At 34.0% G+C, this 54,755-nt stretch carries 48 protein-coding genes (1 of these 48 running past the window's edge); 38 read left to right on the top strand and 10 right to left on the bottom strand.

The annotated features are described in order from the left end of the window. Window positions 1-458 precede the first annotated feature (458 nt). The 20 genes from ACZ9HT_RS09375 to ACZ9HT_RS09280 all read left to right on the top strand — a co-directional run bounded on the left by ACZ9HT_RS09375 (window position 459) and on the right by ACZ9HT_RS09280 (window position 23,428). Window positions 459-794, top strand: a complete 336-nt coding sequence (locus ACZ9HT_RS09375; RefSeq protein WP_476040218.1) for an IS110 family transposase — start codon at window positions 459-461, stop codon at window positions 792-794. 165 nt (window positions 795-959) lie between these two features. Further along, window positions 960-1,157, top strand: a complete 198-nt coding sequence (locus ACZ9HT_RS09370) for a hypothetical protein (protein ID WP_476040217.1) — start codon at window positions 960-962, stop codon at window positions 1,155-1,157. Between the two features lie 86 nt (window positions 1,158-1,243). Continuing rightward, entirely contained in the window at window positions 1,244-1,921 is a 678-nt protein-coding gene (locus ACZ9HT_RS09365) for a transposase (protein WP_476040216.1), read from the top strand. A 79-nt stretch (window positions 1,922-2,000) separates the two neighbouring features. Continuing rightward, entirely contained in the window at window positions 2,001-2,987 is a 987-nt protein-coding gene (locus ACZ9HT_RS09360) for an aldo/keto reductase (RefSeq protein WP_476040215.1), read from the top strand. Between the two features lie 106 nt (window positions 2,988-3,093). Next, window positions 3,094-3,849, top strand: coding sequence for an SDR family oxidoreductase (locus ACZ9HT_RS09355; RefSeq protein WP_476040214.1), 756 nt, complete (start codon window positions 3,094-3,096; stop codon window positions 3,847-3,849). Window positions 3,850-4,017: 168 nt separating this feature from the next. Then, window positions 4,018-4,419 (top strand): VOC family protein, encoded by a 402-nt coding sequence (locus tag ACZ9HT_RS09350; protein ID WP_476040213.1) that lies wholly within the window; start codon window positions 4,018-4,020, stop codon window positions 4,417-4,419. A gap of 122 nt (window positions 4,420-4,541) precedes the next feature. Continuing rightward, the gene (locus tag ACZ9HT_RS09345; protein WP_476040212.1) at window positions 4,542-5,042 is read left to right on the top strand and encodes a GNAT family N-acetyltransferase; all 501 of its coding nucleotides are present in this window, start codon (window positions 4,542-4,544) and stop codon (window positions 5,040-5,042) included. Window positions 5,043-5,061: 19 nt separating this feature from the next. Then, complete coding sequence (locus ACZ9HT_RS09340) at window positions 5,062-5,598, top strand: GNAT family N-acetyltransferase (protein WP_476040211.1); 537 nt, start codon at window positions 5,062-5,064, stop codon at window positions 5,596-5,598. Window positions 5,599-5,735: 137 nt separating this feature from the next. Beyond that, on the top strand, window positions 5,736-6,434 hold the full coding sequence (locus tag ACZ9HT_RS09335) for an SDR family oxidoreductase (RefSeq protein ID WP_476040210.1): 699 nt from the start codon (window positions 5,736-5,738) through the stop codon (window positions 6,432-6,434). Between the two features lie 462 nt (window positions 6,435-6,896). After that, window positions 6,897-7,865: an NADP-dependent oxidoreductase gene (locus ACZ9HT_RS09330; protein WP_476040209.1), complete on the top strand. Its 969-nt coding sequence runs from the start codon at window positions 6,897-6,899 to the stop codon at window positions 7,863-7,865. Further along, window positions 7,866-8,774: a helix-turn-helix domain-containing protein gene (locus ACZ9HT_RS09325; RefSeq protein ID WP_476040208.1), complete on the top strand. Its 909-nt coding sequence runs from the start codon at window positions 7,866-7,868 to the stop codon at window positions 8,772-8,774. A 52-nt stretch (window positions 8,775-8,826) separates the two neighbouring features. Then, a complete protein-coding gene (locus ACZ9HT_RS09320) occupies window positions 8,827-9,939 on the top strand; it encodes an MBL fold metallo-hydrolase (RefSeq protein WP_476040207.1) in 1,113 nt (370 codons plus the stop codon). Between the two features lie 410 nt (window positions 9,940-10,349). Beyond that, window positions 10,350-10,766 carry a DUF4267 domain-containing protein gene (locus ACZ9HT_RS09315; protein ID WP_476040206.1) on the top strand — a complete coding sequence of 139 codons (417 nt, stop codon included), beginning with the start codon at window positions 10,350-10,352 and terminating at the stop codon, window positions 10,764-10,766. A 732-nt stretch (window positions 10,767-11,498) separates the two neighbouring features. Continuing rightward, on the top strand, window positions 11,499-13,166 hold the full coding sequence (locus tag ACZ9HT_RS09310) for a DUF6377 domain-containing protein (protein WP_476040205.1): 1,668 nt from the start codon (window positions 11,499-11,501) through the stop codon (window positions 13,164-13,166). A 238-nt stretch (window positions 13,167-13,404) separates the two neighbouring features. Continuing rightward, window positions 13,405-16,218 carry a SusC/RagA family TonB-linked outer membrane protein gene (locus tag ACZ9HT_RS09305; protein WP_476040204.1) on the top strand — a complete coding sequence of 938 codons (2,814 nt, stop codon included), beginning with the start codon at window positions 13,405-13,407 and terminating at the stop codon, window positions 16,216-16,218. 12 nt (window positions 16,219-16,230) lie between these two features. Continuing rightward, window positions 16,231-17,799: a RagB/SusD family nutrient uptake outer membrane protein gene (locus ACZ9HT_RS09300; RefSeq protein WP_476040203.1), complete on the top strand. Its 1,569-nt coding sequence runs from the start codon at window positions 16,231-16,233 to the stop codon at window positions 17,797-17,799. A gap of 11 nt (window positions 17,800-17,810) precedes the next feature. Then, a complete protein-coding gene (locus ACZ9HT_RS09295; protein ID WP_476040202.1) occupies window positions 17,811-18,929 on the top strand; it encodes a SusE domain-containing protein in 1,119 nt (372 codons plus the stop codon). 9 nt (window positions 18,930-18,938) lie between these two features. After that, window positions 18,939-20,042 carry a SusE domain-containing protein gene (locus tag ACZ9HT_RS09290; RefSeq protein ID WP_476040201.1) on the top strand — a complete coding sequence of 368 codons (1,104 nt, stop codon included), beginning with the start codon at window positions 18,939-18,941 and terminating at the stop codon, window positions 20,040-20,042. A gap of 10 nt (window positions 20,043-20,052) precedes the next feature. Continuing rightward, window positions 20,053-21,423: an alpha-amylase family glycosyl hydrolase gene (locus ACZ9HT_RS09285; RefSeq protein WP_476040200.1), complete on the top strand. Its 1,371-nt coding sequence runs from the start codon at window positions 20,053-20,055 to the stop codon at window positions 21,421-21,423. A gap of 10 nt (window positions 21,424-21,433) precedes the next feature. Further along, window positions 21,434-23,428, top strand: coding sequence for a glycoside hydrolase family 97 protein (locus tag ACZ9HT_RS09280; protein WP_476040199.1), 1,995 nt, complete (start codon window positions 21,434-21,436; stop codon window positions 23,426-23,428). A gap of 247 nt (window positions 23,429-23,675) precedes the next feature. On the opposite strand, the gene ACZ9HT_RS09275 is transcribed toward ACZ9HT_RS09280, so the two are convergent. The 10 genes from ACZ9HT_RS09275 to ACZ9HT_RS09230 form a co-directional block, all read right to left on the bottom strand. Continuing rightward, window positions 23,676-24,632 (bottom strand): CorA family divalent cation transporter, encoded by a 957-nt coding sequence (locus ACZ9HT_RS09275; RefSeq protein ID WP_476040198.1) that lies wholly within the window; start codon window positions 24,630-24,632, stop codon window positions 23,676-23,678. Between the two features lie 1,091 nt (window positions 24,633-25,723). After that, on the bottom strand, window positions 25,724-27,364 hold the full coding sequence (locus ACZ9HT_RS09270) for a hypothetical protein (RefSeq protein WP_476040197.1): 1,641 nt from the start codon (window positions 27,362-27,364) through the stop codon (window positions 25,724-25,726). Between the two features lie 6 nt (window positions 27,365-27,370). After that, a complete protein-coding gene (locus ACZ9HT_RS09265) occupies window positions 27,371-28,441 on the bottom strand; it encodes an HlyD family secretion protein (protein WP_476040196.1) in 1,071 nt (356 codons plus the stop codon). 23 nt (window positions 28,442-28,464) lie between these two features. Next, window positions 28,465-29,784 (bottom strand): TolC family protein, encoded by a 1,320-nt coding sequence (locus tag ACZ9HT_RS09260; protein WP_476040195.1) that lies wholly within the window; start codon window positions 29,782-29,784, stop codon window positions 28,465-28,467. Between the two features lie 196 nt (window positions 29,785-29,980). Continuing rightward, window positions 29,981-30,802, bottom strand: coding sequence for a helix-turn-helix domain-containing protein (locus ACZ9HT_RS09255; RefSeq protein WP_476040194.1), 822 nt, complete (start codon window positions 30,800-30,802; stop codon window positions 29,981-29,983). 403 nt (window positions 30,803-31,205) lie between these two features. Continuing rightward, window positions 31,206-31,646, bottom strand: a complete 441-nt coding sequence (locus tag ACZ9HT_RS09250; protein ID WP_476040193.1) for a Zn-ribbon domain-containing OB-fold protein — start codon at window positions 31,644-31,646, stop codon at window positions 31,206-31,208. A gap of 14 nt (window positions 31,647-31,660) precedes the next feature. Then, window positions 31,661-32,938: a thiolase family protein gene (locus tag ACZ9HT_RS09245; protein WP_476040192.1), complete on the bottom strand. Its 1,278-nt coding sequence runs from the start codon at window positions 32,936-32,938 to the stop codon at window positions 31,661-31,663. A gap of 3 nt (window positions 32,939-32,941) precedes the next feature. Next, window positions 32,942-33,295, bottom strand: coding sequence for a YciI family protein (locus ACZ9HT_RS09240; protein WP_476040191.1), 354 nt, complete (start codon window positions 33,293-33,295; stop codon window positions 32,942-32,944). Window positions 33,296-33,373: 78 nt separating this feature from the next. Next, window positions 33,374-35,128: a CocE/NonD family hydrolase gene (locus ACZ9HT_RS09235; RefSeq protein ID WP_476040190.1), complete on the bottom strand. Its 1,755-nt coding sequence runs from the start codon at window positions 35,126-35,128 to the stop codon at window positions 33,374-33,376. A 128-nt stretch (window positions 35,129-35,256) separates the two neighbouring features. Next, window positions 35,257-35,850: a cyclic nucleotide-binding domain-containing protein gene (locus ACZ9HT_RS09230; protein WP_476040189.1), complete on the bottom strand. Its 594-nt coding sequence runs from the start codon at window positions 35,848-35,850 to the stop codon at window positions 35,257-35,259. Window positions 35,851-36,983: 1,133 nt separating this feature from the next. On the opposite strand from ACZ9HT_RS09230, the gene ACZ9HT_RS09225 reads away from it, so the two are divergent. The 18 genes from ACZ9HT_RS09225 to ACZ9HT_RS09140 form a co-directional block, all read left to right on the top strand. Further along, a complete protein-coding gene (locus ACZ9HT_RS09225; RefSeq protein WP_476040188.1) occupies window positions 36,984-37,160 on the top strand; it encodes a histidine kinase in 177 nt (58 codons plus the stop codon). Window positions 37,161-38,407: 1,247 nt separating this feature from the next. Continuing rightward, window positions 38,408-38,986, top strand: a complete 579-nt coding sequence (locus ACZ9HT_RS09220; RefSeq protein WP_476040187.1) for a Crp/Fnr family transcriptional regulator — start codon at window positions 38,408-38,410, stop codon at window positions 38,984-38,986. Window positions 38,987-39,053: 67 nt separating this feature from the next. Further along, window positions 39,054-39,635, top strand: coding sequence for an NAD(P)H-dependent oxidoreductase (locus ACZ9HT_RS09215; protein WP_476040186.1), 582 nt, complete (start codon window positions 39,054-39,056; stop codon window positions 39,633-39,635). A gap of 561 nt (window positions 39,636-40,196) precedes the next feature. Next, the gene (locus tag ACZ9HT_RS09210; RefSeq protein WP_476040185.1) at window positions 40,197-40,778 is read left to right on the top strand and encodes a Crp/Fnr family transcriptional regulator; all 582 of its coding nucleotides are present in this window, start codon (window positions 40,197-40,199) and stop codon (window positions 40,776-40,778) included. Window positions 40,779-43,018: 2,240 nt separating this feature from the next. Beyond that, window positions 43,019-43,366, top strand: a complete 348-nt coding sequence (locus tag ACZ9HT_RS09205; RefSeq protein ID WP_476040184.1) for a hypothetical protein — start codon at window positions 43,019-43,021, stop codon at window positions 43,364-43,366. Next, complete coding sequence (locus ACZ9HT_RS09200) at window positions 43,363-44,850, top strand: relaxase/mobilization nuclease domain-containing protein (RefSeq protein WP_476040183.1); 1,488 nt, start codon at window positions 43,363-43,365, stop codon at window positions 44,848-44,850. The genes ACZ9HT_RS09205 and ACZ9HT_RS09200 overlap by 4 nt, the downstream gene beginning before the upstream one ends. An 11-nt stretch (window positions 44,851-44,861) precedes the next feature. Then, the gene (locus ACZ9HT_RS09195) at window positions 44,862-45,512 is read left to right on the top strand and encodes a ParA family protein (protein WP_476040182.1); all 651 of its coding nucleotides are present in this window, start codon (window positions 44,862-44,864) and stop codon (window positions 45,510-45,512) included. Window positions 45,513-45,546: 34 nt separating this feature from the next. Further along, window positions 45,547-46,110 carry a hypothetical protein gene (locus ACZ9HT_RS09190; protein ID WP_476040181.1) on the top strand — a complete coding sequence of 188 codons (564 nt, stop codon included), beginning with the start codon at window positions 45,547-45,549 and terminating at the stop codon, window positions 46,108-46,110. Between the two features lie 64 nt (window positions 46,111-46,174). Continuing rightward, window positions 46,175-46,468 (top strand): DUF4134 family protein, encoded by a 294-nt coding sequence (locus ACZ9HT_RS09185; RefSeq protein ID WP_476040180.1) that lies wholly within the window; start codon window positions 46,175-46,177, stop codon window positions 46,466-46,468. Beyond that, window positions 46,468-46,794: a DUF4133 domain-containing protein gene (locus tag ACZ9HT_RS09180; RefSeq protein WP_476040179.1), complete on the top strand. Its 327-nt coding sequence runs from the start codon at window positions 46,468-46,470 to the stop codon at window positions 46,792-46,794. The genes ACZ9HT_RS09185 and ACZ9HT_RS09180 overlap by 1 nt, the downstream gene beginning before the upstream one ends. Further along, window positions 46,769-49,834, top strand: a complete 3,066-nt coding sequence (locus tag ACZ9HT_RS09175) for a TraG family conjugative transposon ATPase (RefSeq protein ID WP_476040178.1) — start codon at window positions 46,769-46,771, stop codon at window positions 49,832-49,834. Before ACZ9HT_RS09180 ends, ACZ9HT_RS09175 begins: the two co-directional genes overlap by 26 nt. Then, window positions 49,821-50,477 (top strand): hypothetical protein, encoded by a 657-nt coding sequence (locus tag ACZ9HT_RS09170; RefSeq protein WP_476040177.1) that lies wholly within the window; start codon window positions 49,821-49,823, stop codon window positions 50,475-50,477. The genes ACZ9HT_RS09175 and ACZ9HT_RS09170 overlap by 14 nt, the downstream gene beginning before the upstream one ends. Window positions 50,478-50,493: 16 nt before the next feature. Beyond that, window positions 50,494-51,171 (top strand): hypothetical protein, encoded by a 678-nt coding sequence (locus tag ACZ9HT_RS09165; protein ID WP_476040176.1) that lies wholly within the window; start codon window positions 50,494-50,496, stop codon window positions 51,169-51,171. A 10-nt stretch (window positions 51,172-51,181) separates the two neighbouring features. Further along, a complete protein-coding gene (locus ACZ9HT_RS09160) occupies window positions 51,182-51,850 on the top strand; it encodes a hypothetical protein (RefSeq protein WP_476040175.1) in 669 nt (222 codons plus the stop codon). 4 nt (window positions 51,851-51,854) lie between these two features. Continuing rightward, window positions 51,855-52,679, top strand: coding sequence for a hypothetical protein (locus tag ACZ9HT_RS09155; protein ID WP_476040174.1), 825 nt, complete (start codon window positions 51,855-51,857; stop codon window positions 52,677-52,679). 3 nt (window positions 52,680-52,682) lie between these two features. Next, window positions 52,683-53,918, top strand: coding sequence for a TraJ family protein (locus ACZ9HT_RS09150; protein ID WP_476040173.1), 1,236 nt, complete (start codon window positions 52,683-52,685; stop codon window positions 53,916-53,918). Between the two features lie 44 nt (window positions 53,919-53,962). Continuing rightward, window positions 53,963-54,577: a conjugative transposon protein TraK gene (gene traK, locus ACZ9HT_RS09145; RefSeq protein ID WP_476040172.1), complete on the top strand. Its 615-nt coding sequence runs from the start codon at window positions 53,963-53,965 to the stop codon at window positions 54,575-54,577. Continuing rightward, window positions 54,577-54,755, top strand: the 5' end (the start) of a protein-coding gene (locus ACZ9HT_RS09140; protein ID WP_476040171.1) for a hypothetical protein. 187 nt of this gene lie beyond the right edge of the window; 179 of the gene's 366 nt are visible here — the first part of the coding sequence; the start codon lies at window positions 54,577-54,579; the stop codon falls past the right edge of the window. The genes traK and ACZ9HT_RS09140 overlap by 1 nt, the downstream gene beginning before the upstream one ends.

The following is a 54,755-nucleotide window of genomic DNA, read 5'->3' as shown; positions in this document are numbered from 1 at the left end:
TTGAGACTTCTAATCTCTAACGGTATTTATAGTTCACCTCTGTCTTGTTTATTTAAAGGTATTAATTTTATGAATGTAAAGTAAAGAAGGTATTTATACAAGCGGGTCTGAAGTTTTCATCGAAGATTTTAGCGATTAATTAATTTTTTAGCAAGTACAAAGTTTTCGTATTTTTACCCCGCATGCATAAATACCCAACCGTTACAGGCAATCCCCCCTATACCCCAGAATTGACTTCTCAAGCTAACGTTTGGCAGTTATGAAAAATATTTTCTAATTTTATTCCACTCTTTGCAAGGCCGATTTTAAAACTATTGCGTAATAGCAGGGGTGCAATCCTGGTTGAGATGTATGTGATGACTTCAGTGGCGGTATCATTTATTAGAACCCCGTTCAGAATATTTTTTAGCCTAAAGAACATCTCCTTAGAGTATTTTTAATTATTAATTTTTGAAAATATGAATGAGAACATAATTTCAATGGAAATTATCAATTCAAATGCTGCAGGAATTGATATTGGCAGCCGATCTCACTGGGTTGCGGTTGGCCAAAAAGATGAAGATATTAAAGAGTTTGGTGTTTTCAATGAAGACCTAAAAAACCTCTCAGATTGGCTCAAAGAAAAAGACATTCAAACCGTTGCGATGGAAAGTACAGGAACCTATTGGCAAGCTCTTTATGCTATTTTATTGGCTGACGGATTCCAAGTGATCTTGTGTAATGGCAAATTCACTAAAAACATTAAAGGTAGAAAAACAGATGTTCAAGATTATTCGTCTATTTATTTATTTTAAAGGTACTCATGAATCGCTTCGCTTATTTGTCAATGGATTCAAAAACTATACAGTATAGGCCTTTTAACAGGGAGTTTCCTTCCAGATGAAATAACAGAGAAGCTCAGAACCTACTGTCGCGATCGCGCCAATTTATTAGATTCTGCAGCAAGCACTTCAAAAAAGATGCAAAAATATTTACGCTTATTAAACCTTAGATTGGATGTTGTTGTTAATGACATCTGTGGTTTAACCGGACTGCTCATCATTCATGCGATTTGCAACGGAGAAAAAGATCCTTTAAAATTAGCCGAATTAAGACACGGTAATTGCAGAAAAACAGAAGAAGAATTAAGCGAAGCGAATCACGAATACCATTTATAATAAAAACAAAAAATGAGTAAATTTCAAAAGCACTTCATACCAATGGAATAGAAGACTATTTATTTGCCCTGAATCAAGAGCTTGAGATGTATGAAGTTTTGCAAAGTAAAATTGTACAATGCGATGTAGAGATTGAGAAAATCTTAAACTCAACAATCGGACAAGACGACAATAAACGACAACATCACATTGAACCTAAAAAACACAAAAAAATCAATAAGAATACGCCTAAAAATATCGACTTAAATTTAATGGCTTATCAATATTTTGATGGCGTAGATTTACTGGCAATTGAAGGAGTTTCCTATTCAACCGTACTATCAATAATGAGTGATGTTGGATTGGAGGGTTTCAAGAAATTCCCGACTGCAAAACACTTTGCAAGCTGGTTGAGAGTGACCCCAAACAATAAAATAAGTGGTGGTAAATACTTTCTAACAGGATCCCAAAAAGGAAGTAACCGTTTAAAAATCGCTTTAAGAAATGCAACAAATGCGATTGGTAATCTAAAAGATTCAACACCATTATCGGATTTTTTAAGGCGAATCAATTTTAGAAAAGGTCGGGTATCTGCAATCTCAGCAACTGCAAGGAAATTAGCAATCATCATTTGGAATATGGTGGTTAAAAATCAAGCATATGTCAATCCGGAAGGCAACTTATTTTTGGATGAAAAAAGAAAACTAGGCTTAGTAAAAAGGATTCAAAAACAAATTACTAAATTTGGTTTGACCAACGAAGAAATCAATTTCACAACCAATTGATTGTGAGTAAAAAAGAAAAACGTTAGTCAGAAGTTAAAAAATGATAGTCACACAACATTATTTTTAAAAATATAAGAAAATGAAATTAAGAGAATTAGGAAAAAATGGACCAAAAGTTTCACCGATCTCAATGGGTTCACGAGTATCAAATAGTAACCCATATGAACGGGAAGGAATTAAAATTTCAACAATTAAAACGTTAAAACAAGGCATAGATTCGGGTATCAATTTTTTGAATACAGCCGATTTCTACGAAATGGGGATGAATGAATTAATTATCGGGGAAGCGATTAAAAATAGAAGAGATAAAGTCTTTTTGAGTGTTAAAACAGGAACTCTAAGAAGTCCGAGCGGTGATTTTCTCGGTTTCGACGGCAGACCAAAAGCAATCAAGAACTTTTGTGCCTATTCTTTAACGAGATTGGGCGTTGATGAAATTGACCTTTACCAACCTGCAAGAATTGACCAAGACGTTCCTATCGAAGAAACTGTGGGCGCGATCAAAGATTTGATTGACGAAGGCAAAGTTCGCTATCTTGGAATTTCGGAAGCAAATGCTGACCAATTAAAACGCGCAAACAAAGTACATCCAGTTTCTGCCTTGGAAATCGAATATTCTTTAGCGACAAGATTTATTGAAAATGAAATTCTTCCTACAGCAAGGGATTTAGGAATAAGTATCGTTCCGTATTCCGTTTTAAGTTATGGCTTGTTGACTGGGAATATGTCTTTTCCATTATCAAAAGAAAATTACTTAAGTATGTTTCCAAGGTTTCAAGAAGACAATTTAAAACACAATTTACAAAAAGTAGATTTTTTGAAAGAAATGGCAGCCAATAAAAATGTTTCTGCCAGTCAATTAGCATTGGCTTGGGCTTTAAACCAGGGCGAAGACATCATTCCAATAGTTGGGATGAGCAAGCCAAGTAGAATCGAACAAAATGTAGCTGCTTTGGAAATCGAATTTACAACGGAGGAGATGACTGCTTTAAATAAAGCGTTTGACCATGATGCGATTAAAGGAGAACGTTATCCCGCGGCATTGATGAATATTGTAGCAAAATAATTAAGTGTTGAATGGTAAATCAGGAAATGACAGGAGTTATTTACTTATGCCTGAATATTAGCACGGGTACAAAACATAAAAATTATAATTAAAAAATTTAATTAGAATGAGTAAAATAGCATTAGTAACCGGCGGAAGCCGCGGATTAGGAAAAGACATGGCAATCAATATTGCTAAAAAAGGAATAGACGTAGTATTAACGTACCACAGCCAAAAAGACAAAGCAGATGAAGTGGTAGAAGAGATAAAAGGTATGGGTCAAAAAGCGATTGCATTACAATTGGACACAAGCGACGTAAAATCTTTTGATGGTTTTTTTGAAAATTTAAAAAGTGATTTGCAAAACGATTTTGGAATTGAAAAATTTGATTTCCTGGTTAATAATGCTGGAACTGCACTTTATTCCTCAATTGCAGACACAACCGAAGAACAGTTTGATGATACTGTAAATATTCACTTTAAAGGCGTGTTTTTCTTAACTCAAAAAGCCTTGAACATAATGAATGACGGCGGTGGAATTGTAAATATTTCTTCTGGACTTGCGAGATTTTCTTATCCGGGATTATCCGTTTATGGTGCTTTGAAAGGTGCGATAGAAGTGTTGACAAGATATACTGCAAAAGAATTGGGACCACGAAGAATAAATGTGAATGTAGTTGCGCCGGGTGCAATTGAAACAGATTTTGGTGGTGGCGGAACTAGAGATAATAAAGAATCAAATGCCGCAATAGCCGCAGCAACACCACTTGGAAGAGCAGGTTTACCCACAGATATTGGACCAATCGTTGCCTTTTTATGTACCGATGATGCAAAATGGATCAATGGACAAAGAATTGAAGCAAGTGGCGGAATATTACTTTAAAACAGGATTTTAAAAATAAAAGAAACAGAAACAAATCTCAACCATATAAATAGACACTTCAGTATTATTTAGCCAAAAAAGAAAAGAATTTCCTGACCTTTGACAAAACGTTGTCATAATGTTAAACTACTTTTGTGTATAATCTAAAATATAAGAAAAATGAATTTAATGTCAATCCGTATTATTACTGCCAATTTCAATGAATTAGTAGAATTTTATGAGAAAATAACAGGAATTGCAATGGTAAAGTATACCCCTGATTTTGCAGAATTAAAAACACCAAGTGCAACAATAGCAATTGGAAGTACCAAAACACTAGAGGTTTTTGGTGGAGATGATGTTGCCCAGCCGGCCCAAAACCGCAGCGTTATTATAGAATTTAGAGTTGAGGATGTTGAGAAAGAGTATGAAAGATTAGCAAGTTATCTTGAAAACAAACTCGTACAAAAACCTACAACGATGCCTTGGGGAAATAAATCTCTTTTATTTCGCGACCCTGATGGTAATCTTGTCAATTTCTTTACACCTACGTCAACAGAAGCAATGGCTAGGATTGATGGTAAAAAATAATTATTTTTAATGAAGCAAAATTGTTAATTCTCAAAGTATAGAAATTTCCGGGGAGATGAATTTATAAGTGGTAATTTGCATTGAAATTTTTTAAAAAAGTACAAAACATTAAAATAGAAAGAGTGTTAGCCGAAGAAATTGAGCAGTTACAAAAAATTTCCCGGCAAACTTTCAGCGAAACTTTTTCTGAATTTAATTCGGAAGAAAATATGCAGAAATTTCTTGATGCTAATTTTTCATTAAATCAGATTAGTACCGAATTTTATAATAAAGATTCGCTGTTTTATTTTGCCAGGGAAGCTAAAGAAATCATTGGTTATTTAAAATTAAATTTTGGCGAGGCGCAAACTGAATTACAGGAAGCCAACGGAATGGAAATCGAACGGATCTATGTTTTAAAAAATTATCACGGAAAAGAGGTTGGCAAAATTTTATATGAAAAAGCCCTTTGTATTGCGCAGGATTTGAAACTCGATTATTTATGGCTAGGTGTCTGGGAAAAAAACGAGCGCGCAATTTCTTTTTACAAAAAAAATAGGTTGGTAGGATTTTCTAAACATTCATTTATGGTGGGCGATGATGACCAGACGGATATCATGATGAGGTTTAATGTAATATATTAATTTAAAAATATACTTTTCTATGACCATAAAGTTAAGACCTGAAAATGAAAAAGATTATTACGCGATTTCTAAATTAATTTTAGACACCTACTGTGAAATTTCTTACAGCAACCATTTAGAACAAATAATGGTTGAGCGTTTAAGAAAATCCACCGCGTTCATTCCGGAATTATCAATTGTTGCTGAAAATGAAAATAAGGAATTAGTTGGGCATATTTTAGTAACCAAAATTAATATTAAGAATAAAGGAAAACTTTTCCCCTCACTTGCGCCGGCGCCTCTGTCAGTACTTCCTAAATTTAAAAATCGCGGAATTGGTAAACAACTTGTGCTTGAAGCACATAATGTTGCCAAAAAACTAGGCTATAAATATATTGTTCTTCTTGGAATTCCGGATTATTATCAGCAATTTGGATATGAGTTTTTAAGCGATTATAACATTGAAATTCCTATTGAAATTCCTAAAGAGCAGGCATTTATTATCAATTTGAACGAAAAGGATTTTAGCGAAATTGAAGGTGGAAAAGTGATTTATTCTAAAGAATTTTTTAAATAAATAAAGGGAGAAATTAATAATTTTGAGAATGAGCAAATCGCGATTATAAAATTAAAAATTTTAAAAAAATTCTCATTTCGCTTCCTTACAAACTGTTTTCGAAATGCGCAAAATTAGTTTTTAAAATAATAAAAAATATGAATTTAAATACAGCAAAAGCAATCATAACCGGCGGAACTTCGGGAATAGGATATGAAACCGCAAAACTTTTAAAATCTAAAGGTGCAGAAGTCGTAATCTGTGGCAGAACCAACAAAACGGTACAGAAAATTGCAGAAGAATTGGGCGTTTTCGGAATTAAAGCAGATGTAAGTAATGAAGCCGATATCAAAAACTTATTTGATTTTGCTTTGGAAAAAATGGCCGGTTTAAATGTTTTAGTAAACAACGCCGGACTTGGATTTATGGGTTCGCTGGTAGAAACAAAAGTTGAAGATTTCACAAGAATCTGGGAAGTTAACGCCAAAAGCGTTTTCCTTTGCGGTCAGTATGCCGCGAAACATTTTATTAAAGAAAATACCGGAAATATTATTAATATATCCTCAATGGGCGCTGTAAGCGGTTTCGCAAATGGTTCCGCCTATGTTGCCAGCAAAGCCGCAGTTACGGGACTTACAATGTGCTGGCGTTCAGAATTGCGAAAAAATAATATCCGTGTCATGCAGATCAACCCCAGTGAAGTGGTAACGCCTTTTATGGATAAAATTGGATACGTTTCAGAAAATACGGAACACAAATTAAAAGGTCTGGAAATAGCGCAGGTCGTGGCTTCAATGCTGGAATTAAATGATGTAGGCTTTATACCGGAAGTTAATGTCTGGGCAACAAATCCTTAAAAGTGGGCAGAAAAAAGGCTCTGACAATTATTAATTCAGTTTCAGAAATCTACCGTCTAATGTGTTTGCGGAAGTCTAGTCATACTCTGGTTATTTAAGTGATATGCTTCGAACTTTAACCCCACAAATACACAGTAACACATTCACGCTTTGCTTATAGAAAAAGCCAAAGAAGATCTCTCAACCACAGATTTACCAATAAATGAATTTCTAACGAGTTGGGATTTGAACATTAACAGAGTTTCAGCAAATTATTTAAAACAAAAACGGAAATGACGCCGATGGAATTTCGGAGGGGATTTAATTAATGTTTGTGGAAGTCAAGATCTTTTAGGTCTGATAATTTAAATATTCTAGAATATGATTAAATTTTTCTAAAGTTATTTTGGCTAAAACAAAAGGTATTTTCACTACCTCAATTTTCTTGAGTGAAACTACCTTTGTCTCATAAATATAAATATTATGAAAGCAATAAGAATCAATGAATTTGGCGGACCAGAAGTTTTAAAAATGGAAGAAATTGCGCGGCCCGTTCCGGCAGCAGATGAAATTCTTGTAAAATTATACGCAAGCGGTGTAAATCCCGTAGAGTGTGTGATCCGTACCGGAGGAAACGAGTCGCTGCGCCAATATTTCACTTTGCCGATGACTTTAGGTTGGGATGCTGCTGGAATTGTGGAAGAAATTGGTGGTGATGTTTCGGATTTTAAAATAGGAGATGCTGTTTTCGGGTTACCTAATTTTCCGGGAGATGGTAGTTATGCTGAATATTGCGCTGCAAAAGCCACGCAGTTTGCATTAAAGCCAAAAAATTTAAGTTTTAATGAAGCCGCTGCTGTTCCACTAACTGCACTTACTGGTTGGACTGCTATGTTTCATTTTGGAAAATTACAGGCAGGTCAACGAATTTTAATCCAAGGCGCTTCAGGTGGAGTTGGCACATTTGCAGTGCAATTTGCAAAAGCGAAAGGAGCGTATGTAATTGCAGTTGCTTCCACTAAAAACATGGATTATCTGAAAGAACTTGGGGCAGATGAAGTGATCGATTATAAAACTCAAAATTTTGAGGATTTAGTTTCTAATGTAGATGTAATATTAGAGGCTTCACCAAACCGCGATAATACAGAGCGAATAAAAGCTATAAGTGTTTTGAAAGAAGGTGGAATTTTTGTGAGTGTTAATACTGATTCACCTTTTAATGAGGAACTAATTGAAGTCCTTTCCACTAAAAATGTTACTGGAGAATTATCTGCAAACCAACCGAAAAGAGAATGGCTGGAAGAAATTGCTGCGTTAATAGAAAATGACAAGGTAAAAGTTGTTATCAATAAAGTTTATCCTTTAGTAGAAGTTGCAGATGCTCATCGGGAAAGCGAAACCTGGCACGTGCAAGGAAAATTGGTATTGGAAATCCGCAAAGAAAATGACTAAATGAAACACTTCAAAACGATCAGCGAATTTCATGATTATGTTGATCTTCCAAAGCCGCATCATCCTTTGATTAGTGTGATAGACGTCTCAACTGTGCCATATAAAAATACCGAAAAACCGGAAAGTATGCTGTTTGATTTTTATTGCATAGCGGTTAAGCGAATGGATAATGTAAAGATGAAATATGGACAGCAAACTTTTGATTTTAATGAGGGAATTATGTCCTTCATGTCACCAAAACAGGTTTTTAGTATTGCAGTAGACCATGAAGGCGAAGAAGTAAAAAAATCAGGTTGGGTTATTTATATTCATCCTGATTTATTGTGGAATACTACATTGGCAAAAACCATAAATCATTATGATTTTTGGGATTATTCTCTGAATGAAAATTTGTTTTTATCCGACAAAGAAGAAGCAATAATTAACAATATTATTTTTACCGCAAAACAGGAATATGACGGCAATATTGATAAATTTAGCAAGCAGATTATTCTCTCGCAAATTGAAAGTTTACTCAATTATGCTGACCGTTTTTATCACCGCCAATTTATTACTAGAGAAAAATCTAACCATGAAATTTTGGGTAGAGTAGAAAATTTATTAACAGATTATTTTGAAAACAAAGCGTTTTTAAGCAAAGGTTTACCGACGGTAAAGTTTATTGCTGAAAGTTTAAATCTTTCCCCAAAATACTTAAGTAACATTTTAAGGACTTTAACCGGGCAAAATACGCAGCAACACATTCATGATAAATTGATAGAGAAAGCAAAAGAAAAATTATCAACCACAGAATTGACGGTAAATGAGATTGCTTACGAATTGGGTTTTGAACATGCACAAAGTTTTAGTAAATTGTTTAAATTAAAAACTGAAATGACGCCGATGGAATTTCGGAGGGGATTTAATTAATGTTTGTCGAAATGAAAACCTTTCAGAAACAAATGAAACCTAAACAATTAGAATGAAAAAAATATTAAAGAAAACTTTATTTGTTGTTTTCGGGGGACTTATTATTATTGCGACTTCATTTGTAGGATGTAAAACATTTGGAGAAAACCCGAAGGGTGCCAAATTAAAAAATATAAGCGCATCACGAAATTATAATGATGGGCAATTTCAAAACTTAACAATCACACCTTTCCTTGCTGAAAATTATTCTATTCCAAGACTAATATATGAGCGACTATTTAAGAGATTCCCGCGTTTAAAACCTGTTGATACAATACCAAATGTAAAAACAGATTTACACAATCTAGATCCTTCGATGAATGTGCTTGTTTGGTTTGGACATTCCTCTTATTTTATGCAAATAGATGGAATTCGTATTTTGGTAGACCCTGTGTTTAGCAATAATGCGTCGCCTATACGAAATACTGTAAGACCTTTTATCGGTTCAAATATTTTCACTGTTTCAGATATTCCGAAAATAGATTATTTACTCATTTCACATGATCATTACGATCATTTAGATTACGAAACTGTAATTGGCTTAAAAGACAAAATCGAGACCGTGATATGTGGATTAGGGGTAGGTTCTCATTTTAAATATTGGGGCTTCGATACGAGAAAAATTATTGAGAAGGACTGGTATGAGCATGTTGATATTAAAAATGGTTCAAAAATCCATATTGAACCCGCAAGACATTTTTCTGGAAGGGGCTTAACGAGAAACAAAACTCTTTGGGTTTCCTATGTCCTAGAAACACCTTCAACTAAAATATACATGGGTGGGGATAGTGGTTATGGCCCTCACTATGCGGCTATCGGTAAAAAACATGGAGCTTTTGATCTGGTGATTTTAGAAAACGGTCAATATAATAAGGCTTGGCCAAATATACATGAAACACCAGAAGAAGTGTTAAAGGCCGCAAATGATTTGAATACAAAACAAATATTTCCTGTTCATTCCTCCAAATTCGTGCTTTCTATTCACCCTTGGGACGAGCCATTAATAAAACTTACAGAACTTAACAAAGCGCAAAACTTTAAACTGGTAACTCCTATTGTTGGAAAAATAGTAAATCTAAAAGATTCCACCCAAATATTTGACAAATGGTGGGTAGGGATGAAGTAGAGCTAATTTATTTCTACAGGATTACAAAAGACAACTTTTCGAATAAGACCATTAAATAAGTAATTCAGCGTCGCAAAATTTTTAAGTGCTATCTTTTCTTTTCTGAAGTACAATAAGTTGAATTAAATTTATATTATACTAACCCCCCCTATCTACGATATCTCAACCTTCTAATTTTGCTATTCCGTCGCTAATAAGAGATTATTATTTTTTGGAAACATTTTATTCCAAAGATCTAAGTACTATCCCTCATTTCTGATGTTTGTAATACTAAAACGGATCAGATTGATGATAAGCTACTTGATGATTTGAATATCTGTAATTTTTTGACTTTCAATTTAATTAAAAAATATATCCTATGGTATACGCGTATTTGCTCTTAGAAATTATCCACTAGAGATCTTACAAACATGAAAATAAATAGAAAAATTGATATGGCACGGATGAAAAAAATTGAACTCGCCAAATACCTCTGTCTTTTACCAGGACTTTTTTTGGTAATTTCGGGATTGCTCATTTTACTCATTCCAGACGCTGCGGGAAAGGTTTTTGACATTACTAATATTGATAAACTTAAAGAACCTTTCGCTTTAGCCATGGGCATTCGTCAACTTGCGATTGGTTTAATGATTGTCACACTCGCACTAAGTAACCAAATAAAAGCACTCGGAATTATAATGTTAGTTGGTGCCGTAGTTCCACTAACAGATTTTTTCGTTTTTAGTCCATCAATTGGGACTTTTTCCGCATTACGACATGCAGCACCTGTGCCTTTAATTTTTGGGTTAGGTATATATCTAACTTATCTAACTAGGAAAAAACAATGACAGGAAGCAATTAAAACAACGTATCATTAACATCGGTTTGACAGTATGGCGGGTTTAGTGCTAAATCAAAGTTTATCGCTTCTTACAAAATTTAGTATAATTGAAAGTTTTTGCTTTTCGTTTATTTTCACAAAACTTAGTATTTAATCGGCTTTAAACTCTTATATTGTTGCCTTCTGTTGAGTAATTTGGTACGTAAACTAATAAATTATGTATCTTAAATTATATTCTGCTTTCGAAGTAGACGGAAGTCTTGACAGTATACCTTTCTAATCATACTGTAAACTGTGAAAGATATTGAAAGCGCTAGTTTTATCCACTTCATTTATTCCTGATGAACCAATATTCCTATTTTAGTTTTCGAAGCAGATGATAATCTCTATAACGATGTAACCTCAAAAATTTATTAATACATGGCGTTAAAGGAAAGTCTCTATTTTCATTAGGATTTTCCAATAGTTAAATAATTTATTGACTTTAAGTAGTGGTGTTAATTGTGGAATTCAGTCAGAAGGCATAAGTTGTTAAATGAAAGATCTTACAGAATTTAGAAACATAAAGATTTTATCTTTCTATAAATTGCTATATTTGATAAGATGAATCGTGATATTTTAAAAAATTACAAATTTTGCTAATTGAAATTTATATGGTCTTGCAAAAGATGTCATAATTTTGAATTAATGGTTTGATAAAATCAAAACTTCTTATTAAATCGAAAGATTATTTATATTCATGCAGAAGAACTTTTTTTTTATTTTTTTATTTTTTTTGGGATTTACAAATGTATGTTCTCAAAGGCTCCTTCCTGAACTTTTAAATGAACTGGATAATGTAATAGCACAAGAAGATATCTATACACAAAGAAAAAAAATCGAAATTGCTGCTTTGGTTAAAGAACTTAAAAAACCAATTACTCCTGAAAAAAAATATCAGTTATACCATAAACTTTCAAAAGAGTATGAGGTTTTTGTTGCGGATTCCGCGGTGTTTTACACCAATAAGTCTTTACAAATTGCTGAAAAAGTAGGCAATTTAAATTATATTGCTGAAAGCAAAATTCAGTTGGCGCGCATCAATGCGAAAGCAGCTTTTTTCCCATTATCTCTAAGGATTTTAAAAACCATCAATAAAAAAAATCTGACGGAAACACAGTTGGTCGATTATTACAAGGCTTATTTAGAGGTTTATATTTATTGGATGGAATATCAAGATGGACATGATATAGAAGAAATTCTTCCTAAAAAAATTGCGGTACAGGACACCTTGCTTTCGATACTTCCGAAAAATTCTTATGAATACGTCATTAATTATGGAACGAGGAATATTGAACAAAAAAATTATGATGAAGCAGAAAAAACTCTGCTAAATGGATATAAAAATGTTAAGCCAGATACACGCGAATTTGCTATCATAAATTCTATATTAGCCTACTTGTATGAAAATAAAAAAAATGAAAAAAAGCAAAAAGAATATCTTGCAATTTCAGCGCTTTCGGATATTCATGCTGCTGTTAAAGAAAATATCTCTTTGCGGACTCTTTCAATTTTACTTTTTGAAGATAACGAGGTGAGTCGGGCTAATTTTTATATCAAAAGAAGTTTGGAAGATGCTAATTTTTACAATGCGAGATTACGAAATATTCAAATTGCAAGAGTTCTACCCATTATTGATAAAGCCTACCAACTTGATCGTGAAAAACAGCAAAAAAAATTGCGGAAAATATTGATAATTACCGCTCTTTTGTCAATTATCCTCTTAGTCGCAATTCTTCTTATTGTTCAACAAATGCGAAAAGTATCTGCTGCGAAACGAAAATTGACACAGATTAATGAAAAACTTAATCTCCTTAATGAAGATTTAAAACAAGCGAGTCTGCAGCAAGAACTTACGAACACATCTTTGTCCGAAGCAAATCATTTAAAAGAACAGTATATAAAAAGTTTCTTCGAAATTTGTACTGAATATATTGATCGCCTAGAAAAATTCAAAAGAATCGTTAACCGAAAAATAAAAACAGGGCAATCTGCTGAAATATTGAAGATGACGGATTCCGCAGAAGATAGCAGCCGGGAGTTAAAAGAGCTGTATCGTAATTTTGATAAAGCTTTTTTAAAGATTTACCCACAATTTGTAGAGCAGGTTAATGAATTGCTTTTACCAGAAGAACGTTATGAAATCCGACAAGATAAATCGTTAAATCAAGAACTACGTGTTTTTGCATTAATTCGGTTGGGTGTTACCAATAATAATCAGATTGCAACATTTTTACATTACACTCTCCGAACTATTTATAATTATAGAAGTAAGGTAAAATCTAAGGCTCTAAACCAAGATGATAACTTTGAACTTCGAATTCAAAATATTGGAATTATTGAGCCTGATACTGAAATTTTGCTATAGTTTTTAACATATTTTAGCAATATTTAAGTTGCTTTTATACCTTAAAGTTACCTGAGTTGATGTTTGTGTTGATTTTACGTTACACAATTACAGGTGTTTAGCTTATAAATTATTACATTACACTTTACATTGAATTTTTTTGAGTCTACCTGCTTTGCATCTTCACTTATATTTGTTGAGGAAGCAAAATATTGATGAAATTTAAATATTTCAAACCTCTATTCTCAAAAATTTTTCTATGAATTTAAATCTATTCGAACTCAAAAAGTCTAATAAACTTTCATTAAAGTTGCCAATTGCTGCTCTTTTTTTAATTGCAACGGCTACTTTTCCAACCTTTATTTACGCCCAGGAAAAGAGCGCAAAAGATACTCTAATAAAAGAAAGAGCGATTGATGAAGTGGTGCTTATTGGTTATGGTAAAGTAAAGAAATCTGATCAGACTGGATCTGTGTCTACCTTAAAAATGAATAATGAAACCCGCGGTTTTGCACCAAATGCACAAGATGTTCTGGTAGGTAAAGTTGCTGGTGTAACGGTAACAACTGAAGGCGGATCGCCAAGTGGTGGTGCGGTTATAAGAATTCGTGGTGGTTCATCTCTCTCGGCAAGTAATGATCCGCTAATTATTATAGATGGAGTAATGCTCGATAATCAGGGAATAGGTGGTGCCGGAAATATTTTGAATACGCTAAATCCTACAGATATTGATACTTTCACGATATTGAAAGATGCATCTGCAACTGCGATTTACGGTTCCAGAGCGTCCAACGGAGTAATTTTGATAACGACAAAAAAAGGATCAAACGGGAAAATAAAAGTTACTTATGATGCTAACATGTCTGTAAGTTCCCCTAAAAAAACAGTTGAAGTCTTAAATGCAGAGGAATACAGAGCATTTGTAGATAGAACTTTTGCCGGACTGGGTAACTATAATGAAGTAGTAGCAAAATTGGGAAATGGAAATACAGATTGGCAAAAAGCCATCTATCATCCAACCTTTAATACTGAAAATAATTTAAGTATTTTGGGATCAGTTAATAACAAACTGCCGTACCGTGCTTCATTCGGATACACTAATCTTTCGGGTATTCTACGCACTTCTAATATGGAGCGTTATACAAGTAGTATAACACTGAATCCGACTTTTTTTGATAATCATCTTTCCGTAAATATTAATGGCCGCGGAATGTATATTAAGAATAAATTTGCGTCGCAAGATGCTGTAGGTTCTGCAATTATAATGGATCCTACGCAAAATATTTATGATAATAACAGTCCGTTTGGAGGATTTTTTACGTGGACGGGAAGTGATAATAATATTATTCAGGTGGCGACCAAAAACCCTGTTTCTGTTCTAGAGATGAGGGAAGATCAATCGAAGGTGTATAATGTTATCGGCAATATACAATTGGATTATAAATTACATTTCCTTCCAGATCTCCATTTTAATGTAAATGCAGCTCTGGACTATTCCGAAAGTGATGGCAGAGTTTATATTCCTGCGCTTGCGCCAAGTGATTATCAATTTGGCGGTTTTGATAATAATTATGATCAATTACGCCGTAATTCCACATTTGATTTTTATACCCAATACACCAAAAACTTTAGCTTTTTAGATAGCAAATTTGATATAATGGGCGGTTATTCCTGGCAACACTATTACAGAGAAGGTAGTAATTCATCTTACAGGGTTGCAAGATTTGATGAGTATGGTGATCCACTTTTAATCAATAAGAACAATTATGCGACAGAGCATTACATCGTCTCATTTTTCGGTAGATTAAATTACAGTATTAAGAATCGGTATCTGTTTACATTTACAATGAGAAATGATGGTTCCTCCCGTTTCGCTTCAGAAAATAGATGGTCACTGTTCCCCTCCGCAGCTTTTGCCTGGAAAATTAGTGATGATTTTTTCAAAAGTTCAACTACTGTTAAGGAGTTAAAATTGAGATTAGGTTGGGGTAAAACTGGTCAGCAGGATATTAACCAAGGAGATTATCCATACCTCGGCACTTACCAATACAGCATCGGTTCAGAAGCAAATTATTTGCAGGGTTACAATAATGGTGAACCTGTTTGGACTTCACTCCTGCGACCGGGAGCATACAACCCAGATCTAAAATGGGAAACAACTGAAACCTATAATATTGGACTCGATTTTAATTTGTGGAACAGCAGAGTGGAAGGTGCAATAGATGTCTATCAAAGAAAAACTACAGATCTTATCAATGCAGAAACGAAGGTTGCCGCAGGAACGAATTTTTCCGAATATGTTGCAGCGAATATAGGATCGCTGGAAAATATGGGAGCAGAATTTTCTTTAAATGTAAAACCTGTAATTACAGATAATTTTACCTGGGATATTGGGGGAAACATTGCTTATAATTATAATAAAATAACTTCATTAAGTTATGGAAGTAATGCTACAGCCTCCCGCAGGTTTGGTTTAAACATCCATAAAGTAGGTTACGCAGCGGGAATGTTTTATGTATACGAGCAGATTTATGATGAAAATGGAAAACCCATTGAAGGTTTTTACAAAGATCAAAATAATGATGGCGTTATTAATGAATCAGATCTGCGCATCTACCATAAACCTACGCCGGATTACACCTTTGGACTAAATACAAGATTAAAGTATAAAAACTGGGATTTTTCTATCGCAAGCCACGGAAGTATTGGGAACTATGTTCACAATTCAGTAGCTGCAAATGGCGCAGCATTAAGTCCTCAATCAATTTATGCGAATGAATTTTTAGTTAACCGCCCGAAAAGTGCTTTTGAAACTAATTTTCAAAATACTCAAAATTTATCTGATTATTATGTTCAGGACGCTTCATTTTACCGGATAGATAATTTTGTATTAGGTTATACATTTAAAGATCTGAATAAAATGCTGTCGGCTTTACGAGTTTATACGACAGTACAAAATCCTTTTGTTTTTACAAAGTATAAAGGTTTAGATCCCGAATTATTTGGGGGGATAGATGGAAACCAATATCCAAGACCGGTAACTATTATGCTTGGAACTAATTTTAACTTCTAAAAATCTAATTATATGAAAGTTTATAGATATTTAATAATAGCTGGATTATCTTTCTTTACGCTGTCTTCATGTGTGAATGATTTAGATACAATGCCATTAACAGATAATATTCTGACTCCAGAAGCAGCGTGGCAGAATCCGCAGTCATACAGTCAATTCCTGGCAAAAATTTATGCTTCGTTTGCTTTGTCAGGGAATGAGGGTCCTGCAGGTTCTCCAGATATTAATTCGGGCGATCAGGGAGAAGCAACATTTATACGATCTTATTGGGACTTGCAGGAGTTATGTACTGATGAAGTTATTGGTGCATGGGATAACCAAACTTTGCGCGGACTTCAGTTCTGCCAATGGAATTCTGATAACAATTTTGTTTTGCTAAACTACAGCAGAATTTATTTAAACATTGCCTATGCAAATGAATTTATGAGGCAAACTTCTGATGCAAAACTCACAGAGAGAGGGGTTTCGCCAGAATTGAAAACACAGATAAAATCAATGCGTGCAGAAGCACGGGCGCTAAGAGCAATGGCTTATTATTTTCTTGTAGATCTTTATGGTAACGTTCCCTACATTCCAGAAGAAGCTGGAGTAGGGTCTTATTTACCGGAGCAAAAAGACCGAACTTTTCTCTTTAATTTTATTGAGAGCGAATTAAAGGCGGTAGAGGCAGATTTGCCTAATAATTCACCTGATAATTATGGTAAATTAACAGCACCTGCATCCTGGATGATTCTTTCCAAATTATATCTGAACGCAGAGGTGTACATCAATAGCAGTAAATATACAGAAGCATTAACCTATCTCAATAAAATAATTGGCGCAGGTTACAGTTTAGAACCAGAATATAAAAACATTTTTAATGCAGATAATAATTTATCTAGGGAGATAATTTATTCAATCGTTTTTGATGGTCAACGTGCGACCACTTATGGCGGAACCACTTTTCTATTAGCCGCATCTTATAAATCGGATATGAATCCATTAGACAATTTCGGACTTTCACAAGCATGGTCAGGTATTCGGTCTAAAGAAACCTTGTCAGATCAATTCGCAGGGGCAGACTCTCGTGCAATGTTTTGGAAAGCCGACAGAACCAAAGAAACCGCTGAATGGGGAGACTTTAATCAAGGTTGGTCTGTAACTAAATTCAGTAATAAGAGAAAAGATGGCACTAATGGTTCAAGTACCGTTTTTGCAGATACTGATTTTCCGATGTATCGTTTAGCAGATGTTTATCTAATGTATGCGGAAGCAGTTGTTCGTGGAGGAACTGGTGGCAATTTAGCCCAGGCTATAACTTATATCAATCTTTTGAGAAACCGGGCTAATGCGCCACTTGTTGGAAATTCGTCTTTAAATCTTAATTTTTTATTAGATGAAAGATCACGCGAATTATATTGGGAAGGACATCGCAGAACAGATTTAATCCGTTTTGGAAAATTCACAAAAGATTATAATTGGCCCTGGAAAAATGGAGTGTACAGCGGAACACCAAATATTTCAGAAAAGTATAAAGTTTATCCACTACCAGCGACGGAAATTTCAGCAAACCCAAATCTTAAACAAAATATTGGTTATTAAAATTTAACGATATGAAAAAATTTATAAAAATTTTATTTTTATCATTTATTGGAAGTTTGCTCTTCTTTTCCTGCAGAAGTGATGATCAACTTACTTTAAACGAAATAGTACCAAGCAAGATTGATGAGGTAGCGGTTAAAACTTTCATTCTGCAGGAGCCAGGAGCGAATGTGAATCCACTTTTGTTAACAGTTACCTGGTCTGAAACTCAATTTATCTTAAGCAGTGCTTCCCATACAGAGCCCAGTGGACCTGTTAATTATATTTTGCAAATGGATATCGTTGGAAATAATTTTGCGAAAGCTATACCGGTAGCCTCCACAAACGGGCTTACCTCAAATTTATTTATAAAGGATATTAATGCTATTCTTCTAACAAAACTCAGCGCAATCCCAGAAATGGAAAATGCTGTGGAATTGAGAATTGTAGCCCATTACGGGCAAAGTCAAACTGCACTTTCAACGAACACACTGCAGTTAAAAATTACACCTTATAAACCAGTAGAATCAGTTTCTGCAATTTATTTGGTAGGTGATATGAATGGATGGAATAATACGAATACAGATTTCATTATGTTTCGAAATTCCAATAGTGTTGATGATAGAACCTATACCTATACAGGTCGGCTTGCGGCGAACACTTATTACAAGTTTCTTCCTGAAGAATCACTTGGCACTTACAAGGCTTATTGCAGAAAAGATGATACAACCCTTGTATTTGAGGAAAGTAATGATGGCGCCTTTTATAATGAATTTGAAAGATATGTTACTGCCACAATAAATACCCAGACATTAGCCTACACTATTGTAGATTATACAGGAACAAATATTAATAATTTTTATAATACAATGGGACCAATCGGCGGCTTTTGTAACTGGGATAATGAGCCACTTATGACAAAGTCTACGTATGATGGTCACCAATGGAACGGAACTTTTACGTTCGACATCGCCACAGCTTGTAAATTTAGGGGGAATAGAGATTGGGCAAATAATTGGGGAGGTAATGCCGACGACTTTCCTTACGGTAAAGCAATATTTGATGGTCCAGGTGCCAATGTAAACGTGACAGGAAACTATAAAATTTATTTTAATGATCTTACAGGACACTATACGATTCTACAACAATAATATAAGACTATGAAAAATATAAAAATCTTAAATACTTTCCTCCTATTTTTGATGCTAATCGGCTGTACAACCGACTACCGGACAGAAGATATTGGTTTGAAAATAACATTACCTGTAATTAATTCGCTGTCTAAGACAGACTGGTTATTAATGAGACCGTCGCCAGGTGAAAATCCACTGGTTTTCAGACTAAGCTGGTCCAAAGCCAAATTCAATTATGAAGGAGGAAATTACATTTACACAGAAGATGTTTCCTATGAAGTGCAGACAGATCTTACTGAAAATAATTTTTCTAAACCAAAAATAATTTTTTCTACAGCTGGATTATATATGGATGTGTTTAATGTGGAGCTTAAAAAAGCATTAGATGAATTAAAAGGCAAGGAAACTAATAAACCTACAAATATTAGTTTGAGGATAAAAACGATATCAAAGCATGGTGATTCCTTTTCAGAACCTTTGAATATTACCTTGACATCGTATTACAACGTAGATCCCACGGTGAAGAATATTTACATAATTGGTGATATGAACGGAAACAGTAATAATAGCAAGGATTTTATTATGTTCCGTAATTCTAACAATTATGAGGACGGTGTTTATACTTACACCGGTTATTTCGCAACTGCAAGTACTTTCAAATTTATTTCTGAAGAATTTTTAGGGACCAGTAGTAATTTCTATTGTGCTGGGGAAAATGGAGTTTTAAAACAAGGTGATTTTGCGTCATTTTCAGTTGGTAGTGGTTATCATACTGTTACTATTGATGTTAATGAGATGACGTGGGAAATCTCTGATCCTCCAATTTCAGATCCTGCAATCTATAATCAAATGGGTCCAATTGGCGGTTTTTGTAATTGGGATAATGAACCTCTTATGACCAAATCTAGTTTTGATCCGCACCAGTGGAAGCTTAGCTATGAATTCACTTCTTCCAGTGCCTGCAAATTTAGAGGCAATAAAGACTGGGCAAACAACTGGGGCGGAAATGTTTCAGACATTCCTTATGGAAAAGGAGTTTTTGATGGTCCTGGTGCTACAGTTTCAGTTGCCGGAACCTATGATATTTATTTTAATGATTTAACAAATCATTATGCAATCGTAAAACAATAAAAAAATTATAATGAAAAAATTTAACAATATAAAAATTCTTCTGCTAGCATTTTTGTTCACTTTTACTTTGGGTAACTGCAGTAGTGAAGACACGATCAAAGTTCCTGAAATTCCCAATAGCGAAATTACCCCTGTTACTAATCATAATAAGGTTATTTACGAAATTAATGTAAGAAATTATTCCGGTCAAGGCTTCAATGGTGTCACCAAAGATTTGCAAAGATTGAAAGATTTAGGAGTAGATATTCTTTGGTTAATGCCAATTAACCCTATTGGAATTGTAAAAAGAGAAGGAACATTGGGAAGTCCTTATTCTGTCAGAGATTACAAAGCCATTAATTCTGAGATGGGAACTGAAGCAGATTTTAGAGCTTTAATAGCGGCTGCTCATAATCTAAAAATGGAGATTTACATTGATTGGGTAGCCAATCATACAGCATGGGATCACCCTTGGGTCACAGAACACTTAGATTATTATTCCTCTCAAAATGGCCAACAGCCTTATTCCCCAAATGGCTGGAATGATGTAGTAGAACTTAATTATGATAATCCAAATATGCGTGCAGCGATGATAGATGCCATGAAATATTGGGTGAAAAATTTTGATATTGATGGTTATCGTTGTGATGCGGTGGTGTTTGTTCCCTTAGATTTCTGGGAACAGGCAATTTCTCAAGTTAACGCCGTAAGAAAAATTTCTTGGTTAGCAGAAGGTAACAAGCCAGAGTATATGTCGGTTTTTGATTACGATTATGCATGGGATTTTAGTAATAAATTGAACCAATTTGGTTCTGGTAGTGACGCCTCTGGTTTAATTCAGGCATGTAAAGATCTCTACAATAATCCGGCATATGCAAAGAAAGGCCGAATGCTTTATTTAACTAACCATGATTTAAATGCGCACGATGGTACTGAAATGGTGCGTTATGGCGCTAATGTTTTACCCCTAAGTGTGCTGTATTTTACGATTTATGATCAGCCTTTAATTTATAACGGGCAAGAGATTGGAATGAATAAATCGATGAATTTGTTCAACTCCAGCCCGGTGCAATGGGACCCTGTAAACAAAATTTATTTGAATCTTTTTCAGAAATTAACACGACTAAAAAGAACTCAACCTGCACTGGAAGACGGCGAAAACCGTGGCGCTTTAAAAATCTACAAAACTAATAATCCTAATGTTTTTGCGTATTCACGTATCAAAGGAGGAAACGAAGTTTTGGTCATGTTAAACTTTAATAATGTAGCAGTAAACTTCAAATGGACTGAAGAAGTGCCAACTGGTGATTTTAAAAATTATTTAACAGGGGAGGATAAAAATTTTAGATCTACTGAGGGTAATATTTTAATGGAAAAAGGATACTCAATATTTGTAAAATAAAAAGTTTTTAATGAAAAATTCAATTATCCAATTTATATTATCTGTTTTTTTTCTTTTTCAAAGTGCGAATATTTATTCACAAAATAACAAAGCATACAATGTTAAGTCTCCCAGCAGTGCGATAAACTTTGCCGTCGAAACTTCTGAAAGGGGTTTGTCTTATACAGTTTCAAACAATGGCGTTGAGATCTTAAAGCCCTCTTTATTGGGCATGAAATTCAAATCTTTCGAATTAAAAAACAATCTTGCAATTACAGATGTAAAATATTCAGAAACGGATGAAAGTTGGTCTCAGCCGTGGGGTGAGGAAGTTGAGGTTCATAACCAGTATAACCAAATGCAGGTTTTCGTGCAGGAAACTAAAGATTTAAAACGAAAATTTATTTTAAATATCAAAGTTTTTAATGATGGTTTTGGTTTTAGATATGAATTTCCTGACCAACCGAATCTGAAAGACGTGGTAATTATGGATGAACTAACGGAATTTAATTTTGCGCAAGATAGTCCAACTTGGTCCATTCCTTATGCCACAGAATTTTATGAAGGTTTATATACTAGAGAACCACTTTCAAAAAAAGATACAGTTTCTGTCCCGATAACTTTAGAAACTAAAACTGGATTATTTCTCGCGCTTCATGAAGCAAATCTCACAGATTATCCCGCGATGAATGTCTATCCGGACAAACACACATCTAATCTAAAAGTATATTTAACACCGTGGTCGACAGGCGAAAAAGTTTTTGCAAAAGCGCCATTTCAAACTCCTTGGAGAACTTTAATTATTGCAGAAAAAGCGGGTGATTTATTGCTTTCCAGATTGATGTTGAGTTTAAATGAGCCCAGTAAAATTGAAGATACTTCATGGATTAAACCTGGTCGTTATATCGGAATTTGGTGGGGAATGCACATGAAAAAATACACTTGGGAGATGGGCCCGAATCATGGAGCAAAAACGGCGAATGTTTTGAGATATATTAATTTTGCAGCCAAAAATAAATTTGCCGGCGTTTTAGTAGAAGGTTGGAATCCCGGATGGGAAGACTGGAAATCTTATGATTTTCTCGAAAGTTATCCGGATTTTGATATTAAACAAATAACAGATTATGCCAGATCAAAAAATGTAGAATTGATCGGACACCACGAGACAGGCGGAAATACCATAAAATATGAATCGCAATTAGAAGATGCTTTCGCTTATTATAAAAAATATGGCGTGAACGTAGTGAAAACAGGTTACGTAGGCGGTTTGCTGGATGGAAAAGAAGAACACAGCAGCCAATATGGAATTCGCCATTACCGGAAAGTAATAGAAACCGCGGCGAAATATAAAATCATGATTGATAACCATGAACCTGCGATGCCTTCTGGATTGCAGCGAACTTATCCAAATCTCATGACGCAGGAAGGCGTTCGTGGACAGGAATGGAATGCGTGGTCTAAAGATGGCGGAAATCCACCGGAACACACCACAATTATTCCCTTTACCAGAGGTTTAGCGGGGCCAACAGATTTCACACCCGGAATTTTTAATTTTACAAATACGGCTCTTCCAAATACGAAAGTTCACACCACATTAGCAAAACAACTGGCTTTATCGGTCATCAATTTCAGTCCTTTGCAAATGGCTTCTGATATGATTGAAAATTATGAAAGCAATCCCGCTTTTGAATTTATCACTTCTTGCCCTACAACTTGGAGCAAAACCGTAGTTCCAAATGCTGAAATTGGTAAATATATTACCATTGCCAGAAAAGACAGAAATTCTGACAACTGGTTTCTTGGAAGTATAACCAATCAAGATAACCGATTGTTGAACGTTTCTCTCGCTTTCTTGGATAAAAATGTAAAGTACAAAGCAAAGATTTTCCGGGATGGAAAAAATGCAGATTTTGAAAAAAATCCTTATCCTGTAGAAATTCTGGAAATGAATGTTAATTCAAATACAATATTACCATTAAACCTCGCACGAAGCGGCGGAACCGCGATTATTTTTTCTAAATATTAAATTCTTTAAATTTTTCACTTGCCACTTCAATTGAAGTGGTTTTTTTATTGATTGCCTTAAGGTTTTTTTAATATTTATACCTGAAATCCAAAAGAACATTACGTCTTAAAAAGGTTTGGTTTCGGGTAAGCAAAGGCTGAATTTTTAGATTTTACTTATTATTTTACTTTTGATATTTGTTCAAATTTAAAAACCTGACGACTTTTCAAAAATGTTGGACATAATTTGTTTTGTTTTTGGTCGTATTTCATTTCAACCACTTTTTCCTTTTAAAGTAAATGAAAGGCAGTAGTGCTGATAACAACATTAAAAATAGTGCGATCGGATAACCATAAGCAAACTTTAATTCAGGCATTTTTTCAAAGTTCATTCCATAAACTCCGGCTATAAAAGTGGGTAATGAAATACATACTGTTGCAACTGTCAGCATTTTAAAAATATAGTTTTGTTCCAGATCAATTTTATTTGAAACGTTTTCCTTTAAATCATTCAAGCGGTCAAAATTGAACTGTATATGATCTGAAACAGCGGATAGGTCACTCAGTTCGATCTTAAGTCTTTCTTTAATTCCTGTTTTTTTCTCCCAATTACTTTTCATATACAAGCTAAAAACTCTAGTAGCCTCCAATAATGCTTCTTTAATTAATAAATTACTAAAATTGTGTTTGGTGATCGTGTTTAATTCTTGATTAGAAAATTCCTTTTCTATTAAAATTCTATTTGCAAGTGCTTTAATTTTCTTCGTTAAATTCTCTGTAATATCTGCGAAGTAGTCGGAAATAAACTCAAATTGAAACATAAAGATATTTTCACTATTTGGTGTTTTTTGAATTGCTTTTATCTTACTTGAATATATATCATTGAAAAAATCATCAAGTTCGGAACTTGAAAATAGGAACATTCCAGCTTTGGAAACAATAACAAAAACGGGTTCTTCAACCATTTTTTTCTCTTTATTAAGATATGGAAGCGAGAAGTGAAATGATGCTTGATGATCAGTCTCTAAAAAGTGTGAGCTTATCTCAATATCTTCATAATTTTTCATTATCGTGAAATCGAGACCATATTTCTCAGTAAGCCAATTCAATTCAGAATCTGAATAGGCAATAAATTGCATGATGTGAAAATCCAAATTTGAAACTGGAATTTCATTTGTACTTTCTACCTTTAACAGGTCTTTGTTTTTCAATAATATTTCAATCATAATTCACGTTCCTTAAATGATGCGCAATGATGCGCCTTGGCGAGGTTAGGGACTCTAAAGAAGAGTGTTTTCTCTCGAAACGAAGATAAGATAAAAAACGTTATTTTACAAAATACGTATTCTCGGCCAACAGCTGTTAAGGGACGTATTTCATTGTTTTAAAGTCCATAGTATTTAATTCGATAGCCACATTTTTATGCAATCTGCTTCATTTATTAATTTATTCATTGATGAAAATTACGTTAATCTACTCAACCTATAAAAAAATATTTTATATCTTTTGCTAATAAGTTTGGTTGTTCCATTGCTCCAAAATGTCCACCAGCGGGCAATTCAGTCCAGTGAGTAATTTTGAAACTCTTTTCGACCTAAGAACGTGATGGGTAGGCAATTCTTTTGGAAATTTCGCAAAACCGCATAGAATTTTTATAAAATCGTTTTCGCCAAACTTTAAAGGATTCTTGCTATTTTCATTATATATTCTGAATGAGGAATGAATAAGTGTCACATTTGTAAGTAATTCATCAGTAGTGAACATAGAGTTAATGTTTCCCTTGTTATCGCTCCATATAAATTGTTCTATAATCCAAAGCACATAATTCAACTGGCAAATCATTTAATCCATAAGCCAAAGTCAACGGTTTTGTGCTTTTCATGTAAATAAGAACCTTCCTTGGACGCACAGTCCATTGCATATTCTTGAAAGCTACAACTTCTTCATTTAATTATTCTCCCTTTTTTAAATAGGCTTATAAAAACCTGAAATGTAATTAAGTATAAACCTGTTACATTTTCAGGATATGCATGTGCTTATTTCTGAACCAATAGCTCCACCTTGACCCCCCGGCGTTGGCTCTTCATAGTTGATCTGCACCTACTTCGGACATTCCAAGTTATTTGACTTTTCCCTCTTTGCTTAAATCGGCGATAGCACCCACAGTTTCTTCTAGTGGAAAGTCAGGATCTATTCTTTTACAATTTGCTAGACTTGAACTACTGCTTTAGGTATGAATAGTATTTCTCGGGGAAATGATTTTGATGAAATTTTATATAGACTTTCAAATATATTAGTAATTATTTTGACAATCCTGCTACGGAGCAATTGTAGCCAAAATTTCCGTTTCAGTTGGTGTTGGCTCATTCTTCCTGAAACTCTTTCTAAATTTCACCCAAGGTCTTAAGTTAATAGGTTCAAACCTAAGAAGCAGCACAACTATGAGTACGATAAAACCTAGCAAAATAACATATCCAAAAAGTTCTTTAGATGCTGCCAAGCTAGCTTGAGACTGTACCGCTCCCCACATACTCTGCATTCCTGTTGATCGTGCTGCTTCCACACTTTGTCCTTGAGCTATAGCCCCTTGAACAATTGGATTTAATCGACTCGTAAAAAACGGATCGTTGCTGTCCATCTGTTGTACAATAGCGACTGTGTGCTTCATTTGACCGTTATGCTGTTGGTATGAGTAGACAGATCCCCATAAGGCTGGGCCAATAAATGACCTAAATAATATTTGAATGGGAACTGTACTTAAAAACTGCATGATACCAAGCTTTTGGGCAGCATATACACCAAGGGCTATATATAACAGCATAGTTCCGAGACCTTTGAGAAATGATGGAAAACCCATGTAGCTAATCTCAATAATGGGATTGAAAAGGAAATACAGAACGATATGATAAAGTATAAAGGTTGAAAAACCAGTTAAAATCAGTCCTTTTATTCCTAATTTGTACCTCAGCCAGAGAAAACTTAAGATTCCACCAGCAATCGCACCGACCACAGTCATGAGGTTCAGGGAGGCATTTGTTAGCGAACTGTATCTAAGAATACCCCCCGTAAAAGAGTTTTGGATACCGGATGTAGAAGAGAATATCCCCATAATAAGGATAAGGATTAGTGCCACATATACATTTTTCTTACCAAATGCTACTAAAGGTAGGTAGGGTCTTCTGATTGTTAATTGCCTATGGAAAAATATAATTATAAGGACTACGGCAGCAAAAAGTACACTCTGAATAGTTTTAGAATCAAACCAGTTAAGCATCTTACCATACGAAAACGCATAGTTGAGTAACATCATTGCCGTAGCGAAAACCGTCAAGCTCAGCCAGTCGAAACGGTATAAAGGAATGGGCTTGGATCCATACGAGTTATGACAAAAGATGATTACCAAAAAGATACAAAGCAATAGCATGGTAACTACAAGTAAATACACGTGCTGCCAGTTATAATCGTAGCAAATTATCGTCGTGAAGTATGTGGACAGCATAGTCATAGCAATGGCTAGCGGATAGAATACGGAATAAAATTTTGTTCGGTCACCCTGAGGACTGATAATAAACATTACCGGGACAATTACTTCGCCCATGCCAATCATCTTGACACATCCTAACAGGAAGCTTGCTGCTATAAGTAGTTGCATATTATCTGTTGTTAAACAAACATACGTTAGCACCGTTAAGGATATGAATGAAAATAAGAGCAGATGCCGGACTTTAAAACGCTGCTTGGTTCGCATTAATAAAGGAAATGTAACAACCATGCCGATTGTGCCAGCATAATTAGCCATGGTAATGTCTTCGGAAAGAGAACCAAGCCCGCCAACCATTTCACTGATATTTCCCGCATAAACACCACTAACAGTGAGAAATGGTATAAGGAAAATTATGAATAGAAGTAATTGAACCGGTCGCGGTACCCAATCGTGAAATAAGCCACTTTTATACATATTTAATTATTTTGAATGGTATAATGAATGAAGTTCTACGTTCATGCCTGCACGAAGTAATTGTAGATCATCTGCATTGTTGTCTTCTGTAAACTCAATTCTTACTGGAATCCGCTGTTGCACCTTGACAAAATTCCCAGTAGAATTATCGACCGGAACGGCAGAGAATTTGGCACCTGTAGCCTGTGATATTGCTGTAATTTTCCCTTTAAAGATTTTGTTGTCAAGCGCATCCACTTTAACTTCGATAATCTGTCCTAACTTCAGTTTTGTAATCTGGGTTTCTTTGTAGTTGGCCACTATCCATTTTTGAGCACTACGGACTATAGATACTATCGATTGACCAGGTTGTATAAGTTGACCTTCCTGAATAGTTCTTCTGCCCACGACACCATCAAAAGGTGCAATAATTACCGTATAGGAAAGATTCAATTTTGACATATCAACAGCTGCCTCAGTGCGCTTTATCTCCGCATGATTCACACCAACACGGTTACCAGCTTCAACAGCAGATAGCTGCGTAGTCTGATACTGTTTTACCGAAGCATTATATTGTGCTTTTAACGCATCGTATTCCGTTTTTACCTGTTCGAACTGCTGTTGCGATACCACTTCGTCTTTCACTAAACTTGCGTAGCGCTGATAATTCTTTTCAGCATTCCAAAGACGTGCTCCAGCGGCGGCAATATTGGCATCGGATACTCCTATATTGTTTTTCGCGGTATTTACGCCAGAATAGGTGACCGTTGCCGAAGCCTTGGCATTTAAATAAGCTGCCTCGGTCTGATCGAAAGCAATTTTCAACTCCCTATCATCGATAATAATTAGAGTGTCTCCCTTTTTTACTTGCTGATGCTCAGTAAATCTTATTTCCTTAATATATCCGCCTACTCGCGTATTTATCGGAGAAATAAATTCTTCGACTTGAGCATCGTTCGTGTATTCCGATTTGTCGAGTTTGAAGTACGCATTTATTCCCCACACGAGTCCGGCTAATAGAGTTGTTACCAATAATGCATTGATGACAGTTATGGTCTTTTTTCCAGATCCTTTTTTATTTTGTTTTTTTTGTACCATGTCTTTTTTTCTGTTAAAATTTGTTATAGAGTTCCAATCTCTCTTTGTAGTTGATAATAAGTATAAACTATATTTATTTCTGTGTTATTAAGATTAAGTTGTGCCTCCAGACGAGCGTTTGTAGCGTCGAGTAGATCCGTGAAAATAGACATCTGATTCAGATATTTTTTTTCAACAATCCTGAAATTATCTTCTGCGAGTTGTAAACTCTTTTGCGCACGTAATAAAAGATCCTGAGCTGCCTGATGTTTAATAAAAGCCGATTTTACTTTAATCTCTATAGTTTGTCGCTCTAGTTCTATTGTTTGCTGCCGTTGTTTCAATTGTATTTTAGCCAACCCGACATTCTTTGTGGAATTGTATAAGGAAGAGATGTTGTAAGATACACTCACCCCTGCCTGCCAACCGTTACTGTACATGTCGACAGATGGAGAAATATTTGTTACGGGTCTTGACAATGAATTTGCAGCGGTTAAACTTATCATTGGCAATTTGTCACTTTTTGCAACAGCCACATTTTTTTCAGCGACCTGTGTTCCAATTCTTGCGGACTGCAAATCAGGATGGTTTTGAAAGGCAATGTCCAAGGACGCCGACAAATTATCAGCCAAGGGTTTATTTTCTAAAATAGATGTATCCGGAAGAATAATGGTATTTTCTGGCAACCCTAACGTAACGCTAAGCTGCAGGCAAAGTATGGCGATATTATTGTCCAATTGCTGAACTTCTGTACTGAGATTGGTAATAAGCAGTTCATTACGGATAATATCATTACGGGTAAGCATGCCCAATTTGTACATCTTATTAAGATTATTTATTCTAAGTTCTGCCAGTTTGATGTTGCGCTGGTAAACTTCTCGCTGATTATACATTCTAAACAAATCGAAATAATTAGCAGCCATCAACAACTTGACATCCATATTTGTTCTTTGAAATCCTAGTACTGCGACTTGCTCTTCAAGAGATGCTATAGCAATGTTATTGGAAATAGCTCCCCCTTTAAAAATTACTTGGTTAGCTTGTACAGCGAAGGAATTCCCAAAATGAGGCATTGCTACTGTAACTCTATTTTTAAGCTTGTTATCGAAAATTGACACGTCTCCAAGATAGAAAGCTGATGCCGAAGCGGACAACGTAGGATTTCTTGAAGTTTTAACTACTTCAGTATGTTTTTTTGCAATATCTACGTTAAGACGAGAAACCTTTAATTGCTGACTATTTTCGATAGCTAATCTAAACAGCTCATCTATTCCAATTCGTTTATTAATTGAATCCTGAGCAACCAAAAAATTAGGGGTAAATAATGCTAAAAAAATCCCTATTAATACTGTTATTCTTTTCATGTTTATTATCTCTATCAACCACATTTATATCGTTGAAATTATTTATACAAATGTCGAATGTTATTAGGAGCAAAAGAATGTCTAGGCGTTTAGAGAATATGTCAAAATGTAGTATTGTATTTTTTAGCGAGCATATTTCTGATTTATGACTTATGTAGTCGATCAATAAATAAGTTTTGATGTAGTATTTATCCTTTTAGGATTGGGCACGAAATTGAGTAGGCGTTTTTCCGGTATGTTTCTTAAAAAATTTACTAAAAAAAAATTGATCGCTAAAATGGAGCATGTTTGCTACCTCGCCAATATTTTTAGATGGGTCTTTCAGCAGGAACTTAGCTTCCATAATTACCGCACGGGCGATAAATTCACCTGCGGTCTTTCCCGTTAATTGCTTTAAAGTTTGGGTTAAATGTCGAGAGGTCACAAACAGTTGTTGTGCATAGAATTGAACACTGCGTTCCTCGCGGAAGTGGGAAGAAAGGGATTGAAGAAAATTAATGCTCAGTTCCTGTGGACGATTTAACCTCACCTTGTAAGCATTGTTATATTTTCTGTAAATCGAAACGCCTTCATAAAAAATCGTTAAAAAACGATGTCTTTCTGATTCCACAAAAAAAGAAGTACCATCGTTTTCAGTTACAGTTGAGGTTAGTAGATTTACGAGGTTTAGGAAGGAAGAAAACTCAGTTTTTGATATTTCATAAAAAGGTTGAAATCCGGCAGCAAAGGCTTCCATTACCCGTGAGCTCACCGTATGGATCCCATTTTCATTTAGAAACTTCATGGAGAATACTATTCCAATGATCTTTACATCAGCACTGAAACGATAAAATTCGTATATCGAATTTGGAAGCAAAAATAAAACGCTATTCTTGTTTATTTCATATTCGGAGAGATTATATTTTAAAGATATAGTTCCCTTCTGGACAAGAAGAATTGCAAAATAGCCTGGGCGATAAGTTCTTCCTATTTCGATTGCTGTATTTAGAGTATGTTCGTTAAAAACTTTTAAATCCATCAATTTTTAGGTTTTAATAAATTGTATACTTTTTTAGGATTAATCTATATGATATAAAACCCAATATAAATATTTATAAATCTACGGTGCAATAGCATTAGTTTATAAAGCTTGAGATGAATGTATAAATTTATTTTATAACCACGTTTTTCTTTTGAAATAGATGTATGATAAAACAACATAAAATCATCACGAATAGAACAAGAGGATAGGCGTAAGCCCATTGAAACGCAGGGATAATTTCAAAATTTATTCCTTATATTCTCCTGCAATAAGCGTAAACCACATATGGTTGCTATGATAAGAATCTTTAAAATGATGTTTTAGTCAAAGTCAATTTTTTTTTGATGTAATTTAGATATTCCCTTAAATGCTCAGCATTTAAGGGAATATAAATTGAAAATTATGTCGTGGGTAGTTTAAAACCTACCGACTTAAATCCGCCTGTCATTTCAATGAAATGAACAGGAGCAATGAAAGGTAATTTTGCTTTCCATTCTTCTAAATTATCTTCATTGACGCCGTACAGTGCCGCATGGTATTTATGTGTTCCCGTAGGAAACTTTCCTACGCAAATGCAATATGGGGTTTCTCTGTTAGCAAAAAAGTCATTAGCTTTACGGAAAGTATAATCACCTCCAACACTAGAATCCTCAAAGCGAATTTCTTCAATTGTCGCTTCAGTTCCCATTTCGAGCCAATTTAAGTCGGTACTGCCACATTCTTGGCAGATTGGTAATGGTGGCCAAGTTACATCATCACAATAACCACATTTCATCCCCAAAACCTTACTATCTTCTAAAGCATCATAATAGGTTTTTAATATTGGTCTTAATTTATACATAAACTTTTATTATTTTATTTAAAATCAGATTCTAGAATGATACCAACTGTGGTATGACCTCCACCCATTCCTCTCACTAAACATCGTTTAACTTTTTCATTAACTTGGCAGCCGCCGGCCTCACCGCGCATTTGCAATATGGCTTCACTAATCATATTGATGCCAGAGGCTGCAAAAGCATGACCAAAGCTTATATCACCACCATGAGGATTTACTGGTTTATCACCATCAAACGCTGTCCGGCCTTGTAGTTCATAATTATGACTTTCTCCTTCGGGTAAATAGCCAAATACTTCAGCACTGTCCATTTGCTCTCCTGAGGTCATTACTGTGGTAATCATTAAATCCAAATTATCTAAACTAGTTCCATTATTAAGCAGTGCTTCTTTGACGTCTACATTCATCTGATGAAAACAGAAAGGATATCGCTGTGTATTGGTTGAACTCGCATAATCCACTACATTAATTGGTTTTTGACTGAATTTTTCAGCAATATCTCCCGCGCAAACAATGATTGCACCTGCTGCTACATTGTGCAGTACACTTCCGCTTTTACGAATGTATTGCGTTATTTTAGGATTATGTTCAGAGCGCATATATTCTAAAACATCATCGTATCCGTTTTCTTCAGCTGTTACAGCAAACTCTTTACGTTCACAAGCTCGAGGATTCTGTGCGGCTCCACGACGTAAATTTACCGCCATGGCGTTGTATGCATCATCTAAAGTCTCTTCTGAAATACCATATCTTTTAATATATAGTTTGCCATGTTCTTCAGTTAGCAAGTTGTCACTTACACCGTCAAATCGATAATAAGTGGTATCAAACAATGCACGTCCTGGATGCCACCACGCATCATATTCTTTAAGGTCTTTAATTTGGTGTGCAGGTTGGTTTCGTGGAATAAAGTGCTTGGGCGATTCGACCCCTGCTACCATTACAATATCATATTTTCCTGATGCCACTGCATCGCATGCTTCAACGAAGGCCATATATCCACTTGCACAAGCCTGCTCGATATGTACAATAGGCTTTCCTCGCAGACCAGCCCATTCCATCATACTTCCTACAGGAGCGAGCACGTTGCCACCTGTTTGAAAGTTTGCCATATGTGCGTAAACTACCTTATCAATTTCTTTAGGTTTTACTCCTGCATCATCCATAGCTTGATGGCAGGCGTATGCCCATAATTCGTAAATAGATAAGCCTTCATATTCAGGGTCGTCAAAATAACGTTGTCCTAAAGTACTAGTTCCAATAATGGATACTGGACGAGACAATTTTTTAGTCATATTTTATATCATTCTTTTATTAAATTTACTTATGTATTCCTCCATTTGATCTGCTGACGCGCCTAATATTCCAAACATTGGATTCCATTCCGTGATTTTAAATGCGGCAACAAGTCCTTCAATCCAATAGGGGTCAAGTTCAATAAGTTGCTGTAGATTTTCTTGATTTTTAACTTTAAAAACAAGAGTAGCTTGCTTTTTGGTTTCACTTTCGCCCATTTTTGAGTCAAAACTTGGACCTGAAAGCAATAAATGACCGGCTTTTATTTGATCTTTTAAGTAAACAAGGTGCGGAATTAACATGTCTTTCCAACCTTCCATGTCGGTATGAAGGTAGTGTACGATATATGTCTTCATAAAATATTCTTTTTTAGTTAGTTATATTACCAATCACTCCATTTCATTTCAGGAATAGCAGTAATGTATGGCAACCATTTATTTAATTAAAGGCATTTGGAGATAGCTGGCATATTTTCCTCCAGTGTGTAAGATATGTATGCCTTTATTGTTGTAGATGCACCCTGGAGTTCCTGGCATTACAGATCCAATTTCGTCTTTACTACTGATCATAACTCGTAAAGTTTCACCCGCATAGTATTTTAAACCTATTGGGCTAAGAACAATATCTAATTCTACGACTTCTTTCTCTAAAAGTTTTTCTACTTGGTCAAAACTGTAAGCTGGCACAATATCCGTAGATAAGAGTGGATCTAAACGTCTACATGAGGCACGTAAGCGACCACTTGGCCCCTTGTAACGCAATGCAGAAGCTCCATCTTGTGTAAAGTCCTGCAAAGCAGCATTCTGGTTTGGCACTATAAATTCGCTCAAAACATTGCCTAGTTTGTCGATTTTTTGTACCCAAATAAAAACATCCATATCATCGCTATTTTCTACCTCCATATAGAGTTTTACCTTTGGGTATCCAATAAAAGTGGTTTCCTTTTCAAAAGTAGTTTGGAAAGATACTCGGCATGGTATGGATTCTGGAAAATAGCGCACATGCAAAGCATTGGCTTCCGGAGTTAATTGTAAAGTACGTGTGCTGCCGCTCATGAAATATCGTGTCATTTCCGATTCCTTTGGAGGAAAAGTTTCTGAAGTAATATCGGTACGATTAGTACCATGAAAATCCAAAATTGAATATCGAACAGTAGGTGTTTTTTCCCATCCGTTTTTTTTATTAAGTAAGTAATAATCAAAAAATCGGCGTAGATCTTCAGTAGATTTGGTATCGTAATAATCTGGCCATTCTTGCGTGTCGTGAATACGTAGCCATTTTTCCGCAGATCCTATGGAACGCCAAGAGCGAAAAGTTCCCATTGTGTGCAATGTATTGGAGTAACTGGCAACGATATATGCGGGGATTGTAATTTTTGATACGTCCGCTATTTTATCTTCCCACAATTCGCAATTCGCCAATGGGTAGGCCTCCATTTCAGCCACCATATCTTCTCTTTTTGCTCCTGTATCACTTACATGATTAATTTGCAAACGGTGAATAAAATTAGGATCGGGGATTCCGCCAATGTACGCCAAATCTCGATATGCATCTTGTAAGCCTTCAGTAGGACTTATACAAGTTAAATTAGGAGGTTGTCCGGATGCGATAAACCATTGTGAGAAAGCCAAATAAGAAGTTCCAGATAAAGCTGTTTTCTGGTTAGACCAATCTTGCGATGTTAACCATTCTATAAGATCGTAACAATCTTCTGCTTCTTGTGAGCCGATCATTGTAATGTTACCTTGGCTATGTGCGATACCACGTGCGTCAGGATTACACACCGCATATCCGTGCTGAACCCAATAAGCAGGGTCAGGCGCTTCAAACTTTGTCAAACCCGAACCCCAAGCATTTCCCATTCCAAGCATATTAAATAAATTGATGTAACGAGGAGCTGTACCCGCACTTTTTCCATAAGGACTCCATGCAATTAGGGTTGGAACTTCTTCTTGAGTAACCGGTAGAAAAATATCAGTATAAATTATAATACCATCTCTCATTGCTACAGGAACATCTTTTAAATAACGAATATCACAGGCAAGAGGTTTAAATCCCGGTGCTATTTGTGTGCCCTTTTTCAAAATTGTTTCTTTGCTTTCAAACGGACTTAGTACGCCGTGTTCGATGCTATTGTCAATGTATTCAAATGCTGGTTTGAAAATCATTCTTTCCGTTACTTTATTCATTACTTTATAATTTATGTTACTAATTTTGAAGCCCTTATATACCTTCAACTAATTAAGTATGCAAGTTATAAAGAAAAAAAAAGTCGTTACTTGAATTAAGACAAGAAAGAACATTGTGCGCAAAAAACTTATCTTTGATTTGATCTTCGTTTGAGTTTACTATACCAAGCAGGAGTTATTCCCATAAAACTGGCGATATCTTGAGACTGGAAGGATTTAAAAATAATACCGTAATGTGTGAGAAACCACTGGAAGAAGTCAAGACTTGAAAGCACAATAAGATGGTTTTGTATTAGATGGTGAGTTTGCAGAAATTCAATTGTATTGAGAAATGATAATTTTCCTAAAAAAGGATACTTCTGGATACAATTTACAGCAAAATCAAGTTTAAATTCTACCAGTAAAGCGTGCTCATTAGCTTTGGTATAGTACGATAAATCGGAGCTCTTTTTATCTGTAAAACTATTTCCAATCATTGGAAAAAAAGTTTCTGTATGAAACATAATCGCACGATCTTTGCCTTCTGGAGTTGTAATATATCGCACTAAACTGCCGACAATAATTACAAAAGTCCGGTTGTTTCTAGAATGGTTTGAAAAAAGTATTTCACCTTTTTTCAATTCTACAAGTTGGGAATTATTCTGCAGTTCCACCAGAAATTCCTCAGGAAGTTGATTATTAAATTTTAATCGAATTTTTGCTATAATTTCTGTGGGTAGCATAATTATTTTTTAAGAAAATCAAAAAATGGTATTACAAAATAAATAAAAAATAGGGATTCGGTGATTATTATTATGCATTATTTCGCAAACATTTCAAAACTTGCCTATTCTCGTTTAGGTTTTGGTGCTGAATTTTAATTTGCTTTATCGTTCTAGATTTTGGGTAATTGTTTTGTTCTTTGCTACTAACTTGTATAAATGTATGATTGTCTAATATAAAACCAACCGAATTTGGGCGTATATGTATTATTTTTATCAGTCTTTTTTGCCTTGAAACAGCTTGGTTTTAATAGCTAATTACGGTCTCAATTTTGACATCATTACGATCACTTATCTCACCATAATTTCGTCACTAAGTGTATGAATACCGAAGAGATTTTCCGGAAATCTTATCAATACTGTTGTTGGACACAATATTATCAATGTTCTTAATGCAATTATCAGAATACTAAAAAGTCTACCTTAAGAAGCGACTTTAAAACTATGTTAAAAGTTGCTTGTCCTTCTAAAGTTTTTTAAATGCAAAAAACAAATAACCCTTCAAGTTCCAACATCAACAAAATTACGGAATTTGATTTCGAGCAACCTTCTACTCATCGAAATCGAATTTTTCTGCATCTATTGATGTGAATGATCTCTTCAACCCTTTTGTTATCTAAGCTTAATTACAAATTATCGAATTTCAATGCAGTGATTTTAACAATTAGTATGGCCTTTGTTAATGCGTTGATATTTTATATTTGGTTTTACGTTAATTTTACCTAAAATTATTTCGCGTAAAAGGTTGCTAAGCATTGCTTTACTAGTTTTTAGTTTGCCAATTTGTATATCTATTTGGACTATTATAAATTACTATTTTTCTTTGTAAAAAATTAGGTTTTAAAATTCTGAAAGGTGAATTAAAAGCAGTGATTTCGACTGCTGCTGAACAAATTTTTCAGGCGATTTCTCTAAAAAGAATGTTATTTCAAACGATCATTATCATTTCACTTTTGTTCCTTTTTTTTTTAATTCTCTACGAAATCTCTAGACTTTATAGGAAAAACTTAAAAATTTAAAATGAAAAATCAGCTTTAGAAATTCAAAATATTAATATTGAAGGAGACTTGTTAAAGTGACACCTTAATCTACATTTGCTTTTTGACACCTTGAACAATCTTTATGGTTTGGCTCGTATAAAAGATAATATCATGCCGGAAGTCATTTTAAATCTTTCAGAAATGATGAGTTATACGTTTTATGAAAGTAACATTGAAAGGGTATCAGTTGAAAAGGAATTAATGTTTTTAAAAAACTATTTTGAGCTTTAAAAAATTAGAAATCCCAGCGGACGTAATATTCAATATGAATTTCAAGGTGAAGATCATATTAAATTATTGAATATTTCTCCCTTTCTGATATTTACATTTATTGAAAATGCCTTAAAATATGGATTAATAAGCGACCATAAACTGTCTCTGAAAATATATAATAATATTCATAACCGTGTATTAGAATTTCGCTTAAAAAATGATCTTAGTCAAGTTCTTAAAAGTGATAAAGTAGGTGGGATTGCGATGGAAAATAATAGGAAAAGTCTTCAACTTTTATATCTTGGTCAGTATGAATTGCAAATAAAGAATTATGATCATAAATTTGGAATAATTTTAAAAATAAATCTGGAAAACCAATGAATCTCATAAGTTGTATTATTATTGACGAACAACCACCGACAAGGCAAGTTATTGAAAATTTTGTGAGAGATATTCTTTTTCTGCGGCTTATAAATTCTCTAGGCGATTCTATGGAAGCATTATTATATCTGCAAGACAACGAAGTAGATATTGTTCTTAGTGATAGTTAAATTTCAAAAATTAATGGGATAGAATTATTAAAATCTCTCTCAAATCCTCCAGTGATCATTTTTATTTCTGAGCATCGCGACTTTTCTATTGATGGTTTTGAGAATGATGTTAACGATTATTTGGTGAAACCTGTTCGTTTCGAATGATTTCTAAAGGCGGTCAATAAAGCAAAAATTATATTGAATCAAAACGAATTTCATTTAACCCTCAATTAATTCTGACCGTTTATTTATTAAATCAGATGGAAAACTGATAAAGATTTTATTAGAAGAGAATCAGTTTATAGAAGCCCAAGATGATTTTATAAAGATTGTCACAACTCACAAAGTTTATTCGACTCAAATGACTTTAAAAAAATGGAAGAAATTTTAAAACCTCCATAATTTTTCAAATTACAACGATCTTTTATTATTAATTTAGAAAGGGGTTAGAAGTGTAAATAGTAATGTTGTTGAATTAAATTCTGATAAGAAAATTACGATTTCTCCTAATAATAAGGAAGAATTTTTTTCACGGTTAGGAATTGAGTCAGATTTAATTAAAAAATACATGGAAAGTTTGTTCAGAAGTGGTACGGAACATTTTAGTGGAGATTTTGCCATTAATTTAATTTCTTATAAGCACAAAATTTTGGGATATTTATTCCTTACTTGCAGAAATAAGTAACAGTGATGAATATCCTGCAGTAGCAAAACCCTAGTAGAACTCTTATAATGGCAAACGATAACATTAAAATCTATTTAAAATCCTTCGATATATTGACCGATATCGAAATTGAAAATTTCGTTAAACTATCAACTTATAAATTGTTGAAAAAATCAGAATACTTTATCAGAGAAGGTGAAATTTGCAAACAAATAGCATTTGTTTTATCGGGTAGCTTACGTTCTTACTATATTTCAGATAAAGACGAAGATATCACCTACTGCATAACGTTTCCTAACAATTTGATGACTGCTTATTCCTCTTTTTTAACGGGTCAACCAACGCAAGAAAATATCCAGACTATTACACCAACTGAATTATCTATTATTCAGAAGGATAAGCTTGATCTATTAATGCAACAAAGTCCCAACTGGACTCATTTTTTAAAAAAAATAGCGGAGCAACAATACCTTGAATTAGAAAAAAGTATATTTCAGCTGCAAAAAAGCGATGCAAAAAATCGTTATTCTGACTTGATCAAAAATAAGCCAGAATATATTAAGAAAATTCCATTGCACTATTTAGCCTCTTATTTAGGTATTTCACAACGACATTTAAGCAGAATTCGAAAGGAATTTAATTTTTAGACATTTGTCCTAAATTATCCAAATATCCAATAGTAATTTTGTCATTCTAATATTTAAACAAAAAGAAATGTCAAAAAAAATTGTGATTATTAATGGACATCCAAACAAAGAAAGTCTAAATTTTGGATTTGCAGAAGCTTATAAAAAAGGCGCATTAGAAAGTAATGCGGAAGTGCAAGAAATTAAAATTTTCGATTTACAGTTCAATCCGAATCTTGAATTTGGTTATCAAAAACGCACAGAGTTAGAGCCAGATCTTTTAGAGTGTTGGGAGAAGATTAAGTGGGCAGATCATTTGATTTGGATTCATCCAATTTGGTGGGGAGGACTTCCTGCAAATATGAAAGGTTTTATAGATAGACTTTTTTTACCAGGCTTCGCTTTTCAATATAGAGAAAATTCCATGATTTGGGACAAGTTGTTGAAAGGTAAAACTGCCCATATAATCACAACGCTTGACCAACCGAGTTGGTACTACAGGTTAGTTTATGGCAGACCGAGCGTAAACCAACTAAAAAAATCAACTTTACAGTTTTGCGGAATTGCCAAAGTCAGAGTTTCCTATTTTGGCGTCGTAAAAAACGCTAAAGATGTTGTAAGACAGAAATGGATTGCCGAAGTTGAACAATTTGGTAGACAGAAGAAATAGTAATTTTCGAATGATATCGATTTGGCAATTTGTTTTGCAATACATTCAAGTTGCCTTTTCAGTTGAAGTTTACTAAAAAATACAGTGTGAGCATCAAACCTTTTTAATCATTAGACCAAAACATTTTACGAAAATAAAAAATTTATATTAGCAAGGAATAAAGCTACTGCTAATGATGATTTTATTATCCAATTATTAGCAGATCTTATTGAGAATAATACTCACATACACCGTTTTTACGAGCGATATTTATGTTATTTTACTTTATTGCATATAAAATTTTTTATTGGTTATATGGCTACTATAGAGATTATAACAAAATCATCTTATTGATATCCTGATTTCTACTTTGCGTTTATTACACTTTTGCATTTTTTAAATAATATTACAAAGGCAAAACAAACTCAATAAAATGATAAAAAACAAATTAGTATATCACTAAAATTGGTTTTTTACAGTTTTTTATTCAGCCGTTAATTCGTTTATTTTGATAGTAAAAATTAGTAAAATTATTCCCGTTAATAGTTCGAGCTAAATTGTATACGTAACTGAAAAAAAATTATGAGTAAACTGACTTTAAATAATTACTTCCATTCATTATTTCCTATTGAAAATGAAATAGTAGAAAAAATTACAGAAACATTTTGTGACTTTACGTTGAACAAAAACACTATTTTAATCAACAAAGATCAGGTTAGTACAAAAACGTATTTTTTAGAAATTGGCTACATGCGTTCCTATATATTGAATGAGGAAGAAGAAGAAGTAACTACAAATATTTATTCAGCTCCTTGTTTTGTTAATGACTTTTTATCGTTTTTTACAAAGCAACCTGCAAAAGAGATCTATCAAACCTTAACTGATTGTTTTTTTTGGGAGACGGGTTTAGAAAACGTACAGTCAAATTTTCATAGTATTCTCGAATTTAGGGAGTTTAGCAGACTTTTGTTTGTGATAAATCATTCTAAACTTAATGATAGACTGATCGAGATAATAAGTAAAAAAGGAGAAACAAGATATTTAAATCTTTTAAAACAACAACCGCATATTTTTCAAAATGTTCCGCTAAAGATTATTGCTTCCTATTTAGGTATAACAGATAGTACACTGAGCAGAATTAGAAAAGAAGTTAGCAGAATGTAATTTCTTGTCATTTATCAAGTTCTAATTCATTTATGAACTTTTATATTTGTGAAAAAATAAAACGTGCATAAAAAGAATATTATTATCATTGGTTTAGGTGGTGTTGGCGATTACCGACATTATTTTTAAAACATTTGAAAAAGCAAATACCTTTCCTCCAGAAACGCCAACCTCTTTGCAACTTGACGTGAATTCAGGAAAAGAGAATAATGAATTAGAATTATTTGCAGATGCAATAATTAGTTATGGAAAAAAATGAATGTTAGTACAGTTAATACCGAATTAATATATGAAGAAATAAAGACTTTACACAATATTGATAAAAGCATAACCTGCTAGTTTTATAGGTATTCCAGACAGTAGAATATAAAATCGACCTCTCTTAAAGCAATTTAAAAGAGGTTTCTTTTGATTTAAAATAGATTTAATTTGGACTACTTTTTTAGTTCAATGAGATTTGGCTTACGTTTTACTTTTTAAAGAAATATATGAATTTGTAGGTTGGAAAAAATACGATGTTCGGTGGATTTTTCTTATTTTAAACGTTACCGATAATTCTTCGTATGATTGGCAACGACCGGTATGCACCCCGCAAGCGACATTTTTCAATTCGTATTTGTATGTTTAGACAAAATCTGAAGCATTTTTTTGCAATTAGTATAAACCTTTATTAGGCTGGTATTAAAAAGTGGGAACTATTGAAAATACTTATTACATATAAATTCGAAATATAGACCAAAATTAAAATTATAGTCAATTTTTATCTTTTAACACATAATCTGCAGGAAGGCTGTTTCTGTTTTTAAATAGGGGCAGAAGTAACGATTCACAGCTGCAATTTTTCAACTACTAGAAAATTATGACCTGCGTAAAATGGCCGTAGGGTCAGCAATAATATGATGTTATTAAATGGTTAAGATTTAAATATTCATTTTAGGAAATAGGAGGTAATTCAAATTTGATTCACAATCCAAAAGACCGTTTCTTAATTTACAAGATGCACAAGTCTAAATAATGTAAAGATTAATTGCAACAAACCTGCGTAAAATAATTACAGGTTATTTCGTATACCTGCGTAAAGAAGATACAGCAACCTGTGTAATATATATTCAGGTTATTTTCTGAACCTGCGTGCAGCACCTGAGTAAACTGAATAAAGGTTTAAATGCTGCCTGCGTAATATGATCCATGGTAAAATTCTAATCTTTTTCAAGAGTATTATTACCCTTATTTGGTGATAAAGATTCTCGTTTCACTTCTAAAATTATCTTTTCAGACTGTGCTTAAATGATCGGGATTTTAACAGCAAGATGTGTCTTTGTATATACAAACTTTTCAAGTTTTATATCCAAAGACGATCTTGCCTTTTTTGCAAAAAGGGAGAAAAACTTTGGAACTCATTTTTCTATTTTATTAGAATCTTTAAAAATAAGATTTGAAATTAACCCGGATTATTCTTTTTTATTCTTTTCGTAACCCAGATGAAGCCAGATTGTTCATATTTTGGCCAACTCCCTTGAGTACTATTGTTTTGAAAGGTTTTAACGCTCAATTTTGTCTCGAAGTTTTTAATAAAAATACAGATGAGAAAATTGATTTATTTTTTATTATTGCTAATAGCAATATCCGTTGAGGGAAAAGTTGGTATCAATACCCAAACTGCAAAGACAACTTTAGAAGTGGTAGGAAAGCCAAATGATATGAATCATTATGATGGTATTATTCCACCGCAAATAACGGGTGATCAGTTAGCGAAAAAATCTTATTCTTCAGCAAAAAAAAACCGGTCATTTTTGTTACATATGTACCATCTATTCTATCGGGACAGGTCATTCATGTAATCGAACCGGGCTTATATTATTTTGATGGTAGTCTGTGGCAATCTTTTTCACAAGAAAAGCAACCGATTGAATACAGAATTGTATTACCATTTGATCAAAACAGTACTGTGTGTGACGCCTTTATTAATATAGGAAATATTTACAGTGTTATCGGATATATTCTTAATCAAATTATGCTGCTGCATAACGAAAATTCAACGCAATTTTTTCCGGCACTACTTGAAAAGGTTGCGATAAAAATTCCGAAAAGCTCCTTACAAACTATATCTAATACCTACGATACCTACGGAGCAATTCAAGGATACTCCAATTGGACCAAACCCTATTTACCATAATAGTTAAAAATATTAATGGTCCTATTATTAAGATGAACATTAGGAAATATTTAAAAATTAGATAGTGAAAGAAAAACTGATTATTCTACGAATTAAGAATTCTAAAAAAGAAGATTGGCAAAAATACTGTGCGAATAGAAATATTTCTCTGACGAGCTTAATCATCAATTCTGTAGAAGGTAGAATTCTGGACGACGAAAGAAGAAAAATAATATTGTTCATTGAAAAGCAGGATAACCTATTTGTAAAAATAGAAACTAATATTAATCAGGTTGCAAAATTCGTGAATGGGCAAAAATTTATAAGTGAAATAGAGTTAAAAAAATTTTCAGAGAAGTTATCAGAAATAACAATTCTTAAAAAACAGCAAAATGAAATGTTTGAAAAAATTTACTCTCTGCTTGCAAAATGATTGTTAAGGTTATGGCTGCAGCGGGTTCGAGTTTTCCTGGAGTCAATTACAACGATAAGAAAATTGACAAAGGAAAAGGGGAATTAGTGCTGATGAAAAATTTCCCACCAGTCATTAATGAGTCCATTAAGAAAGAGCAAGTCAGAGATTATTTGAGAGCGATTTCAGTTGGGAATAAAAAAGTACTAAAACCTCAGTTTCATGCGATGATCTCGACAAAGTTTCAGGAACATTCGAAAGAGGAGTTGGCAAAGATTGCAGAGAATTTCATGGATGAAATGGGTTACGGAAAACATCCATTTACTGTTGTTTTTCATAATGACACCGATAATAACCACGTGCATGTGGTTACCACAAGAGTGGACAAAACAACGGGGAAGAAGATTAATGATAGCTATGAAAAACTGAAATCACAAAAAGCGTTGGCTCAAGTGATGGAAAAAATATACGGACTCAATGAGGATGAAAAATTAAACAAATTATTGAAATATAATATCAGTTCTCTTAACCAACTGGAAACTTTACTCGGAAGAAGCGGATACAAAATGGTCAAAAATAAGAAAGATGAAAACGCTTTTGATATTCTAAAAAACGGAGTGAAACAGAAAACTATTAATAATAACCAAATCATTTTCGACCACCAAAAGAATGACAACAGGAAAAATCAGATCAAAGCCATTTTGATAAAATACAAAGAGATCCATTCGAATAAGGTTTTTAAAGTGGAAGATAACAGGCGGCAAGAATCAATGCAACCAGATGAAAAATTAGCTCTTCGAGAAAATCATTCAAAAATGAAAATTGAGTTTGAAAGTGAACTTCAAAAAAAACTAAAAGATGTTTTCGGGATTGATATTGTGTTTCATCAAAAAGAAGATTTAAAACCATTTGGATACACTTTAATCGACCACAAAACAGGAAAGGTATATAAAGGAAGTGAAGTGTTGAGGATGAATGAATTGTTTGAATTTACTTCTGATAAAATTGATAAAAAGCTTTTTGAAATATTGAAGGATTACAATATTCCCAATCTAGAGTCAAAAATGATTCTACTTGAATTTTTAAAAATAAAAAATCCAAAAGCGAGATTACAAGATTTTATGCTTTTTGAAAACAGAGGAAAAAAAGATTTAGATACCTATAGAAAAGTTCAAAATGAAGTAAGGGATTTTATTAAAACGAAGGGAAAAGTGAATGATTGTATTTCTATTGCTAAAAGTGAGGATGGAATAGTGTACGCAGTTCACACCAGATTCCATTTTATCGGAGAACTTCGATCATTATTGGGAGAAAATGAATACCAAAGATATTTTAATCCAGAAGGTATTTTCAATATGGAAATAGAAAACCGAACTCAAAATAATGAAAAAAATGAGATTATAAAAGCAGTAGATCAAATGTTATTTGAATTGATGAAGAGTACGACAACTGCAAAAGATCCTGCTGAGAATGATCTTAAAAAGAAACGAAAACGTAGAAAATAAAAACGGAAAAAATGATTATCACTTTTGCTACTCAGAAAGGAGGAACTGGGAAAACTACACTTGCCATTGCCTTTGCAAATTACATTTCGACAATTTCAGAAAGAAAGATAAATGTCTTTGATTTTGATTTTCAAAAATCATTTTATCACAAATGGAAGGAAGATGAAGCGTTGAATCTTCCAAAGCTTTACGAAGTAGAAATTATAGATGAGGAAGTGGAGCAGCCGTTTTCCGATTTTGAAACCATTATTGGACTTAAAGAAAGTGATGACATCAACCTATTTGATTTGGCAGGAACGCTTGATGAAAAATATATCGATTTATTGATTTATAGCGATTTCATCATTATCCCTTTTGAGTATTCTGATGTCTCTGCAAAATCAACTTTAGTATTTGTCAATTTAATGGGACAGTTAGAAAGCCAGGCAGAACGAATTTTTATTCGGTCAAAATATGATAAAGGCTATAAATATCTTAATCAAGAAGGAATGGATTCGGAAATAGTAAAATATGGTATTCTATTGAAGAACCCTGTTTTCAAAAGGAATTGTTTACAAACAATTAGTACGAGAGAATTAACGAAACATCAAAAATATGCAGTTAAAAACTCAATGGATGAGCTCATTAATTGCATCAACGGATCGCTGGAAATTTCGCTTTAATAAAAAATGTTACCAGAAAAAACACTTGAAACAAATGACAAAATTTATCATTACTCTACTCGCACTTTATGCACTCTATTACGTTGGGAATATCGTCTATGACCTCTTTTTTAAAAAGGAGTCTGCTGTGAATTCTGAAGAGAATGAAGACTTCTATCAACTTGATTTTGTAGAGTTAAACAAAACCGAAGTCACAACTGTAGGTATTGAAGATGTCGAAAATTTAAATACTCCAAAATCATTTACTCAACGTGAATTTCCAGTTGAAACAACGCTGTCAGAAGAAAGACAAAATATGGATCATTGGAGAGCGCGGTTTGAATCTGAACAAAATATTGATTTGTTTGATGATGAAAATTTGATAGAACCAGCCGAAGATAAAATTGTTTACGAGACCGAACAAAAGTTCGAAGAGAAACTTGATTCCGCAATAATCGACGGTGAACGAATCCAGAACCAACTAAAGGAAACGGTGAATCTAGCAATCAAAAAATTAAATAGTGACCGGTGGAAGAAAATGCTAAATCTATCTGAAACCAATGTTCAATTAATTAAGAACATCGATGGATTCAAGGTTTATGAATCATCCGCAATGTAAATGAATAATAATTTTTAACCCTTAATTTTTTAACATGATCAATCAAGTATTCAAAAAACACAAAATGATGAAAAGAGCAGTAACTGTTTTTGCACTTTTTCTGTCTTTAACTCCTGCGCTTGCAGGAAATGGCGGTAGTGCTGCCTTAGGTGCAGCAGCTGCAACAATTTCCGGTTACATCACCGATTTGGGATTGCTGATTTATGCCATTGGTGCCATCGTAGGAACGGTCGGAGGAATTAGGATTTACAACAAATGGACGAATGGAGACCAAGACATCAACAAAGAAATTGTTGGTTGGGGAGGTGCCTGTATTTTCCTTTTGTTGGTTCCAACATTTATTGCGGCAATATTCTAATGGGATATTTCCTTTATAAGGGGTTGAAAAAGCCCCTTATATTTTTCGGACTAAAAGACAAGTATATCTACTTCGCAATGGGTTCCGCCATTGGTGGACTTATTACAGTTGCGATACTTTCTTCTTTGTTTGGATTATTCGGAATGATCATCGGCGCAGCAATAGGAGGAACTGGAGTCTTTCTCAGTTACAAAATGCAGGATAGCAAAGGACTATATAACAAAACAAGGAATGAAGAAGAATTGCACATTATTCCGACAAAATTCAGAAATGTAAAACTTTTACCAAAAAAAGTAAATCATGAACTTAAAGAAAAAAACTTTTGATATTCCTTTTATCGGGTATGATTACGGGAAAGACAATAACTGGAATTTTGATGTGCTCATCGGTCAGTTCGGCAATCCTGTTATCGGAATACAAATCAAAAATAATGTAGAACAATATTCTGCTGACCCTGAAGCTTATCTACAATTTCATACGGTTTTGAATCAAGTTGTTGCGATCATTGGAGAAAATCATATTGTTCAGAAGATTGACATTTTCAGTAAACAAAAATATACTGCTGAAAAATCAAATGAATTTTTACAGCAAAAATATTCCGACCATTTTGAAGGCAGGATGTTCAAAACCATCGATACCCTTTTATTGTTTACGGAGATAGTAGATCAAAATAAAAAGAAAACCAAATACAATTTTTCCGAAAAGGCTTACAAAATATTAAGAGATAAATGCCTTAAAATCTTTATGCTTCTTTCTCAAAATGAGTGCGATCCAAAGTTTTTAAAGGAAAGGGATTTCGAACATTATATCAGTGGAATTTTATCAATGAATTTTGCTCAAACGCCTTCTTTTGATAATATTAAAGCCACGCATGAACTCCTTAACATCGGTAACAAATTTGTTAAAACGATTAGTTTCGTAGACATAGAAAAAATCGAATTGCCTTCAGAAATTGAAACCTATTCCTTTTTAGGTGGTAACGGTTCCGCTTCAGAAACAGCAGTGGACAATTTTTCTTTTATCAATGAATTAGATGATTACAAAACCATCGTTTACAATCAAATTATTTCTATTCCGCATCAAGCTTCAAAACAGCGAGAATTAGAAAAAAAGAAGAAAAAGCATGAAGGCGTCGCTAATAATTCACCGTCCAATGCCATCGTTGCAGAAGAAATTGATGAACTGCTTCATAATGTAGCGATGGATGGTCAACTCATCGTCGATGCCCATTTTTCTATTTCTTATTCTACAGATTCTCTTGAAAAAATGGAAGAAACTCAATCCTTAATTGAAAATAAATTGTTCATGAAAGGAATTATCGTTTCCCAAAATTCATACAATCAACTGGAGCTTTTTAGATGTTGCATTCCCGGAAATGCAGTGGAACTGAAATCATACGATTTATTTACAACGACAAGCGAAGCTGCGCTTTGTTTTTTTTTTAAAGAAAGTTATCCCGTAAACGAAGAATCAAATTTTCACTTGCGCTTCACAGATCGACAAGGTGTTCCCTTAAAAATAGACCCATCAGATTTACCAATGAAAACCGGCAGAATAAATAACAGAAATAAGTTTGTACTTGGTCCGTCCGGTTCTGGTAAATCTTTTTTGATGAACAATATCGTGGAGCAATATCTCACTTATAATTATGACGTAATTATTGTAGATACCGGCGATTCCTATTCCGGTCTTTGTGCGTACAAGGGTGGAAGATATATTCAATATACAGAGGAAAAGCCAATTACAATGAATCCTTTTTTGATGGATAAAGAGGAGTTTAATATTGAAAAAATTGAGTTTTTAACTAATCTTATTTTTTTGATTTGGCAAGGTGCAGATGCTTCGATGAGTTCGACTCAAAAATCTATTTTAGACAATGTGTTGATGTCTTATTATCATCAGTTTTTTAATGGTGGCAACAATTGGTACGAAGAGAAAAGTTCTGAAGATTTGTTTAATTATTTGAAAAAATACAACATTCACGAAGAGGATATTCATTCTGATTTTGAAAGCGAAATTAAAGAACATCAAACCTATTATGATATTCTGGAAATTCCTTTTGATGCAACAACTGCTCATGTTAGAGAAAAGGGACGAAAAATGATTCAGATTTATCATCCCGATAAAAATTTGGATAACCCGGATTACGATTCTTCTAAATTTTTTCAAGTCTTTGAAGCTTACGAAACTTTGAATGACGAAGAAAGAAGAAAGATTTATGACGAAACGCAACTCATTTTGACCAAAGCTAAATCTGTAATAAAAAGACCGGAGAATACGAAAGAATGGAAAGATGCACGACGAAAAGCGCTCATCAAAAGAATTGTTGAGTTAGAAAATAAACTTGCGTTTGCAGAATTATCATTTAACAGTTTCTACGACTATTGTGATCAGTTCTTACCGATTTATCTCAATAATAAAAAGCACCGAATTGATGAAAGTGAATTCAAACTAAGAACCTTCTTATTTGTTTTAAAAGACTTTTATAAAGGTGGTAGATATGGCACAACACTGAATGAAAATGCAGATAGTACTTTATTCGATGAGCCCTTTATTGTTTTTGAGATTGATAATGTAAAAGATAATCCTAAACTCTTTCCAATTGTCACGCTGATTATTATGGACACGTTTATCCAGAAAATGCGATTAAGAAAAGACCGAAGAAAAGCACTCATCATTGAAGAAGCCTGGAAAGCAATTGCCTCAAAATTAATGGGAGGCTATATTCTTTATTTGTACAAAACAGTAAGGAAGTTCTGGGGGGAGGCGGTCGTGGTAACTCAGGAACTCGATGATATTATTGGGAACACCGTTGTGAAGGATTCTATCATTAATAACTCTGACACTTTTATACTATTAGATCAAACGAAATTCAAAGATAATTTTGATAAAATCTCGTCGCTGCTATCACTAAACAAAGTGGAACAAAACAAAATATTCACCATTAATAATTTGAATAATAAGTTCGGAAGAAGCCGCTTCAAGGAATTCTATTTAAAACGAGGATCGAAAGGAGAAGTCTATGGGAATGAAGTTGCCTTGGAGCAATATTTAACCTATACGACAGAGAAACCTGAGAAAATTGCCATTGAATATTACGCGCACCAATCTGATAGTTATGATGAAGCATTGCAACTTTTTATCAAAGATTTAACTGAACTGGAGGACAAAATGGAAAATATGGTTGGCTTAGTCAATCTCTATCAACAACCTCTTGATGAAGATATTCTTGGTTATTATCAGGAAATAAGAAACGCAAACAATGACCAAAATATTTTGAAAATAATTGGACAGGAAATGCAAGATCGCGGATTGAATTTAAAAGAACTCCTTCATTCTAAAAAGCACGATTATGAAAAAGTTTAGACTTATTCTTTTGTTGATCATAGGAAATTTCGTCTCAGCACAAAACACTTACATCGATGTGACAACAACACTTGCGTTAAAATTATATTCGGATAATCTTGAAAATCAGCAGGAAAAAACAATTACGGAACAAACAAAACTGCAACAAGCTCAAGCTTGGGTAGGAACACAGATGGTGGTGGCAAATAATATTCAAAACACCGTTCTCAAAGGTTTGAATGAGGTATCTGGAACATTGAAAAATGGAGTACAGGTGATTGGGATTTATAACGAACTGGACCGCTGTTTACAGTATTCAAGTGATATTTTAATTCTAACAAAAGACAAACCGCAATATGCTGTTTTTGGAGTTAGGGCGTCTCAAAAAGCGTATGAACAGGTCATAAAATTGACCACAGATGTGACAGACTTATTAAAGCCGGGAGAATTAAATCTTGCCACTGCAGGAGATCGTTATAAACTACTTTTTTCGGTTTCTCAAAACGTCATTATGCTCAAAATCTGGTTGCTTTCTACCAAACTGAATATCGAAAGAGCTATAAGGTTAGGATGGTTTCAGTCTATTAATCCCTTTCAAGGTTATATCAATACTGATATGAGCATTGTACAAAACATTATGTGGACTTATAAAAACAGATTCTAATATTTAAAAAAGCACCATGAAAAAAAGACTATTTCTTTCAGTAATGCTTCCTGCAGTTTATCTGTTCATTACTTCATCTGGTGGAAATACGACACCTCCGTGGGAGAAGGAGAATGTTTCATTTCCGATGATGAACCAAGAGATTCGGCACACGATGCAGGAAAATGAAAGACAGAAAGAAATGAAAAATTGGCAAGACACCAATTTAGCAACGGAAGTTTTCAATAAAAAACAATGGGAAAAATTTAAGGAAACCACGACTAAAATTCAAGACAGATTGAGAATTGTTGATTTTGCAATGCAGGCCATTCCCACTGGGTATGCCATTTTTCTAGAAAGTCAGAAAATACAAGATATTCAATCCAAGATAATTGAAGAAATTCAAACCGCTCCTTATTCGCTCATTGCTGTTTTGCCTGCAGAAATAAAATTTGTTGATGATATGCAAATGATTGTGCGATTACTAACGGGTATTGTTCTTTCCTATGGCGCAATTAATCAAATGGAAAAGGCCGAACGAAAAATTTTGTTAGAATATGCTTTAGAAGAAGTAACAAATCTTCGCAGAAATTCCCTTTTTATGCTCATGAAAATTAGAGACATCAAGCGAAAAGTCGAGTGGACCAAGTTTGTTGTCCTCCGGTATATCAATAAGGACAAACAAATTGTTGAACAGATCATCAGTCACTTTTAATAATAGGAAAATGAAAAAAATAACGCTGGCTTTATGTACTGTTATAGGTGGATTAACTCCTATAGAGGGACAAACTATTGTCATAAACGACAAATTATTAACACAGTTGACCAAAAATCAAGCGGTGCGATTGGCAAGCAACGAATCCTTTCTAAATTCCTATGAAAAACAGAAAAAGTTATACAATAATATCAATAAGAAAATTGCCCAAGTTGTTGCTATTCAAGAATTCATCTATGATAAACTCACCAATATAAATTCAGCAATCAAGCAAGGAAAGCAACTGTATTATTTATCTAAAACTTTTGTACAAATCGGTCAAAATGCAGATGACGTTCTTATTCTAACTGCTCAATATCCCGAATATGCTATTCTAATGAACAGATTTTACATAGCAGCTGTACAGGAACTGCTTAAAATGCAGACGGAACTTACACAGGATATACTTCATGAAGAAAACGATTTCCTGATGGATCCTTACGACCGACAAGTACTTATTCAAAATTTATCGATTAAAGCACAAATGATAAACGGATATCTGATATGTATTAAAATTAGATTGAAAAACGCTAAAAAAATTCCATATATCTATCAAATCCCGACCATCAATACCTACGTGAATCTTGACAGAGCTATTGTTAAAAATATCATGATCAATTATAAATACATTTTTTATTAATACGATGAAGAAAAGTTATCTCAAAAAAATCTCGCTATTTCTTACAATTTTTTTTGGAAGCTCACTAATCTATGGGCAGGTAAAAAGATTGAATGACCTTTCGATTGTTGCCCAAAATAAGAGAACCGTATTCGAATCTTGGGGCGATTTTCGTCCTTATCCAAAGTATTTTTTAGGAATTCAAACAAATTTTGCCTATGCCACTGTCTGGGGTTGGCTCGCTCCATCAAGAAATAGGGACTACAAGAATGGATCAGATATTCGTCCGTTAAAACCAACCGGGTTAGAAATTCAAAGATTTGCAGAGTTAAAATTTCAAAGAAGGAATGCTGAGCAAATAAAACTTCAGATTGATACTGTATATACAAGGAACGTACAAGATTTTGCACATTGGACTTCTTTAACTGTTGAAGCTGATCCCCTTTGGCTACTTTATTATAAAAGAATGCTAAAACCGTTGAAAAATTTTCCAGAAAATCCTCAAAACTATATTCAGTGGCAAATGAAGGACGATAAAACGTATCAGAATATGTTGGCTAATGGAGGAATTGCACATCTTGAAAAAGAACTTACACTACTAAAAGATAAGTACAATAACTCGCGGACTTTGGACATGCCTCGCGGAAAGCGCTTCCTAATGTATCACGAAACCTTAATTGGTTGGAGAAAATTTGTAAATCAGTTGAGAGCTTTTGACCAAAAAAATAATTTATTTCTCGACTATAAAAAGCTTCTGACTAAATCAAAAACAAATATAGGCTCTGATTGGAGTTCGGCAGATCTTCAGATCGCACAACAAATAATGATTGAATACAAAAATAAATTTTAAATCATGAAAAAATACTTGACACTAACCATTTGCCTGATACTATTCCTTTTGCCAACAGTTGTTTTTGGACAAACTGGGGATACTGAAAGTTATAACAAACTTCTTCAATTCTTAAAAGGCGATGGCGCTTTCGAAAAATGGTTTATGGAAGCATTCACTAGGTTAGATACTACAATGGCAGCACAGTCAGCAGGTGCGGTAATGCTCGGTCAGGCAGTTGGTGGGTTCGGAGCTTTATGTTATTTGGGTTACTTAGGTTGGCAGATGCAGGAAGGTGCAAGACCTTGGGAAGTTACACCCATGATCCGCCCCACAATAATTGCTTTTATTTTAATGTATTGGGGTGCTTTTACCCATTTGATTCAATATCCCTTACAATCATTGGCAGAACCGGGAATCGCTCTTTTTCAGGACATCGAAAAAGATGCAAATGATCTTCGGGTTGAAAGATTCAAAAAACAAAATCAAATTTTAGAAATTCTTATTAAAACTCAGGCAGAAGAGGAGGCCAAGCAAGAGACGTTAGATAAGTTAGAAAAAAAAGCTGATGACAGCTGGTTTGACATCGATGTTGATAAATTACTTTCACCAGCTAAAGAGTGGTACATGAAAATGGAATTTAAAATTCAAAAAACATTATCAGAAATTATTGAAGCAGTTTCTCTTACCATTCTTCGGGTCTGTACTTATCTAATTTTTTTTATTCAGAAAATATGGAGTTATATATTAATTGTTTTAGGTCCTTTTGCAGTAGGAATGTCGCTCATACCAGGATTTGAGAACTCCTTTAGTAACTGGGTTACCAAGTTTATCAATATTAATCTTTACAGCTTCATCACTTACACGATCATCAATATTGGTCAGCAATTGATTATGTCAGGATATCAAATGGAACTCGATCGATATGCGCTCATGATTGATTCCGGCGGTGTTGCAGATATGAACACGCTTCGGGTTTACGTACAAAACAGCGGTATGATGTACACCGCTCTTTTTCCTGCAGTTGCCTATATCATAACCGGAATAGGAATTTTGATGGTTCCTTCGATTTCTGATTCAATTGTCTCCGCTGGCGGTGCTGGAATTATGAGCAAAGGAAAAGCCGCCGGAGGAACGGTAGCGAGCGCAGGAAAAGCAGTGGGAAGAACCGCAACAGCAGCGGCTGCGGGCGGAGTTGCAGGAACCGTAGTTGCGGCTAAAGAAATTGCAAAAGCGGTTGGTAAAATGAATAAGAAATAATGATAATCTCCTATCTAAAGTATAACACTTACAACTTTTATATCATGCTAGTTAAAAACATAGAACAGAAAATAAAAATAAATAAAGCCGTGTCAATAGCATCGATACTTTTTGCGGTTTTCGTTGTTATTGCAGGATTTGTGATGGCTTACAAAATGGTGCAAGATTCGCGGAAATCGCTGTACGTGATTGACAACGGTATTCCAATTTTGGTTAAACAAACAGACGAATTATTAAACAGACCAGTGGAATATCAATCTCAGATCGAATTATTTCACCGCTTATTTTTTACCCTCGCGCCAGACGACAGATACATCAAGGAAAACGTTGAGAAATCTCTTTACCTCATTGATGATAGTGGAAAAAAAGAATATACGAATCTGCGAGAGAAAGGATTTTATAATCAGATTATTTCTGGAAATTCTCTGGTTACAGTAAGGAACGATTCCATAAAAATAGATTTACCAAATAGAAAATTTATCTATTACGGTACACAGATGATCAACCGGAAAAAGTCCCTAATCATTCGAAAATTGATTACCGAGGGGAATTTTGAGGACATGATAAGAAGTCCAAATAATCCTCATGGTGTTCTTTTGAGAAACTGGAGAATTCTTGATAATAGTGAAGTGTCTAACAAAGCAAAATTTAACTACTAATGATCAGTAAAAAATACATCCTCGTTAAAGAACAAACGCTTCAGTTTAAACACTGGATTATAAAGCACCCAAAACAAGTTTACGGTTACGTAATGATTGTTTTACAACTTTCTTTTAGTTTGATCTTCATTCAATATTTTTATTTCACACCGAAATTTTCTTTTAAAAATAACATTCC

The sequence above is a fragment of the Chryseobacterium sp. UYP7 genome (assembly GCF_056279225.1).
Note: the sequence above shows the minus strand (reverse complement) of the source record. Positions and strands in the feature narration are given on the sequence as shown.

Bases quoted from the DNA above. Each gene is read 5' to 3' on its own strand.
- ACZ9HT_RS09375 (WP_476040218.1), top strand. From the start codon at position 459: ATGAATGAGAACATAATTTCAATGGAAATTATCAATTCAAATGCTGCA.
- ACZ9HT_RS09370 (WP_476040217.1), top strand. From the start codon at position 960: ATGCAAAAATATTTACGCTTATTAAACCTTAGATTGGATGTTGTTGTT.
- ACZ9HT_RS09365 (WP_476040216.1), top strand. From the start codon at position 1,244: ATGTATGAAGTTTTGCAAAGTAAAATTGTACAATGCGATGTAGAGATT.
- ACZ9HT_RS09360 (WP_476040215.1), top strand. From the start codon at position 2,001: ATGAAATTAAGAGAATTAGGAAAAAATGGACCAAAAGTTTCACCGATC.
- ACZ9HT_RS09355 (WP_476040214.1), top strand. From the start codon at position 3,094: ATGAGTAAAATAGCATTAGTAACCGGCGGAAGCCGCGGATTAGGAAAA.
- ACZ9HT_RS09350 (WP_476040213.1), top strand. From the start codon at position 4,018: ATGTCAATCCGTATTATTACTGCCAATTTCAATGAATTAGTAGAATTT.
- ACZ9HT_RS09340 (WP_476040211.1), top strand. From the start codon at position 5,062: ATGACCATAAAGTTAAGACCTGAAAATGAAAAAGATTATTACGCGATT.
- ACZ9HT_RS09335 (WP_476040210.1), top strand. From the start codon at position 5,736: ATGAATTTAAATACAGCAAAAGCAATCATAACCGGCGGAACTTCGGGA.
- ACZ9HT_RS09330 (WP_476040209.1), top strand. From the start codon at position 6,897: ATGAAAGCAATAAGAATCAATGAATTTGGCGGACCAGAAGTTTTAAAA.
- ACZ9HT_RS09325 (WP_476040208.1), top strand. From the start codon at position 7,866: ATGAAACACTTCAAAACGATCAGCGAATTTCATGATTATGTTGATCTT.
- ACZ9HT_RS09320 (WP_476040207.1), top strand. From the start codon at position 8,827: ATGAAAAAAATATTAAAGAAAACTTTATTTGTTGTTTTCGGGGGACTT.
- ACZ9HT_RS09315 (WP_476040206.1), top strand. From the start codon at position 10,350: ATGAAAATAAATAGAAAAATTGATATGGCACGGATGAAAAAAATTGAA.
- ACZ9HT_RS09310 (WP_476040205.1), top strand. From the start codon at position 11,499: ATGCAGAAGAACTTTTTTTTTATTTTTTTATTTTTTTTGGGATTTACA.
- ACZ9HT_RS09305 (WP_476040204.1), top strand. From the start codon at position 13,405: ATGAATTTAAATCTATTCGAACTCAAAAAGTCTAATAAACTTTCATTA.
- ACZ9HT_RS09300 (WP_476040203.1), top strand. From the start codon at position 16,231: ATGAAAGTTTATAGATATTTAATAATAGCTGGATTATCTTTCTTTACG.
- ACZ9HT_RS09295 (WP_476040202.1), top strand. From the start codon at position 17,811: ATGAAAAAATTTATAAAAATTTTATTTTTATCATTTATTGGAAGTTTG.
- ACZ9HT_RS09290 (WP_476040201.1), top strand. From the start codon at position 18,939: ATGAAAAATATAAAAATCTTAAATACTTTCCTCCTATTTTTGATGCTA.
- ACZ9HT_RS09285 (WP_476040200.1), top strand. From the start codon at position 20,053: ATGAAAAAATTTAACAATATAAAAATTCTTCTGCTAGCATTTTTGTTC.
- ACZ9HT_RS09280 (WP_476040199.1), top strand. From the start codon at position 21,434: ATGAAAAATTCAATTATCCAATTTATATTATCTGTTTTTTTTCTTTTT.
- ACZ9HT_RS09275 (WP_476040198.1), bottom strand. From the start codon at position 24,632: ATGATTGAAATATTATTGAAAAACAAAGACCTGTTAAAGGTAGAAAGT.
- ACZ9HT_RS09270 (WP_476040197.1), bottom strand. From the start codon at position 27,364: ATGTATAAAAGTGGCTTATTTCACGATTGGGTACCGCGACCGGTTCAA.
- ACZ9HT_RS09265 (WP_476040196.1), bottom strand. From the start codon at position 28,441: ATGGTACAAAAAAAACAAAATAAAAAAGGATCTGGAAAAAAGACCATA.
- ACZ9HT_RS09260 (WP_476040195.1), bottom strand. From the start codon at position 29,784: ATGAAAAGAATAACAGTATTAATAGGGATTTTTTTAGCATTATTTACC.
- ACZ9HT_RS09255 (WP_476040194.1), bottom strand. From the start codon at position 30,802: ATGGATTTAAAAGTTTTTAACGAACATACTCTAAATACAGCAATCGAA.
- ACZ9HT_RS09250 (WP_476040193.1), bottom strand. From the start codon at position 31,646: ATGTATAAATTAAGACCAATATTAAAAACCTATTATGATGCTTTAGAA.
- ACZ9HT_RS09245 (WP_476040192.1), bottom strand. From the start codon at position 32,938: ATGACTAAAAAATTGTCTCGTCCAGTATCCATTATTGGAACTAGTACT.
- ACZ9HT_RS09240 (WP_476040191.1), bottom strand. From the start codon at position 33,295: ATGAAGACATATATCGTACACTACCTTCATACCGACATGGAAGGTTGG.
- ACZ9HT_RS09235 (WP_476040190.1), bottom strand. From the start codon at position 35,128: ATGAATAAAGTAACGGAAAGAATGATTTTCAAACCAGCATTTGAATAC.
- ACZ9HT_RS09230 (WP_476040189.1), bottom strand. From the start codon at position 35,850: ATGCTACCCACAGAAATTATAGCAAAAATTCGATTAAAATTTAATAAT.
- ACZ9HT_RS09220 (WP_476040187.1), top strand. From the start codon at position 38,408: ATGGCAAACGATAACATTAAAATCTATTTAAAATCCTTCGATATATTG.
- ACZ9HT_RS09215 (WP_476040186.1), top strand. From the start codon at position 39,054: ATGTCAAAAAAAATTGTGATTATTAATGGACATCCAAACAAAGAAAGT.
- ACZ9HT_RS09210 (WP_476040185.1), top strand. From the start codon at position 40,197: ATGAGTAAACTGACTTTAAATAATTACTTCCATTCATTATTTCCTATT.
- ACZ9HT_RS09200 (WP_476040183.1), top strand. From the start codon at position 43,363: ATGATTGTTAAGGTTATGGCTGCAGCGGGTTCGAGTTTTCCTGGAGTC.
- ACZ9HT_RS09195 (WP_476040182.1), top strand. From the start codon at position 44,862: ATGATTATCACTTTTGCTACTCAGAAAGGAGGAACTGGGAAAACTACA.
- ACZ9HT_RS09190 (WP_476040181.1), top strand. From the start codon at position 45,547: ATGACAAAATTTATCATTACTCTACTCGCACTTTATGCACTCTATTAC.
- ACZ9HT_RS09185 (WP_476040180.1), top strand. From the start codon at position 46,175: ATGATGAAAAGAGCAGTAACTGTTTTTGCACTTTTTCTGTCTTTAACT.
- ACZ9HT_RS09180 (WP_476040179.1), top strand. From the start codon at position 46,468: ATGGGATATTTCCTTTATAAGGGGTTGAAAAAGCCCCTTATATTTTTC.
- ACZ9HT_RS09175 (WP_476040178.1), top strand. From the start codon at position 46,769: ATGAACTTAAAGAAAAAAACTTTTGATATTCCTTTTATCGGGTATGAT.
- ACZ9HT_RS09170 (WP_476040177.1), top strand. From the start codon at position 49,821: ATGAAAAAGTTTAGACTTATTCTTTTGTTGATCATAGGAAATTTCGTC.
- ACZ9HT_RS09165 (WP_476040176.1), top strand. From the start codon at position 50,494: ATGAAAAAAAGACTATTTCTTTCAGTAATGCTTCCTGCAGTTTATCTG.
- ACZ9HT_RS09160 (WP_476040175.1), top strand. From the start codon at position 51,182: ATGAAAAAAATAACGCTGGCTTTATGTACTGTTATAGGTGGATTAACT.
- ACZ9HT_RS09155 (WP_476040174.1), top strand. From the start codon at position 51,855: ATGAAGAAAAGTTATCTCAAAAAAATCTCGCTATTTCTTACAATTTTT.
- ACZ9HT_RS09150 (WP_476040173.1), top strand. From the start codon at position 52,683: ATGAAAAAATACTTGACACTAACCATTTGCCTGATACTATTCCTTTTG.
- traK (WP_476040172.1), top strand. From the start codon at position 53,963: ATGCTAGTTAAAAACATAGAACAGAAAATAAAAATAAATAAAGCCGTG.